Raw genomic sequence first — 54,871 nt, 5'->3', positions numbered from 1 at the left:
GTGCTCGCCGCGCCGGTGATCCAGGTCTCGCCGCTGATGGGGCAGAACCTCATCATCGTGGTGTTCGCCGTGGTCGTGATCGGCGGCATGGGCTCGATCATGGGCGCCATCCTCACGGGCCTCGGGCTCGGCGTGATCGAAGGGCTCACCAAGGTTTTCTATCCGGAGGCGTCCTCGACGGTTGTGTTCGTGATCATGGTCATCGTGCTGCTCATCCGCCCCGCCGGCCTGTTCGGCAAAGAGAAATGAAGAGGCGAGCGGCATGAACAAGAAAAAAATCTCCACCGTCGTCTACGCGCTGTTGCTGCTCGCACTGGTGCTGGCCCCGTTCTTCGGCGCCTATCCGGTGTTCGTGATGAAGCTCATGTGCTTCGCGCTCTTCGCGGCTGCCTTCAACCTGCTGCTGGGCTTCACGGGGCTGCTGTCCTTTGGGCACGCGGCCTTCCTCGGCGGCTCGGCCTACGTGGCGGGGCATGCGATCAAGGTCTGGGGCCTCACGCCCGAGCTGGGCCTGATCGCGGGCACGCTCACCGGTGCTTTCCTCGGCTGGATCTTCGGCGTGCTGGCGATCCGCCGGCAGGGCATCTACTTCGCGATGATCACGCTGGCGCTCGCGCAGATGATGTTCTTCGTCGCGCTGCAGGCCAAGTTCACGGGCGGCGAAGACGGCCTGCAGGGCGTGCCGCGCGGCAAGCTCTTCGGCGTGATCGACCTGTCGAACGACCTCACGATGTACTACGTCGCGCTGCTCATCGTGGTCGCGGCCTTCCTGCTGATCGTGCGCACCATCCATTCGCCCTTCGGCCAGGTGCTCAAGGGCATCAAGGAGAACGAGCCCCGCGCGCTCTCGCTGGGCTACGACGTGAGCCGCTTCAAGCTGCTGGCCTTCGTGATCTCGGCGGCGCTGTCGGGGCTGGCCGGCTCGCTCAAGACGCTGGTGCTGGGCTTCGCCACGTTGTCGGACGTGCACTGGACCGCCTCGGGCCAGGTCATCCTGATGACGCTGGTGGGCGGCCTCGGCACGCTCTCGGGTCCGCTGGTGGGCTCGGCGGTGGTGGTGCTGCTGGAGAACAAGATCGGCGAACTCGGCAACTTCCTCGCGCGCATCACGACGGTGGACTGGTTCAACACGCTGGGCGAGTCGGTGACCATGGTCACGGGCCTGATCTTCGTGATCTGCGTGCTGGCCTTCCGCAAGGGGATCATGGGCGAGATCATCGCGTTCATCGACCGGCGACGGGCGAAGTAGGACGCGGACAAACAAAAAGGGAGCCTTCCGGCTCCCTTTTTCGTTGAGGGCTCTGTGGGCCTGCGCCTCAGCAGTTGCCCTTCTTGGCCTGGCCGGGCGGGCAGAAATCGCCGCGGTCATGGCCGTGCCGGTGATCGCGCTCGTAGCGGTCGTGGCGGCGGTCTTCTTCCCATTCGCGTTCGCGGCGTGCCTCGCGGCGGGCTTCGCGGCGCCAGTCGCCGTCGTTCCAGCGCCAGCCGCCGCGGTCCTCGATCCAGCGGCCCGGTGCATACACGTAGCCCGCGCGCGCCGGTTGCCAGCCGCCCGCGTGCCATGCATAGGCACGGCCGTCCCAGACCCAGCGGCCCGGCACCCAGACGAAGCCGCCGCGCGGCGGGGGCAGGGGCTCGTAGCGCGGCGGGGGCGGGGCCGTCATCACCAGTCCGGGGACATTGATGTTGACCGAGACCTGCGCGTTGGCGGCCAGTGGGCTCGCTAGGATGGAGAGCGCGCCGGCCGCGGCCAGCATTGCGATTCGGGTTTTCATGGGGGCTCCTCTGAGTTGGTTGATTATTTATGGGAAATTTTCCCAACGCATGTAGGCGGTGTTCGGTTGTCAGCCCCCGAGCGTGGTGACAACATTTACAGCTTCAGCGGCGAGGCGTAGCCTGTCATCTCCAGGTAGCCGCGTCCTACGCGGCGCCCCTGTGCGTCGAGCAGGTCGCTCACGCCTTCCCAGTAGACACCGCCGGTGGAGCCGCGACTGTCCAGCTCCTGGTCGTCGAGCAGGGCGCGCACCTCGAAGCTGCCGGCTGGTGTTTGCACGCGCCATCGGGTCGGGTACTTCGCCTGCGTGCGGGGGCTGTTCCAGGTCTTGAGGCCTTCGAAGCGCACTTCGTCGTTCCTGAAGATGCGGGCCGTGCCGTCGCGCGGGCGGAACGAGCCACCGGCCCACAGCGCGCTGCCGTCGCTGCGCCGCAGATGGAAGGCGGTGAGGGCGCTGCCGTCGTCGAGGTTCATGCCGATCCAGTCCCAGCCCACGGCCTCGGGGTGCATCAGCGCCTCGCTCCATTCGTGGTCCAGCCACGCGGTGCCTGCGATGTCGAAGGCCTGTCCCTTGAGCGTGAGCCTGCCCTGCGTCTTGAGCTGCGGCTCGCTGTAGTAGTAGCTGGCCTGCGATTCCTCCGGCCCTTTTCGCGAGAGACCGGCGCTGCCCTGCAGCAGCACCGGCTGCGTGGGCGTGAAGCGCAACTCAAGCGCAAACTCTCCCGCCGGAATGCGCGCGAGGTAGAGGCCGTTCTCGCGCACCAGCGACCAGTCGCGGATGCGTACGTCGGTATCGCTCGTGCTCGCCTCCGCAACGCCGAAGCCCGCGCGCGCGATGCGCTGGTCGTGCAGCAGCACGCGGCCTTCGAGGTCGGTGATCGCCGCGTGGGCGAACACGAGATGCTTCGCTGCGAAGGCCGAGCGCATGTCCTGCGTGGCCTCCACGCGCGAACGGAAGAAGGTCACCTGAAAGCCGAATTCACGCCCGGCCGATGTCTTCGCGTGGCCGGTGATGTACCACCACTCGGTGCGCAGCTCGGGGTGGCTGCCGAAGTCGCGCGGGAACTCCAGGCGACGCTCGGGCAATGCCCATGCGGCCAGCGGCCCCGATGCGAGCGCGGCCAGCAGCAGGCCTCGGCGCGAAAGAGAGAAAGAAGAAGGTGCTTGCTGCATGGGTGCGCCAGTCTACAAGTCGCGCCTTGTAACGCCCACGAGGCGCGCAAATCGGGATACTGTTCGCTGCCATCCATCAACGAACAAGACAAGGCAGGAGACGAGGCTCATGAAAAGAACAAACCTGCGCCCGGCATCGCGGCGCTCGTTAGGTCAAAGGCATTCCTTTCGCGCGACTGTGCTCGCATCCCTCACCGTTCTCGTGCTCGCGGGCTGTGCCTCGGGGCCTCCCGATGCGAAGACGCCGACGCGACCTTCCTCGTCCTTCGCGGTGCCCGGCCTCGAGAAGCCGGCAGAGGTGCTGGTGGACCGCTGGGGCGTGCCGCACCTGTACGCGGGCACGCTCTACGACGCCTTCGTGGCGCAGGGCTTCATCGCCGCGCGCGATCGTCTCTGGCAGATGGACCTCTGGCGCAAGCGCGGCCTCGGCGAGATGGCGAAGGACTTCGGTCCCGCCTGGGTCGAGAACGACCGCGCCGCGCGTGCCGTGCTCTATCGCGGCGACATGTACCGCGAATGGCTGGCCTACGGCTCCGATGCCAAGCGCGTGGCCGAGGCCTTCACCGCCGGCGTGAACGCCTACGTGGCGCAGGTACGTGCGCAGCCTTCGCTGCTGCCGCCGGAGTTCGCGCTGCTGGGCTACCAGCCTGCGACGTGGTCGCCCGAGGACGTGGTGCGCATCCGCCACCATGGCCTCACGCTCAACTTCACATCGGAGATCGACCGCGCGCGCGCCTTCTGCGCAGGGGGGCCCGGCATCAAGGCCGACTGGCTGCGCCGCGAGCTCGATCCGCCGGTCAACCCGCGCGTGCCGCAGGGGCTCGACCCGTGCACCATCCCGGCGGCCGAACTGCGCGCGGCCTACATGCGGGCCACCGAGGCGCCGCAGTTCAGCAAGACCAACACGAAGCTCGTCGCGACCACCGCGAGCCTGCGGCCCGATGCCGGTTCGACGGACCAGCAGCAGGCTTCGCAAGGCGACCCCACCGGCGCCTACGGCAGCAACAACTGGGTGATCTCGCCGAAGCTCACTTCCACCGGCCGGCCCATCCTGGCCAACGACCCGCACCGCGCGCACGGCGCGCCGAGCCTTCGCTACATGGCGCACCTGAGCGCGCCGGGCATGGACGTCATCGGCGCGGGCGAACCTTTCCTGCCGGGCCTTTCGATCGGGCACAACGGCACCATCGCCTTCGGCCTCACGCGCTTCTACATGGACCAGGAAGACCTGTACGTGTACCAGCTCAACCCGCGCAACCCCAACGAGTACCGCTACCAGGGCCGTTGGGAGCCGATGGTGCGCGTCACCGAGCGCATCGCGGTCAAGGGCGAGAGCGCGCCGCGCGAGGTGGTCAACACCTTCACGCGCCACGGGCCGGTGCTGCTGTCGGAGCCGGGAAAGCAGCGCGCGTTCGCGCTGCGCGCCGCGTGGCTGGAGCCCGGCATGGCGCCGTACTTCGGCTCGATGGACTACATGCGCGCGCGCAACTGGGACCAGTTCCGCGCGGCCATGAACCGCTGGGGCGCGCCGGGAGAGAACCAGGTCTATGCCGACACCGGCGGCAACGTCGGCTGGATTCCCGGCGGCCTCACGCCCATCCGCCCCAACTGGGACGGGCTGATGCCCGTGCCGGGCGACGGCCGCTACGAGTGGTCGGGCTTTCGCAACGGCGACGAGCTGCCTTCGGAGTTCAACCCCGCGCGCGGCTATGTGGTGACCGCCAACGAGAACAACATTCCGCCCGACCATCCCGCGGCGAAGAAGGGCGTGGGCTACGAGTGGAGCGACGCGGCGCGCGCCCGTCGGCTCAAGGAGCTGTTCGCGGCCAAGGTGGCGGCGGGCTCGCGCTTCTCCGTCGAGGATTCGGAGCGCATGCAGAACGACATCGTCGCCACGCCCGCGCAGCGGCTGCTGAAGCTGCTGTCGGGCCTGCGCAGCGACGATGCGCAGACGGCGACCGCACTGCGCATGCTGCAGGGCTGGGACGGCACCATGGACCGCGACAGCGCCGCCGCCGCGCTCTACGAGGTGTGGAGCAGCAAGCCGCTGCGCGCCGCCGTGCTCAAGGCCGGCGCGGGCGATGCCGGTACGGCGCTGGCCGCGCCCGGCGACAACACGCGCATGGTGCTGCTGCTGGAGAACCCTTTCGGCTGGGTCACGAACGAACAGCGCGACGCGCTGCTGCTCAAGACGCTGCCTGCTGCAATGCAGGAGCTCACAGCCAAGCTCGGCCCCGACCCTGCCGTCTGGAAGTGGGGGGCGCTGCACCGCGCCGAGTTCCGCCATCCGCTTGGCGGCGTGGTCGATGCCTCCACGCGCAAGAAGCTCGACGTGGGCGATTGGCCGATGTCCGGCTCTTCCTTCACTCCGATGGCCGCGACCTACCGGGCCAGCGACTACAAGCTGACCTCCGGTGCGTCGTTCCGCATGGTGCTGGACGTGGGCAACTGGGACGCCTCGCGCGTCATCAACGCGCCGGGCCAGTCGGGCAACCCCGAGAGCCCGAACTACCGCGACCTCGCGCCGCTGTGGCTGGAGGGCAGGTACGTGCCGCTGGTCTACAGCCGTGCCGCAGTGGAAAAGGAGACGCTGGAGCGGATCCAGCTCACGCCGGGGAAGTGAGCTCTTCCCGGATGTGACGACGAAAAATCCCCGATCCTGGGGATTTTTCATTCATGGCGCCGAGGCTAGAGTCGTCCGTCGACCACTCCCCGAGGAACAGGCCGCCATGCCCACGCTCGCCGACACCCTGGACCCTGACCACAACACCTTGTGGGCGTTCAACTCGAATGCGGAAAAGCTGGCCGCGCTGCTGGACCAGGCCAACAACGTCGACCAGATCCCCACGATCAACCAGGTTTGCGCCCTCGCCACGATGTTGACAAACTACTGGGCGCCCGATGCCGCGCAGCAGCGTGCGCTGGACAGGGTGATCGGTGCGTATGGGCCGCAGGGCCATGGCGGCGGCTTCCTGCAGGGGCAGGCCGCGCTGCCCTGGCGCCACTTTTCCCGCGAGCTGATCGCACTGCAGTTGGTCGTGAGGATCGCCCACTACAAGTACATCGAGCAGAAGGAACACCCGCTTTGCGGACCGGTCACGTTCATGCACGGCATCGCGCGGCGCAATATCGAGGAATACGTGCTGTACGTGACGGGCCTGGCCGAGATCCGCAGGGGCGACCTCGGGCCCAACACGGTGAAAGTCAAGTCGGGCTCGAACCTGCTGGGCAAGCGTCCCAGGGCCAATGGAGCGGACCAGATCCGCGAGGCCGACTACATCGCGCTGGCCAGCCTGCGCGAAGGAAGCAACCTGCTTGCCTATCGCAGCGCCTCCACCAACAGGACGCTCGAAGGCATGTCGACGGCCTCCACCATGAAGCAGTGGATGCGCGATGCCGGCTTCCGGAACGTGGAGGATCACATCCACAACGGGTGGCGCCTGGCCGGCCTGCTCAGGAAGGCCGACCGCACCAGAGTCGGCCAGAGCATCATCGAGCCGCACTTGCGGACACTGCGGCTACGGCTGGCTGGCGGCAACACCGTCATGCTGGTCGCCGCAGGCAGCCTGGGCGAGATGTCGCTCGGCAGGGACTACAGCCAGTCAGCGCTGATGCGCGTCTTCGGCGGCCACTTCATGCTGGCCCTGTCCGTCCAGATCAGCCAGACCGGCGCGACCTTCGGCCTCGTTACCTGGGGCAGGGAAAGTGCGGCGGACGTCGAGATTCCTTGGAGCAAGCTCGCGAGCTGGTATCGCGGGTACATCTGCGGGCTCCCTTGAGCTGAGGTGCCGCGGGGCTTGTCCCGACTACCAGTCTTCCTTCACCGCCAGCACCACGTCCTTGCCCGCGGCGGCCCGGCCGGCCAGCCAGGCCGTGACCGTGCCCGCGGCCACCACCGCGCCGCACAGCGCCAGCAGGCGCTCCCATGGCACCAGCAGGTCCATGGTCCAGTGGAAACTCTGCGGGTTCACCACCTTCACGAGCACCACCGACACCGCGAGCCCGAGGCCCAGCCCCGCCACGGCGCCGATCGCGGTCCACGCCGCGCCTTCGCCCGCCACCACAGCCAGCACCTGCCGCCGCGTGAAGCCCAGGTGCGCGAGCAGCCCGAACTCCTTGCGCCGCGCCAGCACCTGCGCACTGAAGCTCGCGGCGATGCCGAACAGGCCGATGGCGATGGCCACCGCCTGCAGCCAGTAGGTCACGGCGAAGCTGCGGTCGAAGATGCGCAGCGAGGTCGTACGGATCTGTCCCACCGACGCGATCTCCACCGACCCGGCCGAGCTGTCGTCCTGGCGCGCGGCGAGTTCGCGCACGGAGTTCTGGACGGCGCCCTCCGATGCGCCGGGCGCGAGCCACAGCGCGACGTCGCTCACGTTGCGCTCGCCGGTGATGCGCTCGAAATCGCGCGCGTCCATGGTGATGGCGCCGAACTGCCGCGCGTAGTCGCGCCACACGCCGGCCACGAAGAACGACACCTGCGCCTTGCCCATGGCTCCCGACAGCGGCGAGAACGTAGTGCCCGGCTTCGCGCCGTAGAGCTCCTCCATCGGCTCGCTCACGTAGATGCCGACCTGTCCTTCGGGCACTGGCAGCGCGGAGCCCACGAGCGGCAGCGATTGCGCGGCGCCGCCTTCCAGACTGCGCGCGATCAGCGTCACCGCGGGCCGCGTCGCATCCAGTTGCAGCGACTGCGTGCGCAGCGTGCCGGTGCGCGCCACGCCGGGCAGCTGCGCCAGCGACTGCACGAAGGCCGGGGAAAAGGTCGCGGTGTCGGTACTGCTGGCACCGCCGCTGTTGCTGCCGCGCCCGCCCGAGGTGGCGCGCACGTACAGGTCGGCGGGCAGCACCACGTCGAGCCATTGCGTCACCGAATCGCGAAAGCTCGCCACCATCACCGTGAGCGCCACGGCAAGGCTCAGACTCGCGACCACGCCGCTGACCGCCACCGCCGCCGTGCCGCGCATGCGCCGCGCGCGTTCCACGGCCAGCATCGGCAGCACGCGCTGCGCGAACAGCGGCGCGACGCGGTCGTACAGCAGCGCGATCAGCCAGGGCAGGGCGGTGATGCCGCCCACCAGCAGGCATGCCACCGAGAGGTAGGCCGCCACCGGAATGCCGCCGATGGCGGGCAGCCTGGCCAGCACCGCGCCCAGCGCGATCAGTCCCAGCGCGAGCCAGTGGCCGTTGCCCTGCGTGGGCGCCGCGCCCAGGCCCTTGAGCGTCTGCGCCTCGGGCAGCGCCTGCGCCGCGCGCGCGGGCCACCAGCCGCCGACCAGCGCGGCCAGCACGCCGAGCCCGCCGTAGAGCAGGGCGGCGCCCGCGCTCCAGTGAAGTGTGGGCGCCACGCCCTCGAAATACCCGCCGCCCAGGTCGCCGCCCAGCACGCGCAGCGCGAAGGCCGCCAGCGCCGTGCCCAGCGCGAGACCGGCCGCGCTGCCGATCAGGCCCAGCACCAGCGACTCGGCCAGCACCAGCCGCAGCCGCTCGCGCGGCGTGAGTCCGAGCACGCCGAGCAGCGCGAACTGCTGCGCCCGCTTGGCCACGCTGAGCGCCAGCACCGAGAACACCAGGAAGGCGCCCGTGAAGAGGGCCACCAGCGCCAGCACCGTGAGGTTCACGCGGTAGGCGCGCGACAGGTTGCTCACGCGCTGCGCCGCATCGCCGGGCTCGGCGAACTGCACGCCCGCGGGCCAGTCGGGCGACTTCTGCAGCGAAGCCATGAAGGCCGCCCGGTCGGTGCCGGGCGCCAGCCGCAGATCGATGCGGCTCAGCTGGCCGATGTGGCCGAAGAGTTCCTGCGCGGCCGCGATGTCCATCACCGCGAGCGCCTTGCCGCCGGCGGCCACGTGGCCGTCGACCGTGAGCGGGTGCCAGGCGTCGCCGCTGCGCAGTTGCACTGTTTCCGTGGCGCCTTCGCCAGGTGCCTGTGCAGGCAGGCCCAGCGCGTCGCGCGCCGCGAGGTTGAGGAACACGCGGCCCGGCGCGAAGAGCGCGAAGCGGTCGGCGCCCGCGGCCACCTGCGGCATCAGCGCGGGCGCGATGGTCGGCAGCACCAGTGCGTCGATGCCGATCACGCGGATCGGCACCTGTCGTTCGCCGGCCAGCGCCAATCCCTGGAACTCGAACACCGGACTCGCCAGCGCCACCTGGGGGTGCCGGGCCAGTTGCGCGAACACCGCTTCGTCGAAGCCGCCCTGCACGGCGCGCACCTCGAGGTCGGGCTCGCCGTTGACCGAGCGCACCGCGCTGGAGAATTCGTCGAGCGCAGAAGCGTTGATCAGCTGCACCGAGAAGGCCAGCGCCACGCCCAGCATCACCGCGAGCACGGCGGCCGCGTTGCGCCATGGATGGTGGCGGAGTTCCTGCCAGGAGAAGGTGGTGAGCAATGCGCGCATCGGGCCATTGTCGTCGTGGCGCTCGGGGCATGGCACGATGGCGGCTCTTCGACGACGCCTGAGGATTCCGACGATGCGGCTCCTGCCCCATGCCCCGCTGCTGTACCGTTCCTGGCTCGCGGCCTCGCTTCTCGTACCGCTGCTGGTGGCCGGCAATGCCGTCGCGCAACTGCAGCCGCCGCAGCAGCAACAGCTACAACAGCCCCTGACGCTGGCGAGCGATCCGGCAGTCCTGGCCAGGGCCGCGCTCGGGGCGGAGCGCGGCACGCTGGTCGTCGGCACGCTGCGCAACGGGCAGGCGGCCTACGGCGCGGCCTACAACCCCGAACCGCCTTCGGCCCCGCGCGCCATCGCGGCCGGCAGCGCCGAGCAGCCGATGTTCGAGATCGGCTCCGTCACCAAGGTGTTCACCGGCCTGCTGCTCGCGCAGGCGGTGCAGCGCGGCGACCTGAAGCTCGAGGACACCGTGGGCAAGCTGCTCGCCGGCAAGGTCGAGGGCCTGTCGCCGGCGGTGGCTTCGGTCACGCTGCGCCAGCTCGTCACCCACACCGGCTGCATGCCCGTGATGGCCGACGGCGTGACCGGCGGCGCACCGCTCGTCGAGCAGTTCCACTCCTTCGACAAGCCCCTGTTCTGGGCCGCGCTCGCGCGCATCAGGCTCACGGCAGCGGCGCCGCCGTGCGAGGGCGCGTACAGCAACTTCGGCATGGCGCTGCTCGGCCAGCTGCTCGCCGAGCACTACGAAACCTCGTGGGGCGAACTGGTGCGCGCGCGCATCACCGAGCCGCTGGGCATGAACGACACCGTCATCACGCTCGGCGACAAGGCCTCGCGCATGGCGCCGGCCTTCGCCGGCGACCGCCGCCAGCCGCTGTTCGACATGCAGGCCTACGCGCCCGCCAGCGCATTGCGCTCCACGGCAGCCGACATGATGACCTTCAGCCGCGCCGTCCTCGCGGGAGCCAATGGCCCCCTGGGCCCGGCCGCCGCGCGCATGCTCACGCCGCTGGCGCGCTACGAGGGCGCCGAGATTGGCTACGCGGTGATGGTGCGCGGCCCCGAGGGCGGCCGGCGCACCTACTACCACGCTGGCGTCACCGAGGGCTACCGCACGCTGTGGCTGCTCGCGCCCGACACGGGCGAGGCGATGATCGTTCTCAGCAGCAACGCGCGCGCGCCGATGCAGTCGGTGATGCTGGCCATCGGCAAGAGCCGCTACCCGGTGCCGACGACGGAAGTGCCCCTCGACCCGAAGCGGCTCGACGACTACAAGGGCGAGTACCGCGTGACGAAGTCCAAGTCGCTGAGCTTCGCCGTGCGCAGCGGCAGGCTGCTGGTGCGCGAGACGGGGCGCGGCTACAGCGCGCTCACGCCCACGGGCGCCGACCGTTTCGCCGTGACCGCCATCGGGGCGCAGGTCGTGTTCCGTCGGGACGCGTCGAATGCGGTGGTCGCCGTGTCGCTGATGCAGGGGGGCAGCCAGCTCGACGGTCGCCGGGTGGGCGAGGCGGCCGCCGTCACGCAGGAGTGACCGACAGGCTCAGCCCGTCGACAGCGCCAGCAGCTCGCCGGCCATCCGTTCGATGTCGTCGCGCATCACGAGCTTGTCGAGCCAGTCGCGCGGAATGGCGTCGACACCGTAGAAGGCGCCCGCGAGCTGGCCGCAGATGGCTGCCGTGGTGTCCGCGTCGTCGCCGAGGTTGGTTGCGGCGAGCACGGCCTCTTCGAAGGAGTCGGTGTTCGCGAAGCACCAGCACGCTGCTTCGAGCGACTCGACGCAGTAGCCCGATCCCTTGATCTGCTCGACGGGCTTCGAGGCGTAGGCGCCGCCCGCCAGCGCCGCGACCTTCGCGCTCAGCGGCGCCAGCGGTTCGGTCGAGAGGATCGCGGCCTTGTCTTCGCCGCGCAGTGCCGAACGCAGTTGCAGCGCGAAGAGCTGCGAGCATTCGATGGCCTCCTGCGCGCCGTGCGTGGTGCGGGTGCTTTCACCGGCCTGCTTCCAGGTGGCCTCCGCGCTGGCTGCGTAGAACATCGGCACCGGGGCGAGGCGCATCAACGCGCCGTTGCCGGCGGTGCGCGGATCGGGGTCGCCGGCGAAGGGGTCGCCCGATGCGAGGTAGCGGGTGAGTGCGCCCGACACCGTCAGGCCGATGTCGAAGCAGTTGCCGGTGCTGCTCATGTAGCCCACGCTGCGCCAGTTGCAATACCGGTTCATCTGGTCGACCGCGTCGAAGCCCTTGCAGTGGATCAGGCTCGCCGCCAGGCACAGGGCCATCGAGGTGTCGTCGGTCCATTCGCCGGCGATCAGCCCGAAGGGGCCGCCGCCGTGCATGCCGGTGACCGGAGCGAAGCTGCCGCGCGAGCGGAACTCGACCGTGGTGCCCACCGCGTCGCCGCAGGCCAGGCCGAGCAGGCAGCCCTGGTAGCGTTCGATGGCGCTCATTGCGGGTGCCTCAGCGCTTCGCGCGCGGCCATGAGCGCGAAGCCCAGCAGGTTGAGGCCCTTCCATTCGCGCGGGTCCTGCGCCGAAGGGCTGTTGGCCGCAAGCCCGATGCCCCAGATCGGGTCGACCGGGCTGGCTTCCACCAGCACCTGATGTCCGGTGCCGAGCAGGAAGGCACCGAGCTCCGCGTTCTGCGCGAACTTGGCGATGTTGCCCTGCGTCACGATGTCCAGCCGCGCGGCAACCCACGCGGCCTCGTCGAAGCCGCGGATCTGCCGGCCCAGCTTCTTCGCCTCGCCGGGCGTGCGCGCGGCGAGGATGCGCTCGCAGGTTTCCTGGTCGTCGAACAGGCGTGCCTTGCCGGCCATCATGAAATGCTCGGCCGTGCGGTACCGGACGCCGTCTACGGTGAAGGCCGCCTCGAACCACTGGCTGAAGCAGCTCTTGTTCACGCCGGTCTTGGGCGCCTGATGGCCCCAGAACAGCAGGTACTCGGGGCGATGGCCCTGCGCGAAGTAGGCGGGCAGGTCGCGGGTGCTGCGGGGTACGGTCGTCATTTCTTCTTTTCTCCTTCTCAGCCGATGACGAGCGGGTGCTCGACCGGCAGTTCCAGTTCGGGGTTGTCATCCTGTGCCAGCGGGCGCTGTGCGTCCACGAAGGGACGCATGTCGATGACCTCCAGCAGCTCTTCGTGCGCGAATGCGGCCAGCGTGTGGCCGCGCAGTCCGAGCTGAATCGCGCGGCGTTCCAGCTTGCCGCCCTTCGGCGAGTGGTCCGGGTCCCATTGCAGGCGGACCTCGGACCGCTCCACGGCCTCCTGCCACGCTTCGGGGCTCGGGTAGCTCGCCGCATCGAAGGTCGACGGCACCGCCTCGCGCACCACGCGCTCGAAGAACGCGCGGCGCAACCGCAGGCCCAGCGTGACCTCCTGGCCTTCCTTGGTGCCCCAGCCCGAGCGGTACATCATCCAGAGGAAGTTCGGCTTGATCCAGCTCATGCGCGAGAGACTGAAGTCCGGACCGTCGAGCCGGCCGTGGCGAATGGCGTACTCGCCGATCGCGGGGCGATAGGCCTGGTAGACGATGACCGACGACTCGTCGTGATGGGCGAGGATGTGCCTGCCGCTTTGGGGCCAGCGTGCGCGCTGGGTGAGGTGCCCTTCGGTGGGCAGGGGTGTGACAGCGTCGTGCATTTCGTTCTTCTTTCCTTGTAGTTCTTGTGGCTCGGCTCGTATTCTGACGAGAGTTGCTCTGTGCAACTAATTGAGGGTTGTATAGTGCAACTAATAAACCGCGAGTCAAGCAACCTGTGAACCAGCCTTCTTCGAAGTTCCCGCCACTGACCTTCCCGCGTCCGCTGGTCACGGTCGACGTGGTGATGTTCACCGTGCTCGACGAAGCCCTGCAGGTCCTGCTGGTGAAGCGGCCGGCCGACAGCGAGGAGCCGTTTCCCGGCAAGTGGGCATTGCCGGGCGGCTTCGTGAACATCGACGAGGACGCGACGCTGCTCGACTGCGCGCTGCGCAAGCTGCGCGAGAAGACCGGCGTGATCACGCCTTATCTCGAGCAACTCGGCAGTTGGGGCGGAGCGCAGCGCGACCCTCGGGGCTGGTCTGCCACGCACTGCTTCTATGCACTGATCCCCGCGCAGGCGATGCAGCTGCGCAGCGGCGCCAATGCGGCCGAGGTGGCGTGGTTCGCGGTCGATGCGGCTTCGCGCAAGCGGCTGGCCTTCGATCATGGCGAGCTGCTCGATGCGGCGGTCGCGCGGCTGCGCAGCAAGGTCGAATACACCTCGCTGCCGGCCTTCCTGCTGGAGGAGCCGTTCACGTTGCCGGCGCTGCAACACACCTACGAAGTCGTGCTGGGCCGCGACATCGACAAGAGCGCCTTCCGAAAGCGCATGCTCGACGGTGGTTTCATGGAAGAGGCCGGCATGGTCACCGGCAGTCTCGGCCGGCCGGCCATGAGCTATCGGCTGCGCGACCGATCGCAGGCCGCGCTGTTCCCGCGCACCTTCAACGCGACGAAGTAGGTCCGGGCTTCAGAGCCGGTCCGACATCGCGTGCAGGTACGCGCGCACGGCGGCGTTCGTGCTCAGGCCGATGGCCCTGTCGAATGCCTGGCGCGCGGCGGAGCGTGCACCGCCGGCCGCGAGCAGATGGGCGCGCGCCGCCCAATACGGCTGGTAGTTCGCCACGTCCTGCGCGGGAATGGCTTCGAGCGCTCGAAGGCCGATCTCGGGGCCGCGCGCGTTCGCGAGCGCGCAAGCAAGGCTGACCTGCGCGCCGATGCTGGAGCGCAGCGCCAGCAGTCCTTCGTACAGCGACACCAGCGCCTCGGGCGGCACCGGCGCGCCCACGCGGCGCTCGCAATGGGCCGACTGAATCGCTGCCTCGAGCTGGTAGGCGCCCAGCGATTTCATTTCCGACGCACGGCGCAGGCAGAACTCCGCCTCCGCGAGCAGGTCAGGGTCCCAGCGCAGCGGGTCTTGTTGGTCGAGCGGCACGTAGGCGCCGGTGTCGCTGCGGCGTGCCGCCATGCGGGCCTCGCAGAACAGCATCAGCGCCAGCAGGCCCAGCGGCTCGGGCTCGGCCGGCATCAGGCCGCAGAGGATGCGGCAGAGGTCGATGGCCTCGGTCGTGAGGCCGCGGGGCAGGGCGTCGGCGCCGTCGACGTCGTCCCAGCCCGTGCCGTAGGCCGCGTAGATGCCGTCGAGCACGTCCTGCAGCCGCTGCGGCAGGTCGCGCGCCTGCGGGTATTCGAAGGGAACGCCGGCGGCGCGGATGCGGGCCTTGGCGCGCACCAGCCGCTGGCCGAGCGTGGAGGGCGCGGTCAGGAAGGCGCCGGCCATGCGCGCCGCATCGAGGCCGAGCACGGTCTGCAGCATGAGCGGTGCGCGCGCCGCGGCGTCGACGGCAGGATGCGCGCACACGAAGAGCAGGCGCAGCCGCTCGTCGGGAATGGCGCTGCTGCCGTCGGCGGCGTCGTCGACTTCGCCGGCGAGCAGCAGCAGGGTCTGGGTGGCCTGGTCCTGCACGCGGCTGTGGCGCCAGGCGTCGAGCTTGCGGTGTCGCGCCACGCTCAGCAGCCAGGCGTCGGGCTGCACAGGAATGCCATCGGCGGGCCAGCGTTCGAGCGCGCGGGCGAAGGCATCGGCGAGCGCGTCTTCCGATGCGGCGATGTCATGGGTGCGCGCCGAGAGGATGGCCAGCAGCCGGCCATACGACTCGCGCGCCGCCCGCTCGGCGGCCCTGCCGACCGCCGGGTCGTTCATGCGGCAGCCAGGGCCGTGGCGACGAAGACGGGCCGCACCTCCACCCCGCCGCTGGTCGCGCAGGGCGCGCGCGCCGCCCATTCGAGCGCGGCGTCGAGGTCGGGCACGTCGATCACGAAGTAGCCGCCGAGCTGTTCCTTGGTGTCGGCGAAGGGGCCGTCCTGCACCTGGCGCTTGTCGCCGCGCACGCGCAGCGTGGTGCCGGTCATGGGAGGGAAGAGGCCGTGGCCGCCGAGCGAGATGCCCGACTGGCGCACGGCGTCGGCATACGCGACCCAGCTGGCCCGGTAGGCCTGCGCGGACGCGTCCTCGCGTTGCTCGAATTCGGCCGCGGGCTGATAGAACATCAACATGTACTGCATGGTGTTTCTCCGTCGTGGAAAAGCTTGCTGAGCAAGATCGCTCACCACAATGACGGCCCGCCGGCGGTCATTTCGACACGGGCTTTCGTGCCGAGCAGAATATTTTTTACGCGAACGCCCGCCGGCGCAACGGTGGCTGCACCGAGACGGGCGGGTTCTCAGCTGGCGGTCAGGCGGCCTGGGCCTGGGTCTGGGCCCGCACCGGGGCCTGGGGCGCGAACAGCGCCTCCATCTCGCTGCGTACCTTGTAGGCGGCAGTGGTGGTGTCGATGGCCACGTCGGCCCAGCTCAGGCTCTGGCCCTTCTTCACCGGGCGCGCCAGCCTGACGTTGTGCGCCAGCCCCAGCGGCAGGCCGCCCAGCCGCAGCGAGCGGTCGGCCGGCAGCAGCTTGCCCCAGACGGTGTAGCCGCCTTCGCCGTCGAGCATCTCGCCGGCGGCGAGGTCGCGCTTGGCGGTGGCGACCACGTCGGCATTCCAGCAGGTGGCCACGCCGGTGGGCTCGCCGCGCAGAGCGACGCTGGCCACCGACATGCCCACTTCGAGCCCGATCAGGTGCCAGCGCTTGTAGAGCGTGAAGTAGCGCCCGCTCGGATCGGTGTGGGCGTTGTACTCCTCGAAGCAGTTCCTGATGTAGTCGGTCTCGGCCTCGACCGTGACCCACACGCCCATGCGGATGTCGTACGGGATCTTCCGGCCGTCGGCTTCCAGCGAGGAGATCACCTCGACCATGCCCTTGCGCTCGAGCACGCCGCCTTCGCTCTTCGGCCGCGTGACGAAGGGAATGTCCTCCACGCTGGCGGGCGGGTAGAGCAGGCCGTCCGAGGGCACCGTGAGCCCGGTGGCGTTGGCCACCGCCGAGCTTTCGATCGAAGGCTTGGAGCCGTCGAGGAAGCTGTTGAACATCTTGGGGTTGAGCCCGCCGCGCTTCGCCTGCTCGGGCGTGAGGCCGTAGTTGCCCCATACCGTCTCGGGCGTCGATTCGGTGAAGTGCGGCAGCCACTTGTGGCCGCGCCCGGCCGCCACCACCGGAAAGCCGCAGGTGCGTGCCCAGTCGACCAGGTCGCAGATCAGCGCCGGCTGGTCGCCGAAGGCCAGCGAATAGACAACGCCGGCCTGCTGCGCCTTGCGCGCGAGCAGCGGGCCGCAGAAAGCGTCGGCCTCCACGGTCACGTTCACCACGTGCTTGCCGTGCGCGAACGCGTCGAGGCAGTGGTCCACGGCGGCGATGGGGTTGCCCGTGCACTCGACCACGATGTCGATGGAAGGCTCGCGCGTCACGGCCTGCCAGTCGTCGGTGATCCAGGTGGTGCCGAGCTTCAGCGCCTCATGCACCGAGGCGGCTGCGGCGCGTTCGCGCTGCCAGCCTACGCGCTCGAGGTTGACGCGGGCCGCGTCCGGCGACAGGTCGGCTATCGCCACCAGCTGCACGCCGGGCGTGCGCGGAATCTGCGCGAGATACATCGCGCCGAACTTGCCGGCGCCGATCAGGCCGACGCGGATGGGGCGGCCTTCGGCGGCGCGCTGCTGCAGGCGGGAATGGAGGCTCATGTCGCTCAGGCCTCCACCGTGTCGAGGACATCGGGCGAGGTGCGCAGCGCGCTCTCGGGCAGGCCGTTCTTCCATGGCACTTCCACCGGGTAGGGCTTCAGCAGGCAGTCGTCGGGCAGCAGCTCGATGGGCGTGAAGTCGCGGTGCGCGATGTACTCGGGCCGCTTGTGGCGGCGGATGTGGTTGCTGACCGCGCACAGGCTCAGGTACACAGCCACGCGGTTGAAGGGCGAGAGATTGCTGCCCGAGGCATGCACGAGACAGCTGTGGAACAGGATCATCGAGCCGGCCGGCCCCTTGGGCGAGACGATGCCGCCGTGCTTGCCGCCGGCGCGATCCACCAGCTGGCGGATCAGGTCGTTGTCCACGGTCCACAGCGGGTAGCTGGTGGTCGTGAGGTCGTGCCTGGCATCGACCACGCCCTTGCGGTGGCTGCCCGGGATGAACATCAGCGGGCCGTTGTGCTCGTTCACGTCGTCGAGAAAGATCGCGACGTTCATCGCGCGCTCGGTGGGCATCAGGTCGTCGTTGAGCCAGGTGCCGTAGTCCTGGTGCCACTGCCACACGTCGCCTTCGAAGGCCATCTTTCCGTTGATCTTGAACTGGTGCATGTAGACCTCTTCGCCGAAGAGATCGGTCACCGGCTCGACCATGCGAGGGTGGCGCGCGAGCCGGGCGAAGGGCTCGCTCACGAGGTGCGCGGCGAAGTTCGTGCGCACGGCGTCGGAGCCTTTCTCGCGCACGTTGAAGGCCTCGCGCCTGGCGTAGAGCTCGGGCACCGCGTCGGTCAGCGCCTTGGTTTCTTCGGCCGAGAAGTGGCCGGGGAAGAACAGATAGCCGTCGCGCTCGAACTGCGCGCGCTGCTCGGATGTCAGTTTCATGCCTTGTCTCCTTTTCTTGCGGGTGTGGCCGTGGTGGTATGGGCGGACGCGGCATGTGCCCGCAGCCGCTCGCTCAATGCCTCGCTGGCCCGCGAGACGTGTTCCTCGCTCAGGCGCGCGGCGCGATCGGCATTGCCCGCTGCGATGGCGTCGGCAATGGCCTCGTGCTCGTCCCACAGCGTCTCGCGCTGCGGCTCGGCCTGCAGCACCGCGCCCATCGCGCGGCGCAGGTGGCGCCAGTGCGGATCGGCGCTCTGGCCGATCAGCGGATTGCCCGAGGCTTCGTAGATGGCCTGGTGGAAGGCGACGTCGGCGTCGAGCATGGCTTCGACATTGCGCCCGCGCGCGGCGCGCCGGCCGCGTTCGATGAGCTTCGGGTCGATGCGAAAGCGCTGCTGCGCCGCCAGCCGTGCGGCCAGTGCGTCGAGCGCGCCACGCACCTGGTAGACCTTGCGCATCGCTTCGGCCTCCAGCGGCGCCACCAGCACGCCGCGGCCGGGCGCGTCGAGCACGAAGCCGTCTTTCTTCAGCAGGCGAAGCGCTTGCAGCACCGGTTGGCGCGACACCGAGAGGCGCTGCGCGATGTCTTCCTGAGTGATGCGCTCGCCGGGCGCGAGCGTGCCGCTGCTGATGGCGCCGAGCAGCGCGCGATAGACCTGGTCGACGAGGTCGGGAGCGACTTCGATGCTGACGAGCTGCGCGGGCATGGTTGTCTCCTTGCGCCGGTTTTTGAACTCTGTATACAGAGTACGGAGTTCGGAGGTGCCCCACATACCGGGTTTTTACCCATCGGGGCTGCAAAAAATTGCAAGCCGCCGCTAAGCTCGAACACATGCAACTACCTATCTACGACGACGTCATCGCCGCGGCCGCGCGGCTCGAAGGCCACGCCCACCGCACGCCGGTGCTGCGCTCCACCACCGCCAACGAGCGCTGGGGCGCCGAGTTCTTCTTCAAGTGCGAGAACTTCCAGCGCATGGGCGCGTTCAAGTTCCGCGGCGCGTTCAACGCGCTGTCGAAGTTCGATGCCGCGCAGCGCAAGGGCGGCGTGATCGCCTTCTCGTCGGGCAACCACGCGCAGGCCATCGCGCTGTCGGCGCGCCTGCTGGAGATGCCCGCCGTGATCGTCATGCCCAAGGACGCGCCGGCCGCCAAGGTCGCGGCCACCAAGGGCTACGGCGCCGAAGTCGTGATGTACGACCGCTTCACCGAAGACCGCGAGGCGCTGACGAAGCGGCTCGCGCAGGAACGCGGCATGACGATGATCCCGCCCTACGACCACCCCGACGTGCTCACCGGCCAGGGCACGGCGGTGAAGGAGCTGATCGAGGAAACCGGCCCGCTCGACCATCTGTTCGTGTGCCTGGGCGGCGGCGGGCTGCTCTCGGGCTCGGCGCTGTCGGCGCGCGCCCTGTCGCCGCAGTGCAAGGTCTACGGCGTGGAGCCCGAGGCGGGCAACGACGGCCAGCAGTCGTTCCGCGCGGGGAAGATCGTGCACATCGAAACGCCCAAGACCATCGCCGACGGCGCGCAGACGCAGCACCTGGGCGAATACACCTTCGGCATCATTCGCCGCGACGTGGACGACATCTTCACCGTCACCGACGAGCAGCTCGTCGACGCGATGCGCTTCTTTGCCGAGCGCATGAAGATGGTGGTGGAGCCCACCGGCTGCCTCGCCTTCGCCGGCGCGATCGCGGCGGGCAAGGCCATCACCGGCAAGCGCGTGGGCGTGCTGATCAGCGGCGGCAACGTCGACCTGTCGCGCTTCGCGGCGCTGATCGCGCCGCAGTAATCCCGCAGCCGCGGGCTCAGGCCCGGATGCCGCCGGCCGTCAGGTGAAGCAGGCGGTCGGCCTGGGCGGCCGCGCTCTCCGAGTGCGTCACCAGCACCAGCGAGGCGCCGTGCTCGCGGGTCTGGCCGATCAGCAGCTCCATCACCTTCGCCGCAGTGGTCGGGTCGAGGTTGCCCGTGGGCTCGTCGGCCAGCAGCAGGGCGGGGCGATGCACCAGTGCACGCGCGATGGCCACGCGCTGCAGCTGCCCGCCCGACAGCGTCTGCGGCAGCCGCGCGCCCATGCCGGGCAGGCCGACCGCATCAAGCATGTGCGCGATGCGGCTTTCGCTGTCCTTCTGCTGGCCCAGCAGCATCAGCGGCAGCGACACGTTCTGCGCCACGTCGAGGTGCGGCAGCACGTGGAAAGCCTGGAACACGAAGCCCACGTGGCGCCGCCGCCAGAGCGCGCAGGCTTCGCCGTCGAGCGCGCCGATGTCGGTGCCGTCGTGCGTCACCGTGCCCTGGTCCCAGCTGTCGAGGCCGGCCATGCAGTTGAGCAGCGTGGACTTGCCCACGCCCGATTCGCCCACGATGGCGACGAACTCACCGGGCTCGACGGTGAGCGTCACGTTCTCGAAGACAGGCGCATCACCGTAGTGCTTGCCGAGGTTGGAAATGCGCAGCGTCATCTTTGAGCGACGGTCCTGGCGATCAGTTGAACGGCGGTCTGCACGGCATCGGGTGCGTCGCAGGCGATCACGGTGCGCTGCGGCATGCTGCGCAGCCAGGTGATCTGCCGCTTGGCGAGCTGGCGCGTGGCGGCGATGCCGCGTTCGCGCAGGTCGGCCATGGCCTTGGCGTCGGGCGCCGTATTGCCGCAGGCATCGAGCGTTTCCCAGGCCTGCCGGTAGCCGACGCAGCGCATCGAGGGCAGGTCGGTCGAAAGATCGCCGCGCGCGCGCAGGGCACGCACCTCGTCGAGAAAGCCCGAGGCCAGCATGGCGTCGAAGCGTTCGGCGATGCGGCCATGCAGCCAGGCGCGGTCGGTGGGTTCGAGCGAGAACAGCGCGCCGCCTTCGACCGCGCTGGCGGTCTTGTTGTCGCTCGCATGAAAGCTCGACAGCGGCCGGCCGCTGCTTTCCCAGACTTCGAGCGCGCGCTGGATGCGCTGGCTGTCCTGCGGCGCCAGCCGCGCGGCCGTGACCGGATCGACCTGCGCGAGCCGCGCGTGCATGGCGGGCCAGCCGTGCGTTGCAGCGTCGGCGTCGATGCGCGCGCGCACCGCGGCATCGGCGGCGGGCATGGCATCGATGCCGTCGAACAGCGCCTTGAAGTACAGCATGGTGCCGCCCACCAGCAGCGGCAGCGCGCCGCGTGCGCCGATCTCGTCGATGAGCCGCGTGGCATCGGCCACGAAGGCTGCCGCGCTGTAGCTCTCGCGCGGATCGAGGATGTCGATCAGGTGGTGCGGCACGGCGGCCTGCTCGGCGGCCGTGGGCTTGGCCGTGCCGATGTCCATGCCGCGGTAGACCAGCGCGGAATCGACCGAGACGATCTCCACCGGCAGCAGGCGCGCGAGCGCCAGCGCGGCGGCCGTCTTGCCCGAGGCGGTGGGGCCGGCGAGGGCGACATAACGCGGTGGAAGTCGGGGCGGGGTGCCCGGCTGGGCCGGCGAGGCCGGGGAGGCCGAGGAGGCGGCCTTTGCGGCCGCGACGGAACTGGGAGACATGGTGCGCCGAGGGTAGCAAATGGCGCGAGCCCGGCCGGACGGCGGGGCTTGGTGGCGTGGCCTCAGGTCAGATCGCCGCGGGCGCGGGCTGCTCCAGCTTGCCGCTCACGTCCTGCGGGGTAGGCGCGCGGCCGGCGGCCGGCGGCGCGAGGCGCGGCGTCGGGCGCTGAACGCCGGCATTGCTGGCGACCATGTTCTCCGGCTTCATGCGGAACAGTTGCGTCAGCGCCGCGCGGTACTGCGCCTCGCCGACCGAGTTGGTGTTGTGGTGCGAGCCGCCCTCGACCAGCACGAACATCTTCGGCACGGTGGCAGCGTTGTAGAGCTTGCGGCCCAGCGTCGGGTTGATGAGGCTGTCGGCGGTGCCGTGCACCACCAGCAGCGGCGCGCCGATGTCCTTGACCGTGTTGATCGCCTCGAAGCGCTGCGTGATGAAGGGGCCGAAAGGCAGCCAGCCCCACTTGAAGCTGCTGACCACGTCGGCGATGGAGGTGAAGGTGCTCTCGACGATGGTGCCGCTCTCGTCCTTCACGTGGGCCGCCAGATCGATACCGATGGCGCCGCCGAGGGAGTGGCCGAAGATGTAACGGTGCTGCCTGGGGTGGCGCGCGGCGAGCCAGGTCCAGGCGGCGCGGGCGTCCTCGCGGGCCGATTCCTCCGAGGGCAGGCCCTTGGAGCTCTTCCCGAAGCCGCGGTAGTCGATGGCCAGCACCGAGAAGCCCAGCTCGTGCATGCGCTGGATCCGAGGGGCCGAGCCCGCCACGTTGTAGCGGGCGCCGTGCAGGTACAGCATCACGGGCGTGTCGGTGGTCTCGGGGGCGCCGCCCAGCCACAGGCCGTGCAGCCGCGCCGGCTCGCCGGTGATGGAGGACTGGAAGTCGATCCACACGTCTTCCATGCCCTGGGCCATGGAGGCGGTGTTGCCCCAACTGCGGTCACTGGGCTGGAAGATCCATTCGCGTTGCTGTTCGTCGAGCGTCGAGCAACCGGCGGCGAGCAGGGCACACAGCGATAAGACAGACGCGAGGAGGGTCCAGCGTTTCATCATGGGGTTGAGGGACAGCGAAGTCGGCCGGAAAGTTCACCTGCTTTCACCTTGATGCGCCGACACAGCACCTTGGTAACCCCCCGAAACAGCGCTCACTGGCGCTTTACAGAACACATGCAACGTATGTGCCCGCGGTTCCGCCGACTGAGGAAAACCCTAGAAAAAAGGCTTAAAAAGTCCGAAAACCGCTGATCGGCCCCGTCTACCCCGGTTATCGGCCACGCATGAAGAGCGAGTCGAGCTCGCGCACCGAAAGCTGGCGCCAGGTCGGCCGGCCGTGGTTGCACTGGTCCGAACGTTCTGTTTCTTCCATCTGGCGCAAGAGGGCGTTCATCTCGTCGATGGTGAGCTTGCGGTTGGCCCGCACCGCCCCGTGGCAGGCCATGGTGGACAGCAGCTCGTTCTGGGCGCGCTGCACGACGGTGCTCGCGTCGTGCTGGCCCAGTTCGGCGAGCACGCTGCGCGCCAGTTCTACCGGATCGCCGTCCGCCAGCGTTCCGGGCACGGCGCGCACCGCGAGCGTGCGCGCCGAGAAGGGCGTGATTTCCAGGCCCAGCGTCGGCAGCACCTCGGCGCAGGCCTCGGCCGTGGCCACCTCCTGTGGCGTGGCCGCGAAAGTGGCCGGGATCAGCAGCGGCTGGCTGGTGATGGCCGCGCCGTCGAGCTGCGTCTTCAGGCGCTCGTAGACGATGCGCTCGTGCGCCGCGTGCATGTCGACGATCACCAGGCCCTGGCTGTTCTCGGCCAGGATGTAGATGCCCTGCAGCTGGGCCAGCGCGCGGCCCAGCGGCCAGGCCTGTTCGTTGGTGGCGAGCGGCGCGGCGTTCGTGTTCGCGGCGGTGATGGGCAGCCCGACCGGGGGCTGGAACGTCGCCGGCGCTGCGCCGGCCTGCGGCCAGAGCGACGGTGAGGCCGGTTCCGCGGCTCGGGCCGGTGCCGGCTGTTCGTCTTGCCGCGGCCACATCGCCTCGAAATCGCCGGTACCGCGTTCGCGCGTTGTGAAATTGATAGCAGGCTGCGACCAGCTGGCGTTCGACGGCAGCGGGGCCGGCTTGAAGAACGGCTGCGGCGCCGTGCCGGAAGGTGCCACCGCGTCGCTGGAGCGGGGCGCGGCCAGCGCGTCTTCCACGGCATGGCGCACCGCCTGGTGCACCTCGCGTCCGTCGCGAAAGCGCACTTCGATCTTGGTCGGGTGCACGTTCACGTCGACCCGCGACGGATCGATCTCGAGATACAGCGCGTAGATGGGCTGGCGCTGGCCGTGCAGCACGTCTTCGTAGGCGCTGCGCACCGCGTGCGACAGCACCTTGTCGCGCACGAAGCGGCCATTGACGTAGAAGAACTGCTGGTCGCCGCGCGAGCGTGCCGCGTCGGGAATGCCCGCGCGACCGATCACGCGCACCGGACCGCCTTCGTGGTCGACCGCCACGCTCTGCGCCACGAACTCGTCGCTGAGCGCATCGGCCAGCCGCTGTTCGCGCGTGGAGGCCGCGCGCCACTGTTCGACCAGCTTGCCGTCGTGCCAGATCGAGAAGCCCACCTCCGGCCGCGCCAGCGCATGGCGGCGCACCGCCTCGATGCAATGGGCCAGCTCGGTGGCGTCGGTCTTCAGGAACTTGCGGCGCGCCGGCGTGGCGAAGAACAGCTCGCGCACCTCGACCGTGGTGCCGGTGGAGCGGGCCACGGGGCGCAGCTCGCCGGTGCGTCCGTCGAGCGCGAAGGCGGTGTCGGCGCCGGCGAAGCGCGAAAGAATGCTGAGCTCGGCAATCGAGTTGATGGCGGCCAGCGCCTCGCCGCGAAAGCCCATCGTGCCGACCGTCTCGAGGTCGACGAGGCTGGCGATCTTGCTGGTCGCATGGCGGCGCAGCGCCACCGTGAGCTCTTCGCGCGGAATGCCCAGGCCATCGTCTTCCACAGAGATCAGCCGCACGCCGCCCGAGGCCAGCCGCAAGGTGATCTGGCTTGCGCCAGCATCGAGCGCGTTGTCCAGCAACTCGCGCACCACCGAGGCCGGGCGCTCGACGACTTCACCGGCGGCGATCTGGCTGATCAGCTCGTCGGGGAGTTCGCGGATGGGGCGGCGTTCGGCAGGGGAGATGGAGGTGGGGAGGGCGCTCACCGGGGCATTCTAAAAGCCGTGCAGTTCTCAGCGCTTCATCAGCGTATTCGAAGGCAGTGTCTCGTCCAGCAGCTTGCGCGCCGTCTCGATGCCCGCCACCGGCAGCAGCTTCGCATCGAGCAGCCCCACCTGCACCAGCACGCTGGCCTGGTCCCAGTAGATGTGCTCGTGGTAGAGCTTGTCGCCGCGGAACTTGATCACCGCCAGCAGTGGGATCTCCACGCGCTTTCCGGTCGGTGCCACGCCCGGCAGCATCCACGGGATCTCGGTGGTGTGGGTGAAGCAGAACAGCATCTCGTCGACCACCTGCGTGGCGCCCACGGTGCGCGAGATCGGCACCAGCGAGGTGTCGGGCGGGTTGCTGTTGACGAAGTGGTTCGTATAGAACGCGTGCAGCGCCTTGTAGCCCACCCCGCCGGTCATGGTCGGGATGTGGTTGACGTAGGGCTCGGCCACCATGGTGGACATGGTGTCGTCGACGTTGCGGGTGGCGAACTCGTACTCGCAATGCTTGTCCCAGAGGGCCGGCAGGTCGTAGTGCGGGCCGATGGCACCTTTCAGCGTGGCGATGCTGCGCTCGTGGGCCATCAGGGCCGAGGGTTTGTGGAAGTGTTCGCCGCCCAGGCGGGCGAAGGCGTGGTCCATGCCGGGGTAGACGTGCAGCGATACGCCGGGTCGGCCCTTGAGCGCGGAGACGATGCGATCGCGCGCCTCGGGCAGGCAGAACTTGTCGAGCTCGGCGATGTGCAGCGTGAGGGGGCGCTTGATGTTGTCGGCCTCGTCGAGGGCGGCGTCGATGCCCACGCCGTAGTAGCCGACGGCGACGTCCGCGTCGGTGCGGCAGGCGCTGAGGTAGGCGAGCTTGCCACCCAGGCAGAAGCCGAGCACGCCGACCTTCTTGTCGGGCACCTCCGCGCGGCCGCGCAGCGTGTCGATGGCGGTCTGCATGTCTTCCATGCCCTTGGCTTCGTCGAAGCCGCCGTAGAGCGCGAAGGCGCGTTGCCAGTCGGCTTCGCTGTAGCCGAGTTCCACGTTCGGCTCCTGCCGCCAGAACAGATCAGGCACCAGCACCACGTAGCCTTCTTCGGCGTAGTAGTCAGCCACCTCGCGCATCGTGTGGTTGATGCCGAAGATTTCCTGCGCAATCACAAGGCCCGGGCCGGTACCGGCTCCGGGCAGTGCGAGATAGCCGCGGAAAGTGCCGCTGCCGTCCTTGGCTTGCATCTGGATGTACTGGCCTGTCATCGTGTGTTTCTCCTGTCGAGGGTTTGTGTATGTGAGAGCGCTGTCACTGCTGTTGCTGTTGCAACTGCTTGAACATGACGTAGGCATCGACGTAGCCGTGCTTCGGATGCCTGAACGCACCGGGCAGCGTACCGACGATGGCGAAGCCCATCTTGCGCCACAGGCGCACCGCGCCCTCGTTGGTCGACACCACGAAGTTGAACTGCATCGCGCGAAAGCCCATGCGCAGGGCCTCCTGCTGCGAGTGTTCGCACAGCGCCGACGCCACGCCCATGCCGCGCGCTGCATCGGACACCACGTAGCCGCAATTGCTTACGTGCGAGCCCTGGCCGGGCTGGTTGGGGCGGATGACGTAGGTGCCGAGCACCTTGCCTTCGTCGTCGCAGGCCACGAAGGTTGCAGTGGGAACTTTCGTCCACGAATGGCGTGCCTGTTCCTCGGGGACGTCGGGCGGATAGGTGTAGGTGTCGGCGCGCCGGAAGGTGGGTTCGAGAACGGACCAGATGGCCGGCCAGTCCGCATCGGTGGCGGCGCGTATGTGCAGCATGGGGTGATTCACGAGGGCGTTCGGTTTCAGCAAGGATAATCCGCGGCCATGGAAATCATCAGCTTTCTCGTCGACTTCGTTCTTCACGTCGACAAGCACCTCCAGCAATTCGTCATCGCCTACGGCCCCTGGGTCTATGCATTGCTGTTCCTCATCGTCTTCGTCGAGACCGGCGCGGTGGTGATGCCGTTCCTTCCGGGCGACTCGCTGCTCTTCATCGTCGGCGCGCTGTGCGGCGCGGGCCTCATGAACTATCCGCTGGCCTGCGGCATCCTGATCGCGGCCGCGATCCTGGGCGACCAGTGCAACTACTCGATCGGCCGCTACTTCGGGCCGAAGGTGTTCCAGTGGGAGAGTTCGCGCTTCTTCAACCGCAAGGCCTTCGACCAGGCCCATGCCTTCTACGAGCGCTACGGCGGAATCACGATCATCCTCGCGCGCTTCATGCCCTTCATCCGCACCTTCGCGCCCTTCGTGGCCGGCGTGGCCGAGATGAACCGCGCGAAGTTCACCATGTTCAACGTGGTCGGCGCGCTGATCTGGGTGCTCGGCATCGTGACGGCGGGTTACTTCTTCGGCAACCTGCCGCTCGTGCGTGAGCATCTCGACAAGATCATCTGGGCGCTGATCTTCGTGCCGGGTCTGCTGGCGATCTATGGCGCATGGCGCGCCTCGAAGGCCGAGAAGGCCCGCGCGGCGCAGGCCTCGCAGGCCTGAAGCAGTCAGCCGATCAACCATTAAAAAAGCGCGCCACCGGCGCGCTTTTTCGTTCAGGCCCGGTCAGCGTCCGGGCCGCATCGCGGTGCCTCAGTAGTTCGGGCCGTTGCCCGGGTAGTAGCCGCTGCCGCGCGGATAGCGCTGCTGGTTGTAGTAGTTGCGTTCGTCGGCATTGCGGCCGATCTGGTTGCCGATGATGCCGCCGATGGCCGCACCACCCACCGTGCTCGCGGTGTTGCCGCCGATGGCGTTACCCACCAGCGCGCCGCCTACCGCGCCCACGCCGGTGCCGAGGTTCTGGTTGGGGCCGCTCGCGCAACCCGCGATCGTCATGACCGAGGCGGCTGCAGCAGCAGCGATCCAGAGACGTGTGTTCATGATGTCCACCTTTCGAGGAGTGATGCTTCATCATCTCCAACAGGTGGCCCCATGCCGTGTAGGAACCTGCCGCACGTGCCTGTGCGCGCTCTCGCGTCGCCAGGCGTGGGACAGGAGTGCACGCTTTGGCTTTACAGAAGCCCGGGCGTGCGATCAGAGTTGCCGGCTGCGCGCGAGCGGCGGGTTCTGCGCGAAGTAGCGCTGGATGCCGCGCATCAGCGCGTCGGCCAGGTTCTCCTGGTAGTCGACGCGGCGCAGGTTGGCTTCTTCTTCCGGATTGCTGATGAAGGCGGTTTCCACCAGCACGCTCGGAATGTCGGGTGCCTTCAGCACCGCGAAGCCGGCCTGCTCGACCGAGCCCTTGTGCAGCCGCGCACCGATGCCCTTGATCTCGCCGAGCATCGCGCCGCCGAGCTTCAGGCTGTCGTTGATCTGCGCGGTGGTGCTCATGTCGAGCAGCGCGCGCTGCACCTGCGCCTCGTGGTTGCCCACGTTCACGCCGCCCACGCGGTCGGCGTCGTTTTCCTTGTTGGCCAGCCAGCGCGCGGCGCTGCTCGACGCGCCGCTCTGGCTCAGCGCGAACACGCTGGCGCCGCGCGCGGCGGGCGTGGTGAAGGCGTCGGCATGAATGCTCACGAACAGGTCGGCCTGCACGCGCCGCGCCTTCTGCACGCGCACGCCCAGCGGCACGAAGAAGTCTGCGTCGCGCGTGAGGAAGGCGCGCATCGGGCTGCCGTTCACGCTGCTCGCGTTGATGCGCTGGCGCAGGCGGTGGGCCACCTGCAGCACGATGTCCTTCTCGCGCGTGCCGTTGGGGCCGATGGCGCCGGGGTCTTCACCGCCGTGGCCGGGGTCGAGCGCCACGATGATGATGCGGTCGGTGCGGTTGGCCGTGGCGGCAACCGGTGGGGGCGGCGGAGCGGCCGGTGTAGCGGGCCTGACGGGCGCGGTGGCCACCACGGGAGGCGGTGGCGGCATCGAAGGCCTGTCGCCGCCTGTCATTGCGGCGGGCGGCGGCGATTGCGGGCCCGGGCGCATCGACTGCTGGGCCATCAGGTCGCCGAGCGGATCGGCGGCCGGCGCTGTCGCCACCGCCGGCGGCGCAACCGTGGAGCCGCCGCCCGTGGAGCGGGGCGCATCGCGCAGGCGCTCGGCGATCAGCGCTTCCATTGGGTCGACTGCCTGCTCGGGGTACAGGTCGAGCACCAGCCGGTGCTTGTAGGCGGCCACGGGCGCGAGCGAGAACACCTGCGGCACCACGGCCTGTTTCAGGTCGAACACGATGCGCACCACCTTCGGCGCGTTCTGCCCGACGCGCAGGCCATTGATGTACGGGTCGCCGGGCTTGATCTTGCCGACCAGCTCGCGCAGTTCGGGGTTGAGGTCGATACCCTCGATGTCGACGGCGAGCCGCGGCGGGCTGCCCACCACGAGCTGCTGCGAATTGAGGCGGGCGTCGGACTCGATGGTGACGCGCGTGTAGTCGGCGGCGGGCCATACGCGCACTGCGAGGATGGTGGCTCCGCGCGCGATCTGGTGCACGCCGAGCATCAGCGCGATGCTGCCGCCCTGCAGCAGCACGCGCCGTTTCAGGCCGGCCGCCTTCATGCGGCGATGCGCGCCAGCAGATCGCTGCCGCGAGGGGTGTTCGCGATGAGGGTCACGCTGCGTGTGTCGTCAGTCATTGCTTCTATTTTAATAGCGAGGTCGGCAACTGGTGTGCGGCCCGCGGCGTTATCCGGCCATTCGGCCAGCTTGAGGCCTGGCCCGGCGAAGATGTCGCGGAAGCCGGCGTCGTCCCATTCGCGCGGATCGGCGAAGCGGTAGAAGTCGAAATGGAAGATCTGCAGCCCGTCGGGCGCCTCGTGGGGCTCGACCACCGCGTAGGTGGGGCTCTTGATGCGCCCGGCGATGCCCAGGGCGCGCAGCAGATGGCGTACGAAAGTGGTCTTGCCGGCGCCGAGGTCGCCATGCAGCGCGATGAATGCGTCGCGCAATTGGGGGGCGGCGGCCAGCGCCCGCGCGAAGGCGTCGGTGTCGGCTTCGCTGCACCAGCGCAGGCTGCGGGTGCTCTTGTGCGTTTCTACAATCGGCAAGTGATCGTCAGCCATCCACTCGTTGTGCGTATTCAGGCCTTGGCCCGGGAACTCGGATTCTCCCAAATCGGAATCGCGGGCGTCGATTTGTCGAGCGCCGAAGCCGGTCTGATGCAATGGCTGGCCCATGGGTTCCATGGCGAGATGCAATACATGGAAACGCACGGCACGCGCCGGGCCCGTCCGGCCGAGCTGGTGCCGGGCACGGTGAGCGTGATCACCGCGCGCATGGACTACCTGCCGCGCAGCACCAGCCCCGAGTGGCAGACCGTCGAATTCGACAGGCTCAAGCGTCCCGGCGAGGCCATCGTCTCCGTCTACGCACGAGGCCGCGACTATCACAAGGTCCTGCGCAACCGGCTCGCGAAGCTGGCGGAGCGCATCGCCGAGGAGGTCGGCCCCTTCGGCCACCGCGCCTTCACCGACTCGGCCCCCGTGCTAGAAGCCGAACTGGCCTCCCGCAGCGGCCAGGGCTGGCGCGGCAAGCACACGCTGGTGCTCGACCGCGACGCGGGCTCGATGTTCTTCCTGGGCGAGATCTACGTCGACATGGAGCTGCCCCCCAGCGAACCCGTCACCGCGCACTGCGGCAGCTGCAGCGCCTGCATCGACGTGTGCCCGACGCAGGCCATCGTGGCGCCGAAGAGGCTCGATGCCCGGCGCTGCATCTCGTACCTCACCATCGAGCACGGCGGGCCCATTCCGGTCGAGCTGCGCCCGCTGATGGCCAACCGCATCTACGGCTGCGACGACTGCCAGCTGATCTGCCCCTGGAACAAGTTCGCGAAGAAAAGCACGCTGCCCGACTTCGACGCGCGCGAAGAGCTCACGGGGCGCACGCTGGCCGATCTCTTCGCGTGGACCGAGCAGGACTTCCTGCGCCGCACCGAAGGCAGCCCGATCCGTCGCATCGGGCACGAGCGCTGGCTGCGCAATATCGCGGTCGCGTTGGGCAACGCGGTGAGGGCGGGCGAGGGCGGTGCGAAAGAGGCGCTGGCAACCCGTGCCGAACACCCGAGCGAACTGGTGCGCGAGCACGTCGCGTGGGGCCTGGCGCAGCAGGCCACGCACTGAGGCTCGTCAGGCCGGCAGGATCTCGCGCACGCGCTCCCACGGCCGGCACATCAGCGTGCCGCGCGGCGACACCACGATGGGCCGCTGCAGCAGGATCGGGTGCTCGACGATGAAGTCGAAGATCTGGTCGTCGGTCCACTTCGAGTCGGCCAGGTTCAGCTCTTCGTACGGGGCTTCCTTGGTGCGCAGCAGCTCGCGCGCGCCCATGCCCATGGCCTTGGAGAGCTCGCGCAGCTTCTTCTTCGAGGGCGGGGTTTCAAGATAGAGAACGATCTCGGGCTCCACGCCGCTTTCGCGGATCAACGACAGCACGTTGCGCGAAGTGCTGCAGTTGGGCTTGTGGTAGATCGTCATCGGATAGGCGGTGGTCGGGGTGAGTGCGGTCATGGTGTCGATGATAGGAAACCGGCGTCGATCAGCTTTCCTGCGCTGCATCCGGAGAGAGCGGAAAGCGCTTCGCCCAGAACTCCGCCAGCCGCGGATCGGCATCCACGCGACGCACCACCCGCGTCATGCGTGGTGCCACGCGGTAGAAGCGCCTGCGGCCCGGCGTCCAGCGCGACATCACGGTCACGTACAGGTCGAGCATGCTGATGCGGTCGCCGAGCAGGTAGGGCGCAGGCTCGTCGATCTGCGAATCCATCAGCTGCCAGCAATGCGCGATGCGCTCGGCCGTGCGTTCGAGCATGGCCGGCTGCGCCGCGGGGTCGGGCACCAGGCGCGAAGGCTCGTCGCGCACCCAGAACATCGAATAGATGGCAGCCGGCAGGTAGACCATCCAGCGCAGGTAGCGCGAGCGCATCGGGTCGCCGGGCGCGGGGCAGAGCCCGGCCTCGGGATAGCGGTCGCCCAGCCAGATGAGGATGGCCGCGCTCTCGGTCATCACCTCGCCCGAAGGCAGCACCAGCGCCGGCACCTGCCGCATCGGGTTGACGCCCGACACGCGCTCGCGCTCGGCTTCGCTTTCCCAGGTGGCGATGTCGACGGTGTCGACCTGCGCGCCGATCAGCGTCAGAGCGGCGTGTATGGGCGTTGCACCCGAGCCGGGTGCGCCGTAGAGGGTGTAGCGGTCTTCGTGGGCGGATGTGGATGGCATCCGCGCAGGTTACGCAGGCCGGCCCCCGTTGTCACGTAGGTCAGGCGGCCAGCAGCGCGTCGACTTTCTTCAGGGCTTCGAGCGTCTTGAAGCAGGCCTCGGCCACTTCCGTTCCCTTGACCGCGAAGTGGCGGTGGAAGTATTTGCGGTGCTCCACGTGCTCGTGGAAGTGGTGCGGCGTGAGCACGGCCGAGAAGATCGGCACGTCGGTCTCGAGCTGCAGCGACATCAGCGTGCTGACCACCGTGTTCGCCACGAACTCGTGGCGGTAGATGCCGCCGTCCACCACCAGCGCGCAGCCGATGATGGCCGCGTACTTGCCCGAGTTGGCGAGCCGCTTGGCGTGCAGCGGAATCTCGAAGGCGCCGGGCACGTCGAAGATGTCGATGAGATCGCGCGCCACGCCGAGGCGGTCCATCTCCTCGAGGAAGGCGTCGCGTGCCTGGTGGACGATGTCGGAATGCCACTGCGCCTCGACGAATGCGATGCGCGTGCCGCGCGGCGAACCCGACGCGGTGACGGCGGAAAGGGGAAGGTCGTTGATCTGACTCATGGTGTGCCTCTTGAAAGCAGGTTTCCTGAATCAGGGCGCACGAAACCGCAAGGCCGCTCGCGCGCAGGCCAAAAAGCGAAGCGCGCGGGCAGACCCGCATTTCGCGCTCTCTTTCATCCGGACTGTGACCGTCGGCTTCGGAATCGCACCGAAATCTGCTGACCCTGGAGCTCATTGCGAGCCCCAGGCGCTCGCGGGCTTGTGCTGCTGTTCCTTCCGGAACGTGCCGCCATCACCGCCGGTGGGGAGTTTCACCCCGCCCTGAGAACGCTTGCCGCCCGGCGAGCCGGACAGCGGGGCGATTCTAGGTGGCGCCCGCCGCGCGGGCCTGTCGCCCCCGCGCCAGACCTTCGCCCGGGCGGGGATTTTCTTCAGAAGCGATACGTGGCCGCCGCAGTCACGGTACGGCGCTGGCCGTAGAAGCAGTCGCCGCGCGCCAGGCAGGTGGTGAGCTGCACTTTGTCGGTCAGGTTGCCCACGTTGAGCGACAGGCGCAGCGGGCCGTTGTCCCAGGCGAACATCGCGTCCAGCAGCGTGACCGAGGGCACCGGGTTGGCGTCCATGCCGTCCCACGACTTGCCCAGGTAGCGCACACCGCCGCCCACCGAGAAGCCAGGCACGCCGCCGATGGAGAAGCGCCGCATCAGCCAGGCCGAGGCCGTGTGCTTCGGCACGCCCGAGATGCGCTTGCCCAGGTCGGTGCCGTTGCTGCGCGACACGCGCGCGTCGGTGTAGGCGTAGGAGGCGACCCAGTCCCAGTCGCGCCCGATGCTGCCCTTGTATTCGAGCTCCAGCCCCTTCACGTGCACCTCGCCGAGCTGGATGCTGTTGAGCGGGTTGGTCGGATCGGTGGTCTTGCGGTTGGTGTCGCGCAGGTCGTACACCGCCGCCATGAACGAAGTGCGCTGGCCTTCGGGTTCCCACTTCACGCCGGCTTCCCATTGCTTGCCGCGCTGCGGCTTGAAGGGCGTGTTGTTCACGTCCACCCCGCCCAGCGGGAGGAACGATTCGGCATAGCTCAGGTAGGGCGCCCAGCCGCCATCGGCCAGGTAGACGATGCCGGCGCGCTTGGTGGTGGCCTTGTCGTCGGCGGCAGCGGCGGGGCGGCCCTCGGTGTCGGTGGTGGCCTTGTCGTGGCGCAGGCCCAGCAGGCCGATCCAGCGGCCGTACTTGACCTGGTCCTGCACGTAGATGCCGGCCTGCTTCTGCAGCACCGAGGGCTGCCGGGTGAGGAAGGTGGGCGGCGTGTAGTTGCCATACACCGGTGCGTACACGTCGAGTGCGCCCGCGCGGCCGCGGCCGGTGGACTGCGAGGTCTCGTTGCGCTGGAAGTCCGCGCCGACGAGCAGCGTGTGCTCCACCGCACCGGTCTTGAAGTGCGCCTCGGCCTGGTTGTCGAGCAGCAGCATCTTGCCGCCGTTGAGCTGCACGATCAGGTCGCGCTCGATGGTGCGCTGGTCTGCGTTGAACACCGGTCGCGCCGGGCGTCCGGTGAGCCGGTTGGCAGTGAAGCTGGTGTAGGAGGAGTTGTAGAGCACCTTGCTCTCGGTCGAGCGCAGGTTCTGCCTGAAGGTCCAGGTGTCGTTGAAGCGGTGGCTGAACAGGTAGCCCAGCGAGGTGTTGCGCGTGTCGTAGCGGTCGAAGCCGGGCTCGCCGGTGAAGGTCGAGGTGGGAATTTGCCCGTAAAGCGAGGGCAGCAGCGTGCCCTGCCACGGGAAGAAGCCGATCAGCGAGCCGCTCTTGTCCTTCTGGTACAGCGCCTGCAGCGTCAGCGAGGTGTCGGCGCTCGGGCGCCAGGTGAGCGAGGGCGCGAGCAGGATGCGGTCGTCGGGCACGTGGTCGACCTGCGTGCCGCTGTCGCGGTTCACGGCCACCAGTCGATAGAGCCACTTGCCTTCGGTGTCCAGCGGCCCGGTGAAATCGGCCGCGACCTGCTTGCGGTTGTGGCTGCCCACCTGCACCTGCACTTCGCGTTGCAACTCGGCCTGAGGCCGCTTCGACACCAGGCTCAGCACGCCGCCGATGCCCCCTTGGCCGTAGAGCACGGAGGATGGCCCGCGCAGCAGCTCGACGCGCTCCAGCGTGTACGGATCGGCCCGCGTGGTGTTGTAGGTGCCGTAGCTGCGCTGCAGCCCGTCGAGGTACTGGATGGCGTCGCCGCCGCGCACCTTGAACGAGTCGACGCGGCTGTCGAAGTAGCTCGACACCACGCCGGCCGTGTAGTTGGTGGTTTCGCGCAGCGTGAGTGCGCTCTGCGCCTCCATCTGGTCGCGCGTGACCACCGAGATGGCCTGCGGCGTCTCGATCAACGGCGTGTCGGTCTTGGTGGCGGTTCCGCCGCGCCTGGCGACGAAGCCGGTCACCGGGCCGGTCGCGCTTTCGCCCGAGTCGCCCGATACCGTGATGGTGGGCAGGGCCTTGCGGGTCTCGGCGGATTCGTCTTTTTCCTGGGCGTAGGCCGGCACGGCGGCGCCCAGCGCCATGGCGGTTGCCGCGAGCGTGGCGCGGCGGGTGTGTGAAATGCGCCAGGTGGGGCGCCCAGCCGGGCGCCGATGCTTCTTCGATGTCATGTGCAGCTTCTCCTGTGTCCTGCGTTTGGGGGGAGTGGCTGCGGCGCGCGCCGTATGCGGGCGCGCCATGGCTTCTCTGATCCGGTCCTGTCAGATCCGGACGAGCGCACCCGGCGGCTCGCTTCGGGCTGGCTGCCGGTGGGTTTTATGGGTTCTTGTTGCGTCGTCGCGGGCAGCCGTTGCGGCTGCGGTCTTCGTTCCTTCGAAGACGGCTTGCGCGCCCGTTGCGGGCGGCTGGCTGAGCGGCGCGATTATAGGAAGAAAGGCATCAGCGTCCGGCGAGGAATTGCGTCATGCGCTGCAGTTCGTCGTCGAGCGCCGCGCGGAAGGCCGCATCGCGCGGCTTCTTGCCGGCATAACCGAAGGCTGGCTGCAGCCTGCCCTCGGGCGCGCTCACGTTCGCCCAGCCGATCACGCGGTCGTGCCACAGCACCGGCAGCGCGTAGTAGCCGAACTGGCGCTTGGGCGCGGGCGTGTAGGCCTCGAACTTGTAGGTCCAGTCCCAGAGCAGCTCGAAGCGGCGGCGGTCCCACACCACCGGATCGAACGGTGCGAGCAGGCGCACTTCGTCGTCCGGCGCATGGCGGCGCGAGGCAGGGTTCTCGTCGGCCGGCCAATACCAGGTCGTGCCGTCGATGCTGCAGCTTGCAAGCTCTTCACGCGCGATGCGCAAAGCCGCCTGCGTCTGCGCTGCGAGATGCGGCGCGCCGTAGCCGAGCAGACGCACGAGGTAGGTGAGACTCGAGGCCGGCAGCGGCGCGTACTTGCGCACCACCAGCTCGATCAATGCCGCCGCGCGGCGAGCGCGGCCTGCAGGGCTGTCGTCGGCCGGCTCGTGCGTCACCGCCTCGTAGACGCGCGTGCCGCTGTCGCGCCGCACCACGCGCAGCATGCCTCGGTAGTGCATGCCGTCGAGCAGGTGCGTGGTCGCGTTGCTGGAGCCACCCCAGTAGTTCTTGATGCGACCGTGCGCGAAGTGCTGCTCCACCTGGCGCGGATGCACCGGGCCGTGCTCCTGCACGTAGGCGAGCACGTCGGCCGCCTTGCGCCGCGTGTCGGCGTCCCATGCCTGCCTGGCCTCGCGCGGATGCATCAGCGCCAGATGCTCGCGCGGCAGGAAGCCGTAGTTGACGAGGCAGTCTTCCTCGATGGCGAGGCGGGTGTAGCGGCTTTCGAGATCGCCCGCGCGGTAGTCCTTCACGCGGTGGCGCAGCGTCAGGTCTTGCGCGCGTGCGGGGGCGCGGATCGGGTCGGCCTGTACGAAGCCGAGTTGACGGATCGCCGCGGGCAGCGTCGTGGGCCTGAAGAGGGTGCGCGCCACTGCGTAGCGGCGCAGGTCGTCGAGGGTCGGGGCTGGCATCAGCGGATTGCAGCACAGGCGGCGGACTTTCGCTTTGCTGCGTCGTGAGTTGGGCTCTGTTGTCGTTCGGGGCGCGCTCACGCCGACGGGGTGCCTTGCTCCGCGAATGTCCTCCGCCCTTCGGGCTCCCCCTTTAATTCGCTGCGCAAGGCACCCCATCGGCGTGCGCGTTCAGCGCTGCTGCGGAAGCTGCATTTGTTGGCAGTCTCCGCGACTTAGTGCTGTAGCAGCGGCTGCTTTGTCGGGTTCTTCTCTAGAGTGAATGCCCCTGTCACTCAACACCCCACCAAGGGGAGAAGAAAGGCGCAACACACCCGAGTCACCCAGATGTTTGAAGGCTGCTTGCCTCGCGGCAGGTTGTCGGTGCGAAAGCAGCGATGCAGATGCGAGGTATCAAAAGGCGACGGCCGGGGTGTTACTAGCACCCCAGCCGTCTAACCAAGTTCGTGCACCAACCTTGGAAGGAAAGCACAAAAATGGCTACCAAGACTATAGCCCGGCCTCGCACGCCGGTAGCTTCCGAAGAAACCACCCAAGACCCGGCGGATCTTCTCGAAAACACCCTCTCTCAACTCGAAGCTCTCCTGTGGATCTGCCACGGGGAAGACATCGACTGGTGCAGCGGGGATGGGCCTCGACGACTGGACAACCTGCTTTGGCTTGCGGCCGAGATGGCGCGCAAGGCGGGGGAGTTGTTTCAGATGAGCGAGAAGGCGCGGCGTGGGGCGCCTGAGACCGGCGGTTAGCGGTCGGTCTGCGGGCCGCGGATTTCGCGGCCTGCGTGAATGCTTCCTGGAGTGAGAGGCTCAGAGCCTGGCCCGCCCGAATGGCCGAGAGCAGGCGCAGGTCGGATTCGGTGAACTCCAGGTAAGGCCGAGACCCGCCGGCTGGCCCTGTGCGCGGCGACAGCAGGCCTTCGCGCAGGTAGTGCCTGACGGTCGTCTGCCTCACTCCTGCGCGGCGCGCGAATTCTCGACTGGCCACTCGGCAACGTGCAAGGCGCAGTCGTCCACGACACCCGCGATCATGTCGCCAAGAAGTCGGGGCTATCGCTTCAGGCCTTCGTGCCATCTTCCGGCGAAGCGCTGACGACTGGACAGAAGCGGCGCGCGTGACTTTGAGAGTCAGTCGAAGGCAGCGGACCTCGACCTGCATTGACGCCAACTAGGGTCTCGACGACCGTTCCTCGAAGATCGGCCCCGATTTTCCGGTTGTAGATTTAAGCTGCGCGTTGGCGAGTTCTCCAAGATTTCTTATGGCCCCTTCCAAGCGCGGGTCGCCGAGATGCCCGTAGTTGATGCGCAGGTGCCGGGTGTATCGGCGGTCGGCTGAAAACAAATGGCCCGGCGCTACGCCTATGCCGAGCTGAAGAGCGTCCTGGTGCAGTGCGAGCGAGTCGACCCCTTCTGGCAGCGCGAGCCACAGGAAATAGCCACCCTCGGGGCGCGTGACCCGCGTTCCAGTCGGAAAGTATCGATCGATAAGTCGCAAGCATGCAGCCTGCTGGCGGCTGAGCGAATGCCGCAGGGCGCGCAGGTGACGATCAAAACTCCTGTGTTGGAGGTACTCCTGCAACGCCAGTTGCGAGGGGAGTGCCGTCGCCAGCGAGCTCATCAACTTGTTCCGACCCAAAGTGGCTGCAAAGCGACCGCCCGCTACCCAACCGATGCGATATCCGGGTGCCAGGGATTTCGAGAAGGAACTGCAGTGCAGCACCCAGCCAGCCCGGTCCCAGGCCTTGGCTGGTGGCGGTCTCCGAGCCCCATGCGCGAGTTCGCCATACACGTCGTCTTCGATCAGCGGTATGGCGCGGGTGGCGAGCATGCTGACCAGTTGCTCTTTGGCTGCGTCGCTCATGGTGCAGCCCATTGGATTCTGGAAGGTCGGCATGAACCAGCAGGCCTTCACCGGATGCTGGTCGATCACGCGAGCAAGAGAGCTGAGATCTACGCCTGTACGCGGGTGGGTCTCGACCTCGACCGCGCGAAGACCGCGCCGCTCCAGTGCCTGCAACGCACCATAGAAGGTTGGCGTTTCGATCGCCACGACGTCGCCCGGCTGCGTCACCGATTCGAGTGCAAGATTGAGGGCCTCCATCGCGCCGCTGGTGATGACCAGTTCAGACGCAGGAACATCCATCCCGACGCTGCCGTAACGCAGGGAGATCTGATGGCGTAGTTGGGCGTTTCCTGGTGACAAATCTTCGACGGTCTGCCAGGGATCCATCCGCTTGAGCGCTCGCGTCAGGCCGGCGGCAAGTTGTTCGAAGGGAAACAGCTCTGGCGACGGAAAGGCCGAGCCGAGCGGGACCATGTCGCGCTCGCGAGCCTGCGCAAGGACCTGAAAGACAAGCGACGAGACGTCGACCGGCATGGACCGGAGGACAGGCTCGCTGGCGGCGAGTTCATTGGTCGGCATTTCCGCCCCCGCTCGAACGAAGTATCCCGACCGCTGCCGCGCTTCGACAAGCCCCTGCGCCTCCAGCTGGTAGTAGGCAGAGAACACAGTGGACGCACTGATGCCCATTTGCGACTTCAGTTCGCGCACGGAGGGAAGGCGATCGTTCGCCTTCAGGCTACCCGCGCGAATACGCTGGGCGATGTTGTCGGCAAGCTTCTCGTAGCGGTTCATGGGGATCTCTTTCTGATACGGGCGTTCTGGACCGCTCCCGAGATTGTCGTATCAGACGTCTGCCTGCCCGATGCGACCACCGGTCTCCTTGCATCTGATACGGAGATTTTCAGCTGATCTGGTTCTGTACGTATCAGCCCGGAAGATGAACACTCGACAGCACGATGAAAGTGCTTCTGCGTGCAGGCGGACTGCTCCGCCTTTCGACGCGTCTTGCAGACGCCCATTTAGCTGACCGCTACCGTTTCGTCGGATTGATTAATCAATTAATTAATTAATCTTTCCGCTTCTTTATCGGTCTATTGAGCTACTCGCCGCACTCGGGCACTTCGCGGTCTGTCACCTGATGTCTTTTCAACCATGAATTCAATCCCTATCTCTTTTGTTATTTTCAAGGTTCTCGTGCTCAGCGTGGGCATGTATTTGGCCGTCAAGTGGCATTACGAACGGGGACAGAAGTACAAGAATCAAAAGACAGCTGCAGTGGTCCTGACATCCGTCAAGGTGGGCTCGGCGTTCGTCGCTTCTGCGTTCCTCGTGCTCTTCCTCACCTTTGAGTTTTGCAATTGGATAGGTCTGGACCTGACCATGCGGTGATTGGAAGTTTTCGGTCGATAGCCTGAATACGGTGCGACTAACGGCATGACCCGCTCGATCCGCTGGATCGGTGAGCTATCGAAGTTGCCATCTGCCAGAACATAAGTGAAGCAGTGGCCTTGGTGCAGCAAGAAAACTGCTGCACTTGGTGGCAGGGTCAAAGATGCGCCGAAGCCACGATGCGCCGGGCATGGTCGCTCAGTTCGGCCATTCGCAGTGACTGGTGCAAAGCCTGGGTATCAGCAAACACAGGCATGAGCGGTCAGTCGCATTGGTAGTTGGCGCGCGCGAGATCGAAGCGGCGTGCAGCGATACCCGCAGCGAAGTAAAGGACGAGGGCGAAGCCCGGGGGACATTCGCGGAGGGGGTACCCGGTGGCTTGTGCACTCGCCCTGAACAACGCGAGCACAGAGCAGTGTTAGACAGCCTGCTTGTGCCGCTCGATGCAGATGTCCAGCGTCTCCGCGCCAGGCCGCTGCCACCAGTCGAGGTTCGAAAAAATCTCCACTTCGCTGAAACCAGCGAAGCCCGCGTCCTCGACCCACCCGCGGATCTTCTTCAACTCGACCACGCCATCCCCCATCATCCCGCGGTCACTCAGCAGATCACGCGTAGGCGTGAGCCAGTCGCAGACGTGGTACGCCAGCAGGCGCTCGCGGCCGGCGCGGGCGATCTGTTGCTGCAACTTCGGGTCCCACCACACGTGGTAGATGTCCAGGGCCACGCCGAGCATGCCGCTCCTGCCCCCGTCGAGCTCGTCGCATAAGTCGAGCGCATGTTCGAGCGTGTTGATGCAGGCACGGTCGGCCGCCTGCATCGGGTGCAGGGGCTCGATGGCCAGCGGCATGCCGACTTCGCGTGCGTATTCGAGCGATGCGGCGATGCCGTCGCGCACCTCGGTGCGGGCGCGGCCGATGTCCTTGTAGGCGGCCTTGCCGTCGAGCGCGCCGGGCAGGGCGCCGACCACCAGCACGAGGCAGGGGGCGTCGAGCGTCTTCGCCTCGTCGATGGCGCGGCGGTTGTCGTCGAGCGCGGCCTTCAGGCCGGCCGCATCGGGCGCGGGGAAGAAGCCGCCGCGGCAATAGCCTGAGAGGCCGATGCCGTGCGCCTTCAACTGCTTAGCCACCTTGTCGAGGCCGACGGCTGCCACCTGGTCGCGCCAGGGGCTGATCGCGCGAATGCCGCGTTCGGCGCACTGGTCGATGATGCGGTCCAGCGGCACCTCGGCGCCCGACTGCTTGCGCACCGTGGCGGTGTTGATCGACAGCCAGTCGTGGTTCTGCGAGAAATCGCGCATGCTCGTCTTCAGCCTTCCACGCCGTGCAGGGCCAGCAGGGTCTTCATGCGTCGCACCGCCAGCTCGGGCTGCTCCAGCAGGTTGGCGGCATCGGCCAGCCTGAACAGCTCCGCGAAGTGCTGCAGCGAGCGCGTGCTCTGCTGGCCGCCGACCATCGTGAAGTGCTTCTGGTGGCCGTTGAGCCAGGCCATGAACACCACGCCGGTCTTGTAGAAGCGCGTGGGTGCGGCAAAGATGTGGCGCGACAGCGGCACGGTGGGGCCGAGGATGTCGTGGAACTTCTTTTCGTTGCCCTGCGCCAGTGCACCCAAGGCCGCGCTGGCCGCCGGCGCGATGGCGTCGAAGATGCCCAGCAGCGCATCGCTCTTGCCGTGCGTGGGCTCGCTGCCGAAGCCGTCGCCGGCGATCAGCTCGGCATAGTTGAAGTCGTCGCCCGTGTACATGCGCACGCCCGGCGGCAGGCGCCGGCGCATAGCGATCTCCTTGTCCTTGTCGAGCAGGGAGATCTTGATGCCGTCGACCTTGTCAGGGTGCGCCGCGATGATGCCCAGTGCCGTGTCCATGGCCGCGTCGACATCCTTCGTACCCCAGTAGCCCGCCAGCGCCGGGTCGAACATGTCGCCCAGCCAGTGCAGCACCACCGGCTGCTTCGCCTGGCTCAGGATGCGGTCGTACACGCGCTCGTAGTCGGCGGGGCTCTTCGCCACGCGAGCCAGCGCGCGGCTGGCCATCACGATCAGCTTGCCGCCCAGCGCCTCGATGGCGGCCATCTGCTCCTCGTAGCCGCGGATCACGTCGTCGACGCTCTTCACGCTGTCGATGTCCAGGTGGTCGGTGCCGCAGCCCGAGGCGACCAGCGCGCCGGGCACGTCCTTCGCGGCGTCGAGCGAGCGGCGGATCAGCTCCAGCGAGGTCGGCCAGTCCAGGCCCATGCCGCGCTGCGCGGTGTCCATGGCCTCGGCCACGCCCAGGCCCAGCGAGAACAGGTGGCGGCGGTAGGCGATGGTGGTGTCCCAGTCGACCGCGCACTGCAGCCACGGGTCGATGGCGGCCATCGGGTCGGCCACCACGTGGGCGGCCGAGTAGGCGATGCGGTTGAACTTCACGCCCGCATCGGGCTTCACCGGAGCGGTGCCGCGCAGCGCGTAGGGCGCGAGCGTGCCGCCCGCGGTGGGAAGGTTCAGCGAGAGAGCCATGTCGCGAACCTCAGACCTTCAGCGCGGGCACGTCGACCCAGCGGCGGTCCTGCCACGACTCGAGCGCGGCCTCGACCAGCTGCACGCCCTTGGCGCCTTCGGGCAGCGTCCACTTGTACGGTGCGTCTTCCACCACGTGGCGGATGAAGTGCTCCCATTGGATCTTGAAGCCGTTGTCGTAGACCTGCGAGTCCGGAATCTCCTGCCACTGGTCGAAGAAGTTCATGGTCTGCTTCTCGTCGGGGTTCCACACCGGGCGCGGCGTGGCCACGCGCGACTGGGCGCGGCAGCTCGAGAGGCCCGCCACGGCCGAGCCATCGGTGCCGTCGACGTGGAAGGTCACGAGGTCGTCGCGGCGCACGCGCGTGACCCAGCTCATGTTGATCTGCGCGATGACGGGCTCGCCGTTGTGGCCGGTGAGTTCGCAGGTGGCGTAGGCCGCGTCGTCGGCGGTGGCCTCGTAGGGCTTGCCGGCTTCGTCCCAGCGCTTCGGAATGTGGGTGGTGCCCAGGCAGCTCACGGACTTCACTTCGCCGAACAGGTTGTCCAGCACGTAGCGCCAGTGGCACATCATGTCCAGGATCATCCCGCCGCCGTCTTCCTTGCGGTAGTTCCAGCTCGGACGCTGGATGGGCTGCAGGTCGCCCTCGAACACCCAGTAGCCGAACTCCAGGCGCACGCTGAGCATGCGGCCGAAGAAGCCGGCGCGGCGCAGCATGTCGAGCTTGCGCAGGCCGGGCAGGAAGAGCTTGTCCTGCACGGCGCCGTGCTTCAGGCCCTTGGTCTTCGAGGCTTCCTCGGCCAGGCGGGCGATCTCGACGGCCTCGTTGAGGTTGGTGGCAATGGGCTTCTCGCAGTAGACGTGCTTGCCGGCGCGGATGGCCTTGGCCAGCAGCGCGGGGCGCATCTGCGTGGTGCCGGCGTCGAAGAAGATGGTGTCGTCCTTGTTCTCCAGCGCCTTGTCGAGGTCGGTGCCCCAGCGCGGGATGTTGTGTGCCTTGGCGAGCGCTTCCATCTTCTCGGCGTTGCGGCCGATGAGGATCGGGTCGGGCATGACCTTGTCGCCGTTCGACAGCGTGACGCCGCCCTGGGCGCGGATGGCGCAGATCGAGCGGATCAGGTGCTGGTTCATGCCCATGCGCCCGGTGACGCCGTGCATGATGATTCCTAGACGTTGGGTGGCCATCGTTTTCTTCCTTGGGTGCGAGAGATTGGTGCGGGCTGGACGCGCGCTTCAGTAGACGGAACGCATCGCGTCCCACGAGATGCCTGCGCCTGGCTTGCCGGTGGCGAAGCCGGGCGCGGCGGCGAGCGAGGACAGGTCGAGCTGCCCTTCGCGGATGGCGAGGCGCGCTGCGCCGTCGCTGGTTTCGTAGAGTCCCGGGTGGGCGCGTAGCAAAGCCTGTTGCTCGGCCTCGGGCGCCGCCGCGAGGCCGTTGACGTAGTGGTGGCCGTTGCGCTCGACGTGCGAGAGGCCCAGCCAGGCGACGAGCGCCAGATCCTGCTGCACGCCGATGCCGGCCTGCATGGTCAGGTCTTCGCCGGAGAGAAAGTAGCGCGGCTTCTCCGCCGCGGCATTCCATTGCGCGCAGCGCGCTGCATTGATGACCGACTTGTAGAAACCCTTGCAGCTCTTGCTCGACACGCCGGTGTAGCCCAGCGCGCGGGCCTGCACGAAGGCATCGAGCGTGGCGTCCGATTCGTCGATGAGCAGCGGAATGCGCTTGCCCAGCGCGGACACGTCGCGCTGCAACGCCGCGTCGCGGCGGATCGGCTGCTCGACGAAGACCGTCTTCTGCGCGAGCTTCCACAGCGTGGGCGTGGAGAGCATGCGGTCGAGAAAGGTCGCGAAGGCATCGGCGTCCGCGTACTGCTCGTTGCCGTCGAGCGTCACGAGTTGGGCCCGGCCGTCGATCACGCGGGCGATGCGCTGGAGCCGGTCGATGTCCTGCGCGGTGTTGCCGCACAGCTTGAGCTTGAAGTGCGTGTGGCCGTAGCGTTGCACGGCGGCCTGCAGAGTGGTCGGCAGGCCGTCGGCTGGCGCATCGGGTGAAGCGTCGCTGTCGTCGATGGCATCGGCCAGCCCGACGGTGTGCCGCGCCGCGATGCGGGTTCGCGGCGACTGCTTCGCCAGGAACCCGGGCATGTCGAAACCCGAGAGATCGTCGGCCAGGCCGCTGCCGGCGATGTCGATGCCGCAGAGGTTGCCGCTCATCGCCGCCGCGAAGCTCGTGCCGCTGTGCAGGCACAGCGCATCGAGCAGGGCGCGGTCGATCAGCGCGGGGCCGTAGCTGGCCACCAGCGGCTGCAGGCCCTTGGCCCTGGCGCGCGACTGGAGTGCGGCGTAGTTCGAGGCGAAGTGCGTCCACGCGGTCTGCGCATCGGGCTCGGCGGTGTAGGCCTCGCGCGCATCGCGCAGGGCGAAGCGCAGCTGCTCGAAGTTCTGTTCGTTGGTGAGCGCCGGGTTCTTGTCGAACCACTTCGGAATCATCATCTCCGCAGCGCAGCCCTCGGCCGTGCGGCCGTCGGCGAAGCGGATGCGCGCCTTCACGTAGACCTGCGGGCAGGCGGTGACGGTGGCCGCGCCGAAGCGGAAGGGCAGCCGCAGCGCCACGTTGCGCTCGGCGAAGCGAATCTCCTCGACGTGGAAACGGATCGCGTCCATGGCTCGCATCTGCTCTTCAGTGGTCCAGGATGCCCTGCGAATAGAAATGCGCGCGCACCAGCTTGGTGTAGGCGCCGAATTCGGGCGAGGACATGACGTCCAGCGTGCGCGGGCGTGGCAGGTCGATGTCGTACACGGCGGCGATGGAGCCGGGGCGCTCGCTCATCACCATCACGCGGTCCGACAGGAAGATGGCCTCGGGAATGCTGTGGGTGATGAGCAGCACCGTCTTCTTCGACGTCATCCAGATGCGCTGCAGCTCCAGGTTCATCTTCTCGCGCGTCATCGCGTCGAGCGCGCCGAAGGGCTCGTCCATCAGCAGCACCGACGGGTCGTGCAGCAGGGCGCGGCAGATCGACGCGCGCTGCTGCATGCCGCCCGAGAGCTGCCAGGGGTACTTCTTCTCGAAGCCCTTCAGGCCCGCCATTTCCATCAGCTCGCGGGCACGGGCGCGCGACGCCTCCGAAGGCAGGTGGCGCATCTCGGCCTGCAGCAGGATGTTGTCTTCCACGCTGCGCCAGGGCAGCAGCACCGCGCTCTGGAACACGATGCCCACGTCCTTCTGCGGGCCCTTGATCGGGTGGCCCGCCAGCGTGAGGCTGCCGCCGCTGATGGGCAGCAGGCCTGCCACCATCTTCAGCAGCGTGCTCTTGCCGCAGCCCGAAGGGCCGACGACGGAGACGAACTCGCCTTCCTTGATGGCGAAGTCGAGCGGCTTGAGCGACTCGACGGGGCCGTCCTTGCTTTGGTAGATCTTCGAGACGCCGCGCGCTTCGATCAGGTTGACTTGGGACATGGAATGCGTGAGAGGTGACTGCTGCGGAAAGCGCGCGGGCTCAGGAACGAAGGAAGGTCAGGGCAGGAAGTCGAGAGTGACGTAGTCCTCGGGCTTGCCACGGGTGGAGGCGTCCATACCGCCGTACTGCACCAGCAGGTCGAGCGAGTCGCTCACGTTCTTCGTCGTCACGCGGAACGGGCGCTGGTTGGCCGTTTCCTTCGTGTGATAGAGCGCCACGCTCTGCTTCATGCCCACGATGAGCGTGTCGCGCACGCCGGCCTTGGGGTTGGCCTTGAGCATCGCGTCGACCGCGGCCTCGGGGCTCTTCTCGGCGGCTTCGGCGGCCTTGGTGGAGGCGCGCATGAAGCGCTTCACCAGGTCGGGGTTCTCGGTCAGCAGGTTCTTGTTGGTGATGATCCCGGAGCTGATCTGGTTCACGCCCGAGTCGGCGAAGCGGATCGGCGTCACCGGCTTGCCGGTGGCGTCCTGCAGCTTGATGGCCTGGTCCATCACGTAGCCCAGCAGCAGGTCGGCCTGGCCGTTGGTCACCGCATTGAGCTTGGTCTGGCCGTCGCCCGAGACGATCTTCACCTGGTCGGGCTTGATGTCGTTGACCTTGAGGAAGAGGGGCCACATCTGCGACATCGAGTCGCCCGGCGTCACGGCCACGGTCTTGCCGATGATGTCCTTCGGCGTCTTGATGTTCTTTTCGGAGAAGCCCATCACCGACATCGGGCTCACCTGGAACAGCACGCCAGTCGACTTCAGCGGCGCGCCCTTGGCTGCGGCCTTGATCATGGTCGTGACGTCGATGTAGCCGAAGGTCGCCGACTTGGCTGCCACCGCCTGCGCGGTGACGGCGGAGCCGCGGCCTTCCTGGATGTCGAGGTCGATGCCTTCCTCGGCGTAGAAGCCCTTTTCCTTGCCGAGGAAGAAGGGCGCGTGCTCGCTGTAGAGGTACCAGTTGAGCATCAGCGTGACCTTGTCCTTGGGCTTGTCGCCTTGGGCATGCGCCGGGGCGATGGCGAAGGTGGCGAGCGCGGCCGCTGCGAGCAGCGAGGGAAGCAGTTTCTTCATGGTGTTGTCTCCGGGAGTTGTTGGCTTTGCGAAGGAACCTGGAACGGGAAGCTCAGTGGGTGTGGCGCTGCGAGGCGTGCCAGGGAATCATCACGCGCTCGACGATGTCGACGGCCACGAAAAGGATCACGCCGATGCTCGACAGCACCACCAGCGCGGCGAACATCAGCGGCAGGTCGAAGTTGCCGTTGGCCACCTGCAGCACGTAGCCGATGCCCGAGTTGGAACCGACGAACTCGCCGACCACGGCACCCACCACCGCCAGCGTGACCGACACCTTCAGGCCGCTGAAGATCTGGGGCAGGGCCTGCGGCAGGCTGATCTTGAAGAAGGTCTGCAGGCGGCTCGCGCCCATCGAGCGCGAGAGATCGAGCATGTCGGGCTCGACCGACTTGAAGCCCATCACCGTGGAGACCACCACCGGGAAGAAGCCCAGCAGGAAGGCGCTGATCACCTTCGGGAAGATGCCGAAGCCGAACCACACCACGAACAGCGGCGCGATCGCCACCTTGGGAATGCTCTGCGAGAACACCAGCAGTGGGTAGACGTACGACTCGACGACGCGCGAGTAGGCGATGACCATCGCGATCGGAATGCCGATCAGGATCGTCAGCCCGAAGCCGCCCAGCGTGGCGAGCGTGGTCTTCCAGCTTTCGGCGAGCAGGCGCGGCCACTCGGCAACGAGCTGCTTCACGACCTCCCACGGCGGGGGAATGAGATAGGCCGGAATCTTGAACAGGCGGATCGCCAGGTCCCACAGCACCAGCAGCAACAGGATCAGGATGAAGGGGCGCAGGGCCGGGGAGAGCAGGAGCTTGCGGAACATGGCGGGGGCCGGGACTTTCGGTAGGGCTGGCTTGCGGTGCTTGCTGTTCTTACTGCTGGACCGAGAGGCCGGCCGCCTTCACGAGCTGGGCGTTGCTCGCGATCTCTTCCTTGATGTAGGCGTCGAACTGCTCGGGCTTGAGCGTCCACGGGTCGGCGCCCAGCTTGGCGAAGCGCTCCTTCACCTCGGGCGAGGCCAGTGCCTTCACTACTTCGGCGTTCAGGCGCTCGACAACGTCGCGCGGCGTCTTGGCCGGCGCCATCATTCCGATCCAGAAGTTGAATTCGGAGCCGGGCACGCCGGCTTCGCTGGTGGTGGGCACGTCGGGCAGGGCGGCGGCGCGCTTGGGCGAGCCCACGGCCAGCGCCAGCAGGTGGCCTTCCTTGATCTGGCCGATGACCGGCGCGATGGGCGAGAAGTAGTAGTCGACGCGGCCCGAGAGCACTTCGGTGACGGCCTCGCCCGATCCCTTGAAGGGGATGTTGGTGGCGTCGATCTTCGCGGCCATCTTGAACTTCTCGGCGTTCAGGTGCGTGGCGCTGCCCTGGCCGGCCGAGGCGAAGTTCATGCTGCCGGGCTTGGCGCGCGCGGCGGCCAGCAGCTGCGGCAGCGTCTTGATGTTCTTGCTCGGCGAGATCACCAGCGCGTTGGGCAGCGACGAGATCGGCGTGACGCCCGCGAAGTCGTGCACCGTGTCGAATGGCAGCTTGGCGAAGGTGGAAGGACTCACCGTGTGCGACGACGAATGGATCATCACCGTGTAGCCGTCGGGCGCGGCCGTGGCCACCGCCTGCTGGCCGATCGTGCCGCTGGCGCCGCCGCGGTTGTCGATCACCAGCGTCTGGCCCATGCTGGCGCTCATCTTGTCGGTGATGGCGCGGGCAATGATGTCGGTGGTGCTGCCGGCCGCGAAGGGAACGATCACGCGGATCGGCTTGGTGGGGTAGCCGTTCTGCGCGGCTGCCAGTGCGGGCAGCAGGGCTGCGATGCAGGTCAGCGAGGCAAGGACGGTGGTGCGTGCAGTGCTGGCAAAGAGCTTCATGAATGTCTCCGCGCGGTCGGGCCGCTTCTTGAATCGATCAATTCACCATTGAGTGAATTATCGATTGTAGGAACGGCCGCGCGGCAGCGTCAACCGGAGCTGCCTAGTGAATACCCGGAGGAGCGGTTCAGTCGTTCGTAGAGGGGATTTGCGCCGCGCGCGGCGCATGAAACTGGCGCAGCCAAGGCCAGGAACACCGTGGAACCGGCTTTGCCGGGCCACCGGTGTTGCCCCCGGAAGGGGGTTGGCGAAGCGACACGAAGTGCGCGAAGCCTGGGGGCGAACCTATTTCAAGACATAGCCCAGGACCAGGTCGGTCATGTGCGAGAGGCGTTGCGCCATCGCCTTGGGCGCACGCAGGTCGCGGCCGAAGATGGCCGACAGCGTGTGGTTGTTCGAGAGGTAGAAGTAGCAGAGCGAGGCGATGGAGATGTAGAGCTGCACCGGGTCCACGCCCGCGCGGAACAGGTCGTCGCGACGGCCGCGCTCCAGCACGGTGTCGAGCAGCTGCACCAGCGGCGAGTTCATTTCCTGGATGCGCTCGGAGCGCTTCAGGTGCGCCGCGCAGTGCAGGTTCTCGCTGTTGAGCAGCGTGATGAACTCGGGGTGCTCGAGGTAGTAGTTCCAGGTGAACGACACCAGCTGGCGGATGGCCTCCACGGGGTCGATCTCTTCGAGGTGCAGGCGCTGCTCGGCTTCGCGGATGTCGGCGTAGACGCGCTCCAGCACGGCGAGGAACAGGTCGTCCTTGCTGCCGAAGTAGTAGTAGATGAGGCGCTTGTTGAGGCCCGCGCGCTCGGCGATGCTGTCCATGCGCGCGCCGGCGAGCCCGCGCGCGGAGAACTCGTCGCGCGCCGAGGCGAGGATGGCGAGTTGCGACCGGTCGGCGTCGCGCGAGCGGGGTTCGATTGCCTCGATGCTGATGTCGGGCGTGGAGTCCTTGGAGGCCTTCATGGCGCGAATTTAACCAATTGGGGAATTAACGCAAGGCGTCTGGAGCGGGCGCACATAATTGCCGAAGACATTTGCAGCTGAGGTTCTACTTTCCATGAGTACATCACAACCCGCCGGCCACCTGATCGTGGAATGCCTGGTCGAACAAGGCATGGAGATCGCGTTCGGCGTGCCCGGCGAGAGCTTTCTTGCGGTGCTCGACGGCTTCCATGCCTACCGCGACCGCACGCGCTTCGTCGTCAACCGGCAGGAGGGCGGCGCGGCCTTCATGGCCGAGGCGCACGGCAAGCTCACCGGGCGACCGGGCGTGTGTTTCGTCACCCGCGGGCCGGGCGCGACCAATGCGTCGATCGGCGTGCACAACGCCTTCCAGGATTCGACGCCGATGGTGCTTTTCGTGGGCGACGTCGGCAGCGACTTCCGCGACCGCGAGGCTTTCCAGGAGGTCGACTACGCCAGCTTCTTCGGCCCGAGCACCAAGGGCTTCGCCAAGCGCGTGGAGCGCATCGACGACGCGAACCGCATTCCCGAGTACATCGCGCGCGCCTTCGCCACCGCGATGAACGGCCGGCCGGGGCCGGTGGTGCTGGTGCTGCCTGAAGACATGCTGCGCAGCGAAACCGCTGCACGGCCGCTGGCGCGCGTGGAGGCGGTGGAGCCCTGGAGCGATCCGGGCGCGCTGCGTACCTTGCGCGAGCTGCTGCTGAAGTCGCAGCGCCCGCTGGTGATCGCCGGCGGCGGCGGCTGGACGACGCAGGCCGCGCAGGCGCTGCAGCGCTTCGCCGAGAACTGGCGGCTGCCGGTGGCGAACGCCTTCCGCTTCCAGGACACCTTCGACAACCACCATCCGCAGTACGCGGGCGACGTCGGTATCGCGATCAACCCGAAGCTCGCGCAGCGCGTGAAGGATGCCGACCTGATCCTGGCCATCGGCCCGCGACTTGGCGAGATGACGACCGGCGGCTACACGCTGCTGGAGGCACCAAAGGCGAAGCAGACGCTGGTGCACATCCATGCGAGCGCCGAGGAGCTCAACCGCGTCTACCAGGCCGACCTGGCGATCAACGCCGGTATGAGCGCGGCCGCGCGCAGCCTGGAGGTGCTGAGCGCGCCACCGACGCTGCCGTGGGAAGACTGGACGCTGCAGGCCCGTGCCGACTACGAAGCCAACCTCGTGCCGCAGGCGCTGGCCGGCATGCCCGCCGAGACGCCGCGCGGGGCGGTCGACATGGCGGCGGTCGTCGCGCTGCTGCAGAAGCACTTGCCGGCGGACGCGGCCATCACCAACGGTGCTGGCAACTTCGCGAGCTGGGTGCATCGCTACTTCAGCTACCACGGCCTCGCCAAGGGCGCGAAGACGCAACTGGCGCCGACCAGCGGAGCGATGGGCTATGGCGTGCCGGCCGGCATTGCGGCCAACCTGGCGACGGGGCGTGTGGCCTTCACGATTGCGGGCGATGGCGATTTCCTGATGACGGGGCAGGAGCTGGCGACGGCTTCGCAGCACGGCGGCAAGAGCATCATCGTGCTGCTCAACAACGGCATGTTCGGCACGATCCGCATGCACCAGGAGCGCGAGTATCCCGAGCGCACCAGCGGCACGGCGCTGCGCAACCCCGACTTCTGCGGGCTTGCGCGCGCTTATGGCTACGCGGCCGAGCGGGTGACGGAAACGGCGCAGTTCGAAGCGGCGCTGCTGCGCGCGCTGGAGGCAGACACCGGCACGCTGATCGAGATCCCGCTGGACCCCGAAGTCATCACCACGCGCGGCACGCTGTCGTCGATCACGCGCTCGGCGAAGCAGCAGGCGCAGGGCTGAGCGCGGCGCGATGGCGGTCGACCTCCTCGCGCAGGGTTGGCGAGCGCAGTTCGAATACGTCGAACAGGCCGAGCGCGTCGAGGGTGGGGATCAGCGCGACCAGGTCCTGCCCGGCGGCTTGCCTGTCCGCGGCCGATGCGTCCGCGTCCTCGAGGATCCGCACGTTGGCGAGGAAGGCGCCGACCGATCCCTTGCGCAATGTGCGGCCGTTGATGACGGTGAAGTCGTCGCCGTCGGGGAGTACGTCCTGGGCTTTCATGGATGCTGTTCCTTGATGGGAGTGAAGATGGGTTCGATGCTAGGCAGCAGGGCGCATCCGGGCTTGCGGCGCGGGGCCAATCGATATCTCCGGCGGGCCATCCATGGCTGACGAAGCTCCCGCAAGACTCTGGATCACGGCTTACAAGGCGCCGCGCGTCACGGGCTATCACTCGCACGACACCGGCCAACTCTTCGCGTTGCGTGAGGGTCTGCAGGTCATCGAGACGCCTTCGGGGCGTTGGGTTCAGCCGCCGGGATGGATCGGCTGGATAGCGCCTCGCTGTGCCCATGCGGCCCAGAGCTTCGGTGCCACCGCGGGCTGGAGCCTGCACATCGATCCGGCGGCTGCCGCCGCGTTGCCGGACGGGCCGCATGTGTTCGCCGTCACGCCGCTGATGCAGGCGCTGGTGGACCGGCTGACGTCGCTGGATGCTCCTGAGCCCCTGCTGGAGCCACGAAGGGCGCGTCTGGTGGCTGTGCTGGTCGATGAGCTGGCTGCGAGCGGCGAGGCATCGCTGCACCTGCCGATGCCGCAGGACAGGCGCCTTGCTTCGATGGCGGCGGCGCTGGCCGACGATCCAGCGCTTCCGGACGGCATCGACGAATGGGCCGATCGCATCGGCATGGCGCGAAGGACGCTCACGCGTCGCTTCGCCGCGGAGACGGGGCTGAGCTTTGCGCAATGGCGTCAGCAGGCGCGGTTGCTGAAGGCCGTCGAACTGCTGAGCCTGCGAGAGCCGGTGACGGCGGTGGCGTTGACGGTGGGCTACAGCTCGGTGAGTGCCTTCATAGAGGCCTTCCGCAAGCACTTCGGCCGCACGCCTGCGCGCTTCTTCGAGGAGGGCGTGGCCTTGTCGCAGGCGAAAAAAAAGCCCGCATGAAGCGGGCTTTTTGATTCAGGAGCTCGAGGCCCCTGAGCGCTTACTTGACGTGCTTGCCGATCAGCGCGGCCAGTTCGAACATCGACACTTGGGCCTTGCCGAAGATTTCCTTCAGCTTGGCGTCGGCGTTGATGTTGCGCTTGTTGGCCTTGTCCTGAAGGTTGTTCTTCTTGATGTAGTCCCACAGCTTGCTCACGACAGCGGTGCGCGGCAGCGGCGTGGAGCCGACGACGGCGGCCAGTGCCGGGCTGGGGGTCAGTGCCTTCATGAACGCGGCGTTGGGAGTGCGCTTCTTGGCGGGAGCGGCCTTCTTTGCGGGGGCCTTCTTGGCAGGAGCCTTCTTCGCCGGTGCGGCCTTCTTTGCAGGAGCAGCCTTCTTGGCCGGTGCAGCCTTCTTTGCAGGAGCCGCCGCCTTCTTTGCGGGAGCGGCCTTTTTCGCCGGAGCTTTCTTGGCCGGAGCCTTCTTTGCAGTTGCCATGGTTGATTTCCTTTTTTGGTTGAACAGTCACCAATGAAAAACTTGCGTCTCCAGTGGCAATGCGGATGCTAAAGGAGAAAAAACGCGTTTCCAAGGGAAAAAGCGCTTTTTTCATTGGGAGTTGTTGTTTTTTCAGAGGGGAGAAGGCCTCTTTTTCACGTTCGGCGCCCGGGCCACGTCGCGAGCACCACGCCGATGAGCGCAACGACGAACGCAATCAGCTGTGGGGAAGAGAGGCTTTCGCCGAGCACGAGCACGCCCACGAGGGCCGCGCTCACCGGCAGCAGCACGGCGAAAACACCCGCTTGTGCGGCTGGTACGTGGCGAAGTCCGGTCATCCACAACCACACGGTCCAGATGCTCGCGGCGAGTGCGTAGGCCACCAGCAGTGCCCAGGTGCCGAAGCGCACCGCGGTGAAATCGAACTGCAGCGCAAACCAGATGCCGAAGGGCATCGACAGCACGAAGCCCCAGAGGTTGATGAGCGAGGCGATGCGCTTCGGTCCGAGGCGTCCCGTGAGCGACTTGCCGATCACGGCGTAGGCCGTCTCGCAGAGCACCGCGCAGAACACGAGCAGGTCGCCGAGCCACGGCATCGACGTGGAAGAAGCGGTGGGCGATGCCGGTGCGTGTGCCGGCGACAGCGCCAGCAGCCCGATGCCGATTGCCGCGCACGCGATGGCCAGTCCGATGCGCACCGTGATGCGCTCGCGCAGGAAGAGCCAGCTCGCGACGGCAACGCAGGCAGGGATCGACGCCATGATCACGCCCGCCGATACCGCGCTCGTGAGGCTCACGCCGAACAGCATGCAGATCGAGAACATGAAGTTGCCGAGGAACGATTCCAGGAACACGAGCCAGCGGGTGCGCGACGTCATCGGCGGTTCGTCGGGCGCTCGCTTGAGCCAGTGCGGCATGGCCAGCGCAGCGATGCCGAAGCGCAGCCACGCGAGCAGCAGCACCGGAAAGGCGGCGACGAGGGGCTTGGAAAGGGCAACGTAGCCGCCGACGAGCGACATGCTCAGGGCCAGGCAGCCGTAGGCCACGAGGCGGCCTGATGCGTGGGCAGGGGAGTTCAATAGACTGAAGTGTTGTTGTTGCGAAGGAAGGAAGCGGTTTCGATGATGCCCCACGTTTTTGTTTACGGCACGCTGCGTCGCGGCGGCCGCAACGACATCGCGCGCTACCGGCCCGCGCCCTTGCTCGTTGGCGAGGCGGAGATCGCCGGCACGCTGTACGACCTCGGTGCCTATCCCGGCGTCGTGCTCGGCGGTGGAAGGCAGGTGAAGGGCGAGGTCTACGTGATCGAGCCGGCGGTCGAGGCGGCGCTCGACGTGCTGGAAGAAGTGGCGGACGACGATTCGGGCGAATACATCAAGCGTCGGGTGCGCGTGGAGGTGGATGGGCAGTGGCTCGATTGCCTGGTCTACGAGATCCATCCGACGCGCATTGCGGGCCGCCGCGTGATCGAAAGCGGCGACTGGATCGCGCATGCGGCGTTGGGCGGAGCATCGTTTTCACAACCGAAAGATTGATTGCGCATTGCGGAATCGTGGGCTGCTGCGCCGCAATATTTTTTCTCGATATGAGAAAAATAATTTTGTATTGAGGAATATCTCCGTAACTTGTTGATTTTGTTGAGTGAAAAATATGTCTTCTATAAGACATAAGAGTCCGGCGGGGAGTTACAGTAACTCCACGGCCGCAGCGCCCAACCTTCAATCAACCTCACGGAGTGACCATGCCCCAGACCCTCACAGAACAACTGAGCCGCGAACAGCAAATCGCCGCACTCGAGAAAGAATGGGCCACCGACCCCCGCTGGAAGGGCGTCAAGCGCGGCTACAGCGCAGCCGACGTCGTGCGCCTGCGCGGTTCTTTCCCCATCGAGCACACGCTGGCCAAGCGCGGCGCCGAGAAGCTCTGGGAAAAGATCAACGGCGGCGCCAAGAAGGGCTACGTGAACGCCTTCGGCGCGATCTCCGCCGGCCAGGCGATGCAGCAGGCCAAGGCCGGCCTCGAGGCCGTGTACCTGTCGGGCTGGCAGGTCGCCGCCGACGGCAACACCTCCGAGACGATGTACCCCGACCAGTCGCTCTACGCCTACGACTCGGTGCCGACGATGGTCCGTCGCATCAACAACACCTTCCGCCGCGCCGATGAAATCCAGTGGGGCCGTGGCATCAACCCCGGCGACAAGGAGTT

At 67.7% G+C, this 54,871-nt stretch carries 53 protein-coding genes, 1 pseudogene and 1 riboswitch (2 of these 55 cut by a window edge); of the genes and pseudogenes, 15 read left to right on the top strand and 39 right to left on the bottom strand.

Annotated elements, in window-relative coordinates; translation table 11 throughout:
• Positions 1-249: the final stretch of a branched-chain amino acid ABC transporter permease gene (locus tag EJP69_RS06810; RefSeq protein WP_093204864.1), read on the top strand. It extends 627 nt beyond the left edge of the window; the window shows 249 of its 876 coding nt (coding positions 628-876); its start codon lies off the left edge, out of view; the stop codon is at positions 247-249.
• 13 nt (positions 250-262) lie between these two features.
• The gene (locus EJP69_RS06805) at positions 263-1,249 is read left to right on the top strand and encodes a branched-chain amino acid ABC transporter permease (protein WP_093204866.1); all 987 of its coding nucleotides are present in this window, start codon (positions 263-265) and stop codon (positions 1,247-1,249) included.
• Between the two features lie 67 nt (positions 1,250-1,316).
• Here the strand turns inward: EJP69_RS06805 and EJP69_RS06800 are convergent, their stop codons facing one another.
• Positions 1,317-1,775, bottom strand: a complete 459-nt coding sequence (locus EJP69_RS06800; protein ID WP_093204868.1) for a YXWGXW repeat-containing protein — start codon at positions 1,773-1,775, stop codon at positions 1,317-1,319.
• A gap of 95 nt (positions 1,776-1,870) precedes the next feature.
• The gene (locus EJP69_RS06795) at positions 1,871-2,947 is read right to left on the bottom strand and encodes a lipocalin-like domain-containing protein (protein WP_126469146.1); all 1,077 of its coding nucleotides are present in this window, start codon (positions 2,945-2,947) and stop codon (positions 1,871-1,873) included.
• 109 nt (positions 2,948-3,056) lie between these two features.
• Between EJP69_RS06795 and EJP69_RS06790 the strand changes: the two genes are divergently transcribed.
• Positions 3,057-5,570, top strand: coding sequence for a penicillin acylase family protein (locus tag EJP69_RS06790; protein WP_126469145.1), 2,514 nt, complete (start codon positions 3,057-3,059; stop codon positions 5,568-5,570).
• Positions 5,571-5,676: 106 nt separating this feature from the next.
• Positions 5,677-6,726 (top strand): hypothetical protein, encoded by a 1,050-nt coding sequence (locus EJP69_RS06785; protein WP_126469144.1) that lies wholly within the window; start codon positions 5,677-5,679, stop codon positions 6,724-6,726.
• Positions 6,727-6,753: 27 nt separating this feature from the next.
• Here the strand turns inward: EJP69_RS06785 and EJP69_RS06780 are convergent, their stop codons facing one another.
• Positions 6,754-9,345 carry an FtsX-like permease family protein gene (locus EJP69_RS06780; protein ID WP_126469143.1) on the bottom strand — a complete coding sequence of 864 codons (2,592 nt, stop codon included), beginning with the start codon at positions 9,343-9,345 and terminating at the stop codon, positions 6,754-6,756.
• A 73-nt stretch (positions 9,346-9,418) separates the two neighbouring features.
• Here EJP69_RS06780 and EJP69_RS06775 point away from each other — a divergent pair, with 73 nt between their 5' ends.
• Positions 9,419-10,876, top strand: a complete 1,458-nt coding sequence (locus tag EJP69_RS06775; RefSeq protein WP_126469142.1) for a serine hydrolase domain-containing protein — start codon at positions 9,419-9,421, stop codon at positions 10,874-10,876.
• 9 nt (positions 10,877-10,885) lie between these two features.
• Here EJP69_RS06775 and EJP69_RS06770 read toward each other — a convergent pair whose 3' ends face one another.
• From EJP69_RS06770 to EJP69_RS06760, 3 genes are read right to left on the bottom strand one after another with little or no spacing between them, the layout of a single operon-like run.
• Complete coding sequence (locus EJP69_RS06770) at positions 10,886-11,788, bottom strand: ADP-ribosylglycohydrolase family protein (RefSeq protein WP_126469141.1); 903 nt, start codon at positions 11,786-11,788, stop codon at positions 10,886-10,888.
• On the bottom strand, positions 11,785-12,345 hold the full coding sequence (locus tag EJP69_RS06765) for an NADAR family protein (protein WP_126469140.1): 561 nt from the start codon (positions 12,343-12,345) through the stop codon (positions 11,785-11,787). Before EJP69_RS06765 ends, EJP69_RS06770 begins: the two co-directional genes overlap by 4 nt.
• A gap of 17 nt (positions 12,346-12,362) precedes the next feature.
• Positions 12,363-12,980: a DUF4291 domain-containing protein gene (locus EJP69_RS06760; RefSeq protein WP_126469139.1), complete on the bottom strand. Its 618-nt coding sequence runs from the start codon at positions 12,978-12,980 to the stop codon at positions 12,363-12,365.
• A gap of 116 nt (positions 12,981-13,096) precedes the next feature.
• On the opposite strand from EJP69_RS06760, the gene EJP69_RS06755 reads away from it, so the two are divergent.
• Positions 13,097-13,822, top strand: coding sequence for an NUDIX hydrolase (locus EJP69_RS06755; RefSeq protein ID WP_126469138.1), 726 nt, complete (start codon positions 13,097-13,099; stop codon positions 13,820-13,822).
• Positions 13,823-13,831: 9 nt separating this feature from the next.
• Here the strand turns inward: EJP69_RS06755 and EJP69_RS06750 are convergent, their stop codons facing one another.
• The 5 genes from EJP69_RS06750 to EJP69_RS06730 form a co-directional block, all read right to left on the bottom strand.
• The gene (locus EJP69_RS06750) at positions 13,832-15,064 is read right to left on the bottom strand and encodes an RNA polymerase sigma factor (RefSeq protein WP_093300618.1); all 1,233 of its coding nucleotides are present in this window, start codon (positions 15,062-15,064) and stop codon (positions 13,832-13,834) included.
• The gene (locus tag EJP69_RS06745; RefSeq protein WP_093204902.1) at positions 15,061-15,426 is read right to left on the bottom strand and encodes a YciI family protein; all 366 of its coding nucleotides are present in this window, start codon (positions 15,424-15,426) and stop codon (positions 15,061-15,063) included. Before EJP69_RS06745 ends, EJP69_RS06750 begins: the two co-directional genes overlap by 4 nt.
• A gap of 169 nt (positions 15,427-15,595) precedes the next feature.
• Entirely contained in the window at positions 15,596-16,975 is a 1,380-nt protein-coding gene (locus EJP69_RS06740) for an NAD(P)H-dependent oxidoreductase (RefSeq protein ID WP_126469137.1), read from the bottom strand.
• 5 nt (positions 16,976-16,980) lie between these two features.
• Complete coding sequence (locus EJP69_RS06735) at positions 16,981-17,856, bottom strand: phytanoyl-CoA dioxygenase family protein (RefSeq protein WP_126469136.1); 876 nt, start codon at positions 17,854-17,856, stop codon at positions 16,981-16,983.
• Positions 17,853-18,563, bottom strand: coding sequence for a GntR family transcriptional regulator (locus EJP69_RS06730; RefSeq protein WP_126469135.1), 711 nt, complete (start codon positions 18,561-18,563; stop codon positions 17,853-17,855). The genes EJP69_RS06735 and EJP69_RS06730 overlap by 4 nt, the downstream gene beginning before the upstream one ends.
• A 125-nt stretch (positions 18,564-18,688) precedes the next feature.
• On the opposite strand from EJP69_RS06730, the gene EJP69_RS06725 reads away from it, so the two are divergent.
• A complete protein-coding gene (locus EJP69_RS06725) occupies positions 18,689-19,651 on the top strand; it encodes a threo-3-hydroxy-L-aspartate ammonia-lyase (RefSeq protein ID WP_126469134.1) in 963 nt (320 codons plus the stop codon).
• Between the two features lie 16 nt (positions 19,652-19,667).
• Here the strand turns inward: EJP69_RS06725 and EJP69_RS06720 are convergent, their stop codons facing one another.
• From EJP69_RS06720 to EJP69_RS06695, 6 genes are all read right to left on the bottom strand, one after another.
• Positions 19,668-20,321 carry an ABC transporter ATP-binding protein gene (locus EJP69_RS06720; RefSeq protein WP_126469133.1) on the bottom strand — a complete coding sequence of 218 codons (654 nt, stop codon included), beginning with the start codon at positions 20,319-20,321 and terminating at the stop codon, positions 19,668-19,670.
• Positions 20,318-21,361, bottom strand: a complete 1,044-nt coding sequence (gene miaA / locus EJP69_RS06715) for a tRNA (adenosine(37)-N6)-dimethylallyltransferase MiaA (protein WP_126469132.1) — start codon at positions 21,359-21,361, stop codon at positions 20,318-20,320. The genes EJP69_RS06720 and miaA overlap by 4 nt, the downstream gene beginning before the upstream one ends.
• Positions 21,362-21,428: 67 nt before the next feature.
• Positions 21,429-22,406, bottom strand: coding sequence for an alpha/beta hydrolase (locus EJP69_RS06710; protein WP_093204919.1), 978 nt, complete (start codon positions 22,404-22,406; stop codon positions 21,429-21,431).
• Positions 22,407-22,620: 214 nt separating this feature from the next.
• Complete coding sequence (mutL, locus tag EJP69_RS06705) at positions 22,621-24,528, bottom strand: DNA mismatch repair endonuclease MutL (RefSeq protein ID WP_126469131.1); 1,908 nt, start codon at positions 24,526-24,528, stop codon at positions 22,621-22,623.
• A 27-nt stretch (positions 24,529-24,555) separates the two neighbouring features.
• Entirely contained in the window at positions 24,556-25,773 is a 1,218-nt protein-coding gene (locus EJP69_RS06700; protein ID WP_126469130.1) for a dienelactone hydrolase family protein, read from the bottom strand.
• 43 nt (positions 25,774-25,816) lie between these two features.
• Complete coding sequence (locus EJP69_RS06695) at positions 25,817-26,320, bottom strand: GNAT family N-acetyltransferase (protein WP_126469129.1); 504 nt, start codon at positions 26,318-26,320, stop codon at positions 25,817-25,819.
• 48 nt (positions 26,321-26,368) lie between these two features.
• On the opposite strand from EJP69_RS06695, the gene EJP69_RS06690 reads away from it, so the two are divergent.
• Positions 26,369-27,037: a DedA family protein gene (locus tag EJP69_RS06690; RefSeq protein WP_093202185.1), complete on the top strand. Its 669-nt coding sequence runs from the start codon at positions 26,369-26,371 to the stop codon at positions 27,035-27,037.
• 90 nt (positions 27,038-27,127) lie between these two features.
• Here EJP69_RS06690 and EJP69_RS06685 read toward each other — a convergent pair whose 3' ends face one another.
• The 3 genes from EJP69_RS06685 to tsaE all read right to left on the bottom strand — a co-directional run bounded on the left by EJP69_RS06685 (position 27,128) and on the right by tsaE (position 29,526).
• Complete coding sequence (locus EJP69_RS06685) at positions 27,128-27,415, bottom strand: glycine zipper domain-containing protein (RefSeq protein ID WP_126469128.1); 288 nt, start codon at positions 27,413-27,415, stop codon at positions 27,128-27,130.
• A gap of 153 nt (positions 27,416-27,568) precedes the next feature.
• Positions 27,569-29,023 (bottom strand): N-acetylmuramoyl-L-alanine amidase, encoded by a 1,455-nt coding sequence (locus EJP69_RS06680; RefSeq protein ID WP_093202182.1) that lies wholly within the window; start codon positions 29,021-29,023, stop codon positions 27,569-27,571.
• Positions 29,020-29,526 carry a tRNA (adenosine(37)-N6)-threonylcarbamoyltransferase complex ATPase subunit type 1 TsaE gene (tsaE, locus tag EJP69_RS06675; RefSeq protein WP_126469127.1) on the bottom strand — a complete coding sequence of 169 codons (507 nt, stop codon included), beginning with the start codon at positions 29,524-29,526 and terminating at the stop codon, positions 29,020-29,022. The genes EJP69_RS06680 and tsaE overlap by 4 nt, the downstream gene beginning before the upstream one ends.
• Here tsaE and queG point away from each other — a divergent pair.
• The gene (gene queG, locus EJP69_RS06670; protein WP_177213663.1) at positions 29,512-30,585 is read left to right on the top strand and encodes a tRNA epoxyqueuosine(34) reductase QueG; all 1,074 of its coding nucleotides are present in this window, start codon (positions 29,512-29,514) and stop codon (positions 30,583-30,585) included. The genes tsaE and queG overlap by 15 nt on opposite strands.
• Before the next feature lie 6 nt (positions 30,586-30,591).
• On the opposite strand, the gene arsC is transcribed toward queG, so the two are convergent.
• From arsC to EJP69_RS06645, 5 genes are all read right to left on the bottom strand, one after another.
• Positions 30,592-30,972 (bottom strand): arsenate reductase (glutaredoxin), encoded by a 381-nt coding sequence (gene arsC / locus EJP69_RS06665; protein WP_126469126.1) that lies wholly within the window; start codon positions 30,970-30,972, stop codon positions 30,592-30,594.
• 28 nt (positions 30,973-31,000) lie between these two features.
• On the bottom strand, positions 31,001-31,681 hold the full coding sequence (locus EJP69_RS06660; protein WP_126469125.1) for a glutathione S-transferase family protein: 681 nt from the start codon (positions 31,679-31,681) through the stop codon (positions 31,001-31,003).
• Positions 31,682-31,721: 40 nt separating this feature from the next.
• Positions 31,722-32,234 carry a 6,7-dimethyl-8-ribityllumazine synthase gene (locus tag EJP69_RS06655; protein WP_093202171.1) on the bottom strand — a complete coding sequence of 171 codons (513 nt, stop codon included), beginning with the start codon at positions 32,232-32,234 and terminating at the stop codon, positions 31,722-31,724.
• 101 nt (positions 32,235-32,335) lie between these two features.
• Positions 32,336-32,507, bottom strand: a riboswitch (FMN riboswitch).
• Between the two features lie 98 nt (positions 32,508-32,605).
• Positions 32,606-34,804, bottom strand: coding sequence for a TonB-dependent siderophore receptor (locus EJP69_RS06650; protein WP_240652050.1), 2,199 nt, complete (start codon positions 34,802-34,804; stop codon positions 32,606-32,608).
• Between the two features lie 268 nt (positions 34,805-35,072).
• Positions 35,073-36,164 (bottom strand): DNA glycosylase AlkZ-like family protein, encoded by a 1,092-nt coding sequence (locus tag EJP69_RS06645; RefSeq protein ID WP_126469124.1) that lies wholly within the window; start codon positions 36,162-36,164, stop codon positions 35,073-35,075.
• A gap of 476 nt (positions 36,165-36,640) precedes the next feature.
• Between EJP69_RS06645 and EJP69_RS06640 the strand changes: the two genes are divergently transcribed.
• Positions 36,641-36,910, top strand: a complete 270-nt coding sequence (locus tag EJP69_RS06640; protein WP_126469123.1) for a hypothetical protein — start codon at positions 36,641-36,643, stop codon at positions 36,908-36,910.
• A 52-nt stretch (positions 36,911-36,962) separates the two neighbouring features.
• Here the strand turns inward: EJP69_RS06640 and EJP69_RS30040 are convergent.
• Both EJP69_RS30040 and EJP69_RS06630 read right to left on the bottom strand, forming a co-directional pair.
• Positions 36,963-37,235 (bottom strand): annotated as a pseudogene (locus EJP69_RS30040) (MerR family transcriptional regulator); the annotation flags it as partial.
• 93 nt (positions 37,236-37,328) lie between these two features.
• On the bottom strand, positions 37,329-38,795 hold the full coding sequence (locus tag EJP69_RS06630) for an aminotransferase-like domain-containing protein (protein ID WP_126469122.1): 1,467 nt from the start codon (positions 38,793-38,795) through the stop codon (positions 37,329-37,331).
• A 360-nt stretch (positions 38,796-39,155) separates the two neighbouring features.
• Here EJP69_RS06630 and EJP69_RS06625 point away from each other — a divergent pair, with 360 nt between their 5' ends.
• A complete protein-coding gene (locus EJP69_RS06625) occupies positions 39,156-39,392 on the top strand; it encodes a hypothetical protein (RefSeq protein WP_126469121.1) in 237 nt (78 codons plus the stop codon).
• Between the two features lie 418 nt (positions 39,393-39,810).
• On the opposite strand, the gene EJP69_RS06620 is transcribed toward EJP69_RS06625, so the two are convergent.
• The 9 genes from EJP69_RS06620 to EJP69_RS06580 all read right to left on the bottom strand — a co-directional run bounded on the left by EJP69_RS06620 (position 39,811) and on the right by EJP69_RS06580 (position 49,227).
• Positions 39,811-40,689: a sugar phosphate isomerase/epimerase family protein gene (locus tag EJP69_RS06620; RefSeq protein ID WP_126469120.1), complete on the bottom strand. Its 879-nt coding sequence runs from the start codon at positions 40,687-40,689 to the stop codon at positions 39,811-39,813.
• Positions 40,690-40,697: 8 nt separating this feature from the next.
• Positions 40,698-41,885: a dihydrodipicolinate synthase family protein gene (locus tag EJP69_RS06615; protein ID WP_126469119.1), complete on the bottom strand. Its 1,188-nt coding sequence runs from the start codon at positions 41,883-41,885 to the stop codon at positions 40,698-40,700.
• Between the two features lie 10 nt (positions 41,886-41,895).
• Positions 41,896-43,071 (bottom strand): Gfo/Idh/MocA family protein, encoded by a 1,176-nt coding sequence (locus EJP69_RS06610; protein ID WP_093305188.1) that lies wholly within the window; start codon positions 43,069-43,071, stop codon positions 41,896-41,898.
• Between the two features lie 48 nt (positions 43,072-43,119).
• Positions 43,120-44,550: an enolase C-terminal domain-like protein gene (locus tag EJP69_RS06605; protein WP_126469118.1), complete on the bottom strand. Its 1,431-nt coding sequence runs from the start codon at positions 44,548-44,550 to the stop codon at positions 43,120-43,122.
• 16 nt (positions 44,551-44,566) lie between these two features.
• Positions 44,567-45,346 carry an ABC transporter ATP-binding protein gene (locus EJP69_RS06600; protein ID WP_126469117.1) on the bottom strand — a complete coding sequence of 260 codons (780 nt, stop codon included), beginning with the start codon at positions 45,344-45,346 and terminating at the stop codon, positions 44,567-44,569.
• A gap of 57 nt (positions 45,347-45,403) precedes the next feature.
• Entirely contained in the window at positions 45,404-46,405 is a 1,002-nt protein-coding gene (locus EJP69_RS06595) for an ABC transporter substrate-binding protein (RefSeq protein WP_093305184.1), read from the bottom strand.
• A gap of 52 nt (positions 46,406-46,457) precedes the next feature.
• On the bottom strand, positions 46,458-47,231 hold the full coding sequence (locus tag EJP69_RS06590; protein WP_093305183.1) for an ABC transporter permease: 774 nt from the start codon (positions 47,229-47,231) through the stop codon (positions 46,458-46,460).
• 49 nt (positions 47,232-47,280) lie between these two features.
• The gene (locus tag EJP69_RS06585) at positions 47,281-48,273 is read right to left on the bottom strand and encodes a tripartite tricarboxylate transporter substrate binding protein (RefSeq protein WP_126469116.1); all 993 of its coding nucleotides are present in this window, start codon (positions 48,271-48,273) and stop codon (positions 47,281-47,283) included.
• A gap of 285 nt (positions 48,274-48,558) precedes the next feature.
• Positions 48,559-49,227, bottom strand: coding sequence for a TetR/AcrR family transcriptional regulator (locus EJP69_RS06580; RefSeq protein WP_093202134.1), 669 nt, complete (start codon positions 49,225-49,227; stop codon positions 48,559-48,561).
• 94 nt (positions 49,228-49,321) lie between these two features.
• Between EJP69_RS06580 and EJP69_RS06575 the strand changes: the two genes are divergently transcribed.
• The gene (locus EJP69_RS06575) at positions 49,322-51,046 is read left to right on the top strand and encodes a thiamine pyrophosphate-binding protein (RefSeq protein WP_093202131.1); all 1,725 of its coding nucleotides are present in this window, start codon (positions 49,322-49,324) and stop codon (positions 51,044-51,046) included.
• On the opposite strand, the gene EJP69_RS06570 is transcribed toward EJP69_RS06575, so the two are convergent.
• The gene (locus tag EJP69_RS06570) at positions 51,012-51,305 is read right to left on the bottom strand and encodes a hypothetical protein (protein WP_093305177.1); all 294 of its coding nucleotides are present in this window, start codon (positions 51,303-51,305) and stop codon (positions 51,012-51,014) included. The two genes, EJP69_RS06575 and EJP69_RS06570, sit on opposite strands and share 35 nt — an antisense overlap.
• A gap of 103 nt (positions 51,306-51,408) precedes the next feature.
• On the opposite strand from EJP69_RS06570, the gene EJP69_RS06565 reads away from it, so the two are divergent.
• Positions 51,409-52,188 (top strand): AraC family transcriptional regulator, encoded by a 780-nt coding sequence (locus EJP69_RS06565; RefSeq protein ID WP_126469115.1) that lies wholly within the window; start codon positions 51,409-51,411, stop codon positions 52,186-52,188.
• 40 nt (positions 52,189-52,228) lie between these two features.
• Here EJP69_RS06565 and EJP69_RS06560 read toward each other — a convergent pair whose 3' ends face one another.
• Together EJP69_RS06560 and EJP69_RS06555 are read right to left on the bottom strand one after the other, a co-directional pair.
• On the bottom strand, positions 52,229-52,666 hold the full coding sequence (locus EJP69_RS06560; protein ID WP_093202124.1) for an SWIB/MDM2 domain-containing protein: 438 nt from the start codon (positions 52,664-52,666) through the stop codon (positions 52,229-52,231).
• A gap of 155 nt (positions 52,667-52,821) precedes the next feature.
• Positions 52,822-53,745 (bottom strand): DMT family transporter, encoded by a 924-nt coding sequence (locus tag EJP69_RS06555; protein ID WP_126469114.1) that lies wholly within the window; start codon positions 53,743-53,745, stop codon positions 52,822-52,824.
• Between the two features lie 42 nt (positions 53,746-53,787).
• Here EJP69_RS06555 and EJP69_RS06550 point away from each other — a divergent pair, with 42 nt between their 5' ends.
• Both EJP69_RS06550 and aceA read left to right on the top strand, forming a co-directional pair.
• Positions 53,788-54,201, top strand: a complete 414-nt coding sequence (locus EJP69_RS06550) for a gamma-glutamylcyclotransferase family protein (RefSeq protein ID WP_093202119.1) — start codon at positions 53,788-53,790, stop codon at positions 54,199-54,201.
• Positions 54,202-54,407: 206 nt separating this feature from the next.
• Positions 54,408-54,871, top strand: the 5' end (the start) of a protein-coding gene (gene aceA, locus EJP69_RS06545) for an isocitrate lyase (protein WP_093202116.1). It continues 868 nt past the right edge of the window; 464 of the gene's 1,332 nt are visible here — the first part of the coding sequence; its start codon is at positions 54,408-54,410; its stop codon lies off the right edge, out of view.

The sequence above is a fragment of the Variovorax gossypii genome (assembly GCF_003965815.1).
Lineage (GTDB): Bacteria > Pseudomonadota > Gammaproteobacteria > Burkholderiales > Burkholderiaceae_C > Variovorax > Variovorax gossypii.
The sequence above is the reverse complement of the archived record's forward strand: the minus strand, read 5'-3'. Positions and strand labels throughout refer to the sequence as shown.

Coding starts and splice junctions, on each gene's coding strand:
- EJP69_RS06805 (WP_093204866.1), top strand. CDS start 263: ATGAACAAGAAAAAAATCTCCACCGTCGTCTACGCGCTGTTGCTGCTC.
- EJP69_RS06800 (WP_093204868.1), bottom strand. CDS start 1,775: ATGAAAACCCGAATCGCAATGCTGGCCGCGGCCGGCGCGCTCTCCATC.
- EJP69_RS06795 (WP_126469146.1), bottom strand. CDS start 2,947: ATGCAGCAAGCACCTTCTTCTTTCTCTCTTTCGCGCCGAGGCCTGCTG.
- EJP69_RS06790 (WP_126469145.1), top strand. CDS start 3,057: ATGAAAAGAACAAACCTGCGCCCGGCATCGCGGCGCTCGTTAGGTCAA.
- EJP69_RS06785 (WP_126469144.1), top strand. CDS start 5,677: ATGCCCACGCTCGCCGACACCCTGGACCCTGACCACAACACCTTGTGG.
- EJP69_RS06780 (WP_126469143.1), bottom strand. CDS start 9,345: ATGCGCGCATTGCTCACCACCTTCTCCTGGCAGGAACTCCGCCACCAT.
- EJP69_RS06775 (WP_126469142.1), top strand. CDS start 9,419: ATGCGGCTCCTGCCCCATGCCCCGCTGCTGTACCGTTCCTGGCTCGCG.
- EJP69_RS06770 (WP_126469141.1), bottom strand. CDS start 11,788: ATGAGCGCCATCGAACGCTACCAGGGCTGCCTGCTCGGCCTGGCCTGC.
- EJP69_RS06765 (WP_126469140.1), bottom strand. CDS start 12,345: ATGACGACCGTACCCCGCAGCACCCGCGACCTGCCCGCCTACTTCGCG.
- EJP69_RS06760 (WP_126469139.1), bottom strand. CDS start 12,980: ATGCACGACGCTGTCACACCCCTGCCCACCGAAGGGCACCTCACCCAG.
- EJP69_RS06750 (WP_093300618.1), bottom strand. CDS start 15,064: ATGAACGACCCGGCGGTCGGCAGGGCCGCCGAGCGGGCGGCGCGCGAG.
- EJP69_RS06745 (WP_093204902.1), bottom strand. CDS start 15,426: ATGCAGTACATGTTGATGTTCTATCAGCCCGCGGCCGAATTCGAGCAA.
- EJP69_RS06740 (WP_126469137.1), bottom strand. CDS start 16,975: ATGAGCCTCCATTCCCGCCTGCAGCAGCGCGCCGCCGAAGGCCGCCCC.
- EJP69_RS06735 (WP_126469136.1), bottom strand. CDS start 17,856: ATGAAACTGACATCCGAGCAGCGCGCGCAGTTCGAGCGCGACGGCTAT.
- EJP69_RS06730 (WP_126469135.1), bottom strand. CDS start 18,563: ATGCCCGCGCAGCTCGTCAGCATCGAAGTCGCTCCCGACCTCGTCGAC.
- EJP69_RS06725 (WP_126469134.1), top strand. CDS start 18,689: ATGCAACTACCTATCTACGACGACGTCATCGCCGCGGCCGCGCGGCTC.
- EJP69_RS06720 (WP_126469133.1), bottom strand. CDS start 20,321: ATGACGCTGCGCATTTCCAACCTCGGCAAGCACTACGGTGATGCGCCT.
- miaA (WP_126469132.1), bottom strand. CDS start 21,361: ATGTCTCCCAGTTCCGTCGCGGCCGCAAAGGCCGCCTCCTCGGCCTCC.
- EJP69_RS06710 (WP_093204919.1), bottom strand. CDS start 22,406: ATGAAACGCTGGACCCTCCTCGCGTCTGTCTTATCGCTGTGTGCCCTG.
- EJP69_RS06700 (WP_126469130.1), bottom strand. CDS start 25,773: ATGACAGGCCAGTACATCCAGATGCAAGCCAAGGACGGCAGCGGCACT.
- EJP69_RS06695 (WP_126469129.1), bottom strand. CDS start 26,320: ATGCTGCACATACGCGCCGCCACCGATGCGGACTGGCCGGCCATCTGG.
- EJP69_RS06690 (WP_093202185.1), top strand. CDS start 26,369: ATGGAAATCATCAGCTTTCTCGTCGACTTCGTTCTTCACGTCGACAAG.
- EJP69_RS06685 (WP_126469128.1), bottom strand. CDS start 27,415: ATGAACACACGTCTCTGGATCGCTGCTGCTGCAGCCGCCTCGGTCATG.
- EJP69_RS06680 (WP_093202182.1), bottom strand. CDS start 29,023: ATGAAGGCGGCCGGCCTGAAACGGCGCGTGCTGCTGCAGGGCGGCAGC.
- tsaE (WP_126469127.1), bottom strand. CDS start 29,526: ATGGCTGACGATCACTTGCCGATTGTAGAAACGCACAAGAGCACCCGC.
- arsC (WP_126469126.1), bottom strand. CDS start 30,972: ATGACCGCACTCACCCCGACCACCGCCTATCCGATGACGATCTACCAC.
- EJP69_RS06660 (WP_126469125.1), bottom strand. CDS start 31,681: ATGCCATCCACATCCGCCCACGAAGACCGCTACACCCTCTACGGCGCA.
- EJP69_RS06655 (WP_093202171.1), bottom strand. CDS start 32,234: ATGAGTCAGATCAACGACCTTCCCCTTTCCGCCGTCACCGCGTCGGGT.
- EJP69_RS06650 (WP_240652050.1), bottom strand. CDS start 34,804: ATGACATCGAAGAAGCATCGGCGCCCGGCTGGGCGCCCCACCTGGCGC.
- EJP69_RS06645 (WP_126469124.1), bottom strand. CDS start 36,164: ATGCCAGCCCCGACCCTCGACGACCTGCGCCGCTACGCAGTGGCGCGC.
- EJP69_RS06640 (WP_126469123.1), top strand. CDS start 36,641: ATGGCTACCAAGACTATAGCCCGGCCTCGCACGCCGGTAGCTTCCGAA.
- EJP69_RS06630 (WP_126469122.1), bottom strand. CDS start 38,795: ATGAACCGCTACGAGAAGCTTGCCGACAACATCGCCCAGCGTATTCGC.
- EJP69_RS06625 (WP_126469121.1), top strand. CDS start 39,156: ATGAATTCAATCCCTATCTCTTTTGTTATTTTCAAGGTTCTCGTGCTC.
- EJP69_RS06620 (WP_126469120.1), bottom strand. CDS start 40,689: ATGCGCGATTTCTCGCAGAACCACGACTGGCTGTCGATCAACACCGCC.
- EJP69_RS06615 (WP_126469119.1), bottom strand. CDS start 41,885: ATGGCTCTCTCGCTGAACCTTCCCACCGCGGGCGGCACGCTCGCGCCC.
- EJP69_RS06610 (WP_093305188.1), bottom strand. CDS start 43,071: ATGGCCACCCAACGTCTAGGAATCATCATGCACGGCGTCACCGGGCGC.
- EJP69_RS06605 (WP_126469118.1), bottom strand. CDS start 44,550: ATGGACGCGATCCGTTTCCACGTCGAGGAGATTCGCTTCGCCGAGCGC.
- EJP69_RS06600 (WP_126469117.1), bottom strand. CDS start 45,346: ATGTCCCAAGTCAACCTGATCGAAGCGCGCGGCGTCTCGAAGATCTAC.
- EJP69_RS06595 (WP_093305184.1), bottom strand. CDS start 46,405: ATGAAGAAACTGCTTCCCTCGCTGCTCGCAGCGGCCGCGCTCGCCACC.
- EJP69_RS06590 (WP_093305183.1), bottom strand. CDS start 47,231: ATGTTCCGCAAGCTCCTGCTCTCCCCGGCCCTGCGCCCCTTCATCCTG.
- EJP69_RS06585 (WP_126469116.1), bottom strand. CDS start 48,273: ATGAAGCTCTTTGCCAGCACTGCACGCACCACCGTCCTTGCCTCGCTG.
- EJP69_RS06580 (WP_093202134.1), bottom strand. CDS start 49,227: ATGAAGGCCTCCAAGGACTCCACGCCCGACATCAGCATCGAGGCAATC.
- EJP69_RS06575 (WP_093202131.1), top strand. CDS start 49,322: ATGAGTACATCACAACCCGCCGGCCACCTGATCGTGGAATGCCTGGTC.
- EJP69_RS06570 (WP_093305177.1), bottom strand. CDS start 51,305: ATGAAAGCCCAGGACGTACTCCCCGACGGCGACGACTTCACCGTCATC.
- EJP69_RS06565 (WP_126469115.1), top strand. CDS start 51,409: ATGGCTGACGAAGCTCCCGCAAGACTCTGGATCACGGCTTACAAGGCG.
- EJP69_RS06560 (WP_093202124.1), bottom strand. CDS start 52,666: ATGGCAACTGCAAAGAAGGCTCCGGCCAAGAAAGCTCCGGCGAAAAAG.
- EJP69_RS06550 (WP_093202119.1), top strand. CDS start 53,788: ATGATGCCCCACGTTTTTGTTTACGGCACGCTGCGTCGCGGCGGCCGC.